Below are 49,165 nucleotides of genomic sequence, written 5' to 3'. Positions count from 1 at the left end.
GGCGCGGGCCCCGCCGGTCGGGGGGGCCGCCCGGGCGCACCCCCCCCCCGCGCCCCACACCTCCCCCCCCCTGACCCCCCCCCCGCCCCCGCCCCCCCCCCCCCCGCGCCCCCCCCCGGCCCCGGTGCGGTGCACACCGCGCCGCCACCCGGCGACCGCACCCCGGCCGGCATCGAGCCGGCCCGGCTGCGTCCGCGCCGACCGGCCGGAGGCGGCCTCGGCCGTACGCCCCGCCGCCGTACGCCCGACCGCGGCGCGCGGCCGCCCGGAGCGTCCAGCGCCCGCCGCGCAGCCAGGCCGCGCCGGGAGCGGCATCGAGCCGCTCCCGGCGCGCACACCCGCCTCGCCCCGTCCCGAGGGTGCGGGGCACCCGACCCCTGCGAACGAAGGCCCACGTGAAGAAGACCCCGCTCGGCATCCGCTTCACCAGCGGATGCGGACACTCCTGGAAGCTCCGGCATGCCCGCTGGAGCGCCGCCTACCTGCGCGGAGCCCTGGCCGACTGCCCGGTCTGTGGCGAGTACCTCCTGATCGTCATCCCGGACGACGTGCCCGCCGACCGCGTGCCCACCGACGTCCACTGCCCCCGCTTCCACGCCCACCTCGCCCAGGTGACCAACGGGGACTGGCCCGCGGACGGCGCCGGTACCTGGGCCACGACGTTCGGCCCGCACTGACCCCTCGACGGCACCCCACCCACCCATGGAGCAGCACGACATGAGCCACACCCCCAACCAGAAGTCCGCCGCGGCCTTCCTCGCCCAGCTCCTCGACAACCCTCCGCCCTGGCTTCCCGAGACCAGCAGCTGGGAAATCTTCCGGGAGGACGACGGCCGCCACTCCCTCAACGGAGTGATCATCCCGGGACCACCCCCCGCGTCCGACCTCCTGCGCACCGCCGCGCACGTCAACGCCGGCTCCTACGAGGAGGGCCTCGTGCCGCAGGCCCGGTTCATCCTCGACGGCCACCCCATCACGCTCTACCACCTGGCGCCCCCGGCCCACCGGCCCGCGTCCAGCTGCACGGCCTGCGGAACCTCCCTGGAGGCGCCGGGTGTACCGCTCGTATGGATCGGGCTGGTGCCGCGCGCGATCTGCGTTCCCTGCCGCGACCGCATGCACCACGCCTTCCTTGAGGCAAACAAGCCGCGACGGAACCCGACCCGTTCGCGGAGTTGACCACCATCACCACATGAAGTAGAATAGTTAATGTCGGAACAGGGAGGGCAAGCCCCGGGCCGGACACCACACGCCACTCGCACCAGGAAGCGGCCGCACCGACGGCCGGGAGGTGCCCGTCAGGAAGGACGCAGCCGTGACCGCCACCACCGTCAACGGGATCAAAGTCCTCGAATCCGAGCGCATCGAGGCCCCGATCAGCACCTCCACGAACCCCATCTACTTCAAGCAGGCCCGCCGCCTCCTCCTCGCCGACGAGACCGAGCTCTACGGCTGCATCCACTGCGACTTCGCCGACACCAGGATCGGCGTCGTACGGACCCACCTCAAGACCCACCGCCCGACCAAAGCGCCCGCACCCCAGGCGCCAAGCAAGAAGCCCACCCGCGCCAGCGCCAAGAAGACGACCGCACCGGCCACACCCGACCGCCCGGCCCCCGAGTCCCTGACGCCGGCCTCTCTCGCCTCGCTCAACCTCGGGCAGCTCGTCGAGCGAGCCCAGGCCGTCACCAAGACCACCAAGGAGCGCGACCTCGCCCGCAAGGAACGCGACGCCGCCCGCGAGGAACTGACCACGTGGATGGACCGGACCGCCAAGGCCGAGCGCAGCCTCGCGGCGATCCGCGCCGCCCTCGACGCGTAGCTGCCGGACACACCCACCACGCGCCGCCCGGCAGCCGGGCGGCGCACCCCATCACCCCTACGCCCCGGAGTCCCACCGTGCCCGAGCGCGCCATCATCGACTGGACCGGCCCCGACGGACGCCCCGAAGCCCGCCTGTACTCCCGCTGGTCACCCCCCGCCCAGCAGATCCCCGCCCTCGCCGACTACCTCGCCGCCGCGCCCCACCCCGGGGCCTGGACCCTCGCCTCCTACCGCGCCTGGGTCAGCGAACACGCCCCCCACCTCATCACCGCCGTCACCAGCCCCACCGCTCCCGAGCCCGCCAGTGCCATCGACTACCGCTACACCGTCCAGACCCATCCGCTCCGCGTCACCGCCCGCACCCACCGGCCGGACTGCCCCGACACCGTCCTCACCGCCGACTCCCCCGGCGAACTCTTCGCCACCGCCGCGCAGCTCCTCGCCGCCCAGGCCCTGCGCATACGCGCCCTCGCCGAGGCCTTCCCCCGCCCCCCGTACGCCGCCTACCTCGCCAACCCCGACGCCCTCGAAGCAGCCGCCGTACGCCACGAAGCAGGTGCCGCCGCAGCCGGCTGGTGGCCCGACGACCACCCCCTGCTTGACCCCGCCCACTCCGGCCAGTAATTTAGTACACGTCGGAGATGGGAGGGTGAACCCGGACCGGCCACCACAACCACCGAACAGGAACGGCACCCATGACCACCACGCTCCCCCTGGCCCCAGACCCGACCAGCCACGTCCTGCACCAGGCCACCACCGCCGCACCCGCCGTCGCCCTGGCCGTCGCCCACCTGAGCACCTGCTCCCACCTGCCCCAGTGGCACACCCGCCCCATCACGCTGCCCCCGGAGGTCCGCGAACACCAGCAGCAGGCCCGTGCCTTCCACGAAGCCCTCACCACCAGCCGGTGCACCTGCCTGCACGGCCTCCCCGAGCAACTCCTCGCCGACGTCACCAAGCGCTGGGCCGACGCCCTGGACGCCGGAGCCTGGTACGGGCAGTCCGCCCACCGCTCCTCCCGCGAAGTACGCGACCACAGCCGCCGCCAGTACGACAAGGCCATCACCGACCTGATGGCCCTCACCGACTGGATCACCAGCGGCACCGCCGCCCACACCGCCCGTGGCACCTGGTAACCCGCCACCCACCGCCCCACACCACCCCGGACACCCTGAGGAGCACCACCCACATCCACAACACACCACCAGACGCAGCCGACGACGGACGCGGTGTTCCCGTACACAGGTACGAGAACACCGCACACCCGCCGTCGGCCTCTCCGCGTATCCGCCCCAACCACCAGCCTCAGCACCACCACCGCAAGGAGCACCCGCACATGAAGTCCCTCGACGAAGTCAAAGCCGCCTTCGCCCTCCTGCCCGAGCGCGTCACCCTCAAGGACATCGCCACCGCCACCGGCCGCGAACTCGACTCCGTCCGCAACTGGGTCTACGACAAGACCGCCGGCTTCCCCCCGGACATCCCGCCCCCCGGCACCCGCGGCACCCAACTCCGCGACCGCGACCAAGTCCTCGCCTGGTACGAGAGCCAGCCCTTCGCCGCCGACAGCACCACCGGCGGCCCCCGCAACGTCGCCGAGAGCGCGCGCAGGGCCCGCCCCCGCAAAGCCAAGATGGACACCAAGGACCTCGCCCGGACCCTCGGCATCACCGTCCGCGGCGTCAACTACTACGCCTCCGCCTACAGCGCCGACAAGAGCGAGACCCCCTTCCCCGAACCCGACGAGAAGGGACAGCGCGACTGGCCCGCCGTACGGACATGGATCCTCGAGAACGCGGAACGAGACCGTAAGCCGTCCACCCCCTCGACCCGCGACGACCGCGGCCTCACCGCACGCGAGCGCGAGGTCCTCGAGATCGTGCAGGCGGCCGACGCCGAAGGCCAGGACGTCACCCCCCAGTGGCTCGCCGACAAGCTCGGCGTCAAGTCCGTCGACTCTGCCCGCAGGCTCCTGCGGGCCATCGAGAAGCACCGCGGGTCCGCCGCGGCCAAGATGATGCGCCCGGCCGCCCTCGCCGAAGCAGCCGGCACTACCACCGACATGCTCAAGTACTACGCGAAGACGTTCGGGCCCGACCGGGCCGACCCCTTCCCCCCGAAGAACGCGAACGGCGAACGCAACGTCGACGACGTGAAAGCGTGGATCAAGCGCCGGCGGAACGCCCAGGCCCAGCGCGGATCCTGAGACCCGCGCCCGGGCAGCAAGCAGCCCCCGACCCCAGCACCATCGGTGCCACGGGGCCGGGGGCCTCTTCGCGTCCGCGCTACGCCGCCGGAACGCCGACAGCCTGCTCCGCCGCGCCAGCGTCCGCGCCCGCACCGGTGGGCTGTACCGCACCGGCCGTCTCCGGCGGGCCCTCAGGGGCCGGGCCGCCACCGGTAACCGGGACCTCCCGCACCGGCTCCCGATGTCCTGCAGTCGCTTCGCTCGCCTGGACACCGGTCGCTGCCTCCTGGCCGTCCTTGTCCTGGTTCAAGTACCGGCGTATCTCGCCCAGCGACAACCCCAGCTGCTCGGCGGCGTTCGGCTGACTCCCGAAGGCATCGACGGCCTCGACGATCGTCTTGCCCATCTCCCGCTCGACCACCGCCGTCTCCTGCGCCGCGTCGCTCTCGATCGCGGCGATCTTCCTCTCCTTGTCCTCGTCGATCGAGGCCAGCTTCTTCTCGTGCCGCTCGACCTGGTCCAGCACCTTCATCTGCTGCTTCTGCTGCTCCCGGAGCCTCTGCTTCCGGGACAGTGCTGCTTCGTTGCTACGTGACGTCATGCCCGGATCCTAAACCGGGTGTAAAGGCCAGACATGGGTCGCTACCTGCGGCAATGCTCACACCAGACCCCACCGCCCGACAGCGACGACCTCCACCCCGGCCACCGGCAAACCCCGTGGGCACCCTCAACACCCCCTTGCCCAGCCGGTACCCGTCCTCTCCACGCCAAGGCCCTCACCGCGCGCGACGCGGTACCTGCGCCGTCACGTCCGCGCGCGGCGGCCGACCCGGCAGCACCGCCGTCCCCTCCACCGAGGAGGCGAGCATCGGCCCTTCGGGGTGATGACCCCTCGGCCCCCGACCCGCGCGCACCGGGATGGTTCAGCGCTGCCCCGCGAGGTTTCCCGCATTTCACCGAAGGCCCCATGGGGCAATGGGCGTGCAGGCCGCTCCGCATCCCAATGAGCAAACGAGCCTGCGTTGCCGGGACGTCCGGCCGACTCGGGAAAGGACCGCACGTGAACACCGACCCTCTCGACCCACACCGGGCAGACGGTCCCCGTCTGCCCGTCCTGCTCCTCGTGGCCGTCATCACCGTCCTCGCGGCGCAGAGCGAGGCATGGGCGAGCGCCGCGGGAACGGCCACCACCCTCTACACCGTCATCACCTCCGACATCCACAACCGCAGGAGCCAGCCATGACCCGCACGAAGCCCTCCGCCATCGACCTCGCGCTGATCGCCGAGGCCGAGCGGCACGGAACCACCGTCACCGCAACCCAGCTGGAGCGGTGGCGCCGGCAGCTGTGGCTGGCCCACGCGAAGCACAGCCTCACCCCCCGGCAGCACCACCCGACTACGGCCCGAAGTCGTACGCAGGGTCATCTACCTGGCCGCCGTCTCCGCGCCCGGGCGCAGTATCAGCTGGGTCGCCTGGACGTTCTGGGCGATCGATGACACCCCCGAGTCCGCCGCCCGGCTCCGCGAGGCGCTCACCTGCGCCCTCAAGCGCCCCCTGGCCCGCGCAGGAGTCGCCATCGGGCAAGTCCCCGACGGGGACAGCGACGAGGCGTTCCAGGCGCGCGAGGACATCGCGGCCCAGCTCCTAAAGAACCGCCGCTCCCCGCGCCGCGACCTCGACGGGATCCTCCGCTCGTACGCCGCCGATGCCGGCGTGCAACTTCCCCCGAGCCGCACCGTGGCGAACATCTTCCACCGCGCCCTGACCGAGCCGGGCGCCCGGCTGATGGTGGGCGGCGCCGCCGACGTCTCATTCGACGACGTCATGGACTCCTGGGCGAAGACCTGGCCAGACAACACCGAGACGATCGACCTGATCCGCGACGCCCACCGGGAGGCCGCCCTCAACGGGGTGGACCTCATGGCCCAGTCCCCCATGGCCGAGGGACTGACCGGCCTGGTGAAGGCGATCGAGCAGGCCGAGGACACCGCGCTGTGCGCGGCCGTCCGCGCGTGCACGAAGGCCTCCGCAACCCTGGGCACCCTGTGGGCCCGCGAAGAGGTCGCGGCGCGGTACATCCCCCAGCTGATGGGCGACATCATGTGGGACCAGTGGGTGCGGGTCGGAGGCCTCGCCCCGGCCGGAGCCGCAGGCGAGGCCGCGATCGCCATCAGCACCGTCCAGTACCTGCTCTCACCGCACTGGGCCCAGGACCTGCACCGCTACCAGCGACTGATGGAAGCCATGCTGGCCGCGCCGGCCGCAGAGCCATCCCTGTGACCTGAAGCGCCCCGTCCGTCAGTCCAGCAGGGTGAAGTCGAGATCGACGATGACCTGTTCGATCCCGGTCGCGTCGCCGTCGCAGAAGTTCTTCAGATCCCCCCAGAAGTCCCACCCGTCGAAGGAGTCATGGGGACGGAGCTTCAGCGCCGCGCGCGGCTCCCCCTCCTCTGGTTCGGTCTCCTGGTAGGCGTATCCGAGCCGGTCGAGTTCCTCCATGACCCTGCGGATGTCGGTCGACGACCTCTTGCTCCTCCGGGACACCTCGGCCGTGCCCAGAAGGTCGTCAGCCGCGACGAGGAAGGCCAGGAGGCTACGAGCCGACGGGGTCACTCCCGCGAGGCTGTCGGCAATCACCTTCACGTGTGCCACGTTCTGCGCCCTCTCCCCGGCCGTGTAGACGTAGCCGAGCTTCGCGTCGAACCCGCACATCGTGGCCGCGTAGTGCACGGTCGCCGCCCGCGTGTGGTCGGTGAACAGCGCCTCAATATGCTCGGCGGCCCGGCGGAACCGGTCCTCGTGCTTCTTCTTCATCCGCTGCAACTTGGAAGCCGGGTGCTCGTTGCGGCCCTGCGGGTGGTCGATGACGGTGTGATGGTTCGGGCACAGGAGCATCAAGTTGCTGGCCGCCCGCAGCGCGTCCTTGTCGAGGGCCAGAACCGGGTCGTGCCGCGCACTCGTCGGCTCGGCCCCGTGGATGTGTGCGACCTCACCGATGAAGAAGCCGTCCTCACGGATCAGCCGCTCTCCGCAGCCGGTGAAGGTGCACTCGTTACCGCTCAGAAGCCACAGCTCCCGGGCGACCTGCCCCAGGGCCACCTTCCGGTTCCCGGCGGCCTGCCTACGCGATATGGACACTGGCCAACCACGCCTTCTGATCAGCCTGCCGACGGCGCCCCTGCCGGGCGGGCCATCGGAGTCGTACCGGATAGGCGCCGGTCACCGGGTATCGGATGACGATGCGCAGGTTAGTTCCCGACCGCGCCCCCAGCTACCGGTTCCCGAACAGTCCACCCGATCAGGTACAGATCCAGACCCTCAAGAGCCTTACCCGAGCCCGATCCCACAACCTCTTCGTACCGAACCACCCCGCGTTCGCCACCGTCCACTCACAAACGATCTTCCACCCCTTCCACTGCTGCAACTTCTGTATCCCTCTCACAATCACCCCTTCACCCCTCTTCGCATCCACCCTCCCCACCTCTCTGACCCTCCTCTCCTACTCCATCCACTTCCTCCTGCTCCCCTTGTCTCACCTGCTCTTTCTCTACACATTGACATCTTTTCAAGATCATCTAGTCACACCATGTGCATTACCTTTGGCATATGCCCGGCGGGCTCGTAAGATCACCTTCATGTACCGCCCGATCACGCTCCCGCAGGCCACCGGCCAGGACGTGGTCAACGGGATCGCGGGGACCGTGTGCTGACCATTCACCCGGTCAGCGCGGGCATGGGTATCGACTACCTCTTGAGCACCGTCGCGAGCGATGACCGCACTCTGGGGGTCAGCGAGAACGCGGAGCACTGGGCAGCCGGAGCGGACACCCCCGGCTTCTGGATCGGCCAGGGCGCCGCCGCCCTCGGGCTCGCCGGTGACGTCACCCAGGCCCACGCGGACGCCTTGTTCAAGTACGGCGAGGACCCTCTCACCGGCGAAGCCCTTGGCCGCCGCTGGCGCCAGTACAAGACCGTCGAGGAGCGGTATACCGAGCGTCTGCGCCAGGAACCGAAGGCTTCCGAGGCCCGCAAGTCCGAGCTCCGCGCCCTCGTCGAGCGCGAGGGTGAGCGCTCCGCCAGGGCGGGCTGGGAGATGGTCGTCTCCCCCGTCAAGTCCTTCGCCGTTGCGGTCGCCCTGGCCGACGATGAAGGCCGCGAGCGGCTCCTGAAGGTCGAGGAGCGCGCCTTCCAGAAGATGTGGCAGCGCATCGAATCCAGCGCCGGCTACGCCCGCATGGGAGCCAACGGAGTCGCCCAGGTCCAGACCGACGGACTCGCCGCGGCCGTGTTCACGCACCGCTCAAGCCGTGCGGGAGATCCCGCCTTCCACCGGCACATCGCGATCAGCGCGAAGGTCTCCGTCAACGGGAAGTGGCTCGCGCTGGACGCGCGCCCCCTGCACCGCCAGCGCGTCACCTTCGGCGAGATGTACACCGCCGAGCTGGAGCGCGGCATGGCCGAGGAGCTCCGCATTACCGCCGTGGAGCGCGAAGACAGCCTCTCCTTCGACAAGCGGCCCGTCCGCGAGTTCCACGGTGTCAGCCAGGGTCTGATCACCGAGTTCTCCTCCCGCCGCAGGCAGACCGAAGGCCACCTTCGGACCCTGATGAAGCAGTTCCGTATCCGCGAGGAGCGGGAGCCGAACCGGGCCGAGTCCTACCGGCTGGCACAGGCCGCGGCCCTGACCGAGCGGCCCCGAAAGGAACTGCGCACCGAGGCGGACGAGCGGCAGATCTGGCGCGAGCGAGCCCGGAAGGCAGGCCTTTCCCACCCGGAGCGGATCGTCGAGCAGGCCCAGCGGGAGTCTTCGCGCGCGGTCCGCCGGACACCGGTGACGCCGGAGGAGTTCGCCCTCCAGACCCGCCGGGTAATCCGTCTGGAGGACATCCCCCACGCGGTCGTCAGCGTGCTGGAGCAGCAGCGGGAGACGTGGACGCGCCCCAACGCGGAGGCGGAGGTCATCCGTCATCTGGTCGCGGCCGGCTGGCATATATCCCTGGGTGAGCGCTACGACGCGGTCGTCCAGCAGCTGACCTCGGCCGCGCTGTCGCCCGCGTTGTGCGAACTCGTCGACATGCCGGACCTGCTGCCGGTGCCGGCCGACTACCGGCGCCCCGACGGGACCTCGCTGTTCCACGACGCCGGGTGCACGCGCTACACCTCGCACAACATCAAGCGGTCCGAACTCGAGGTCGTACGGGCGGCGAAGGAGACCGCGCCGGTCCTCGTCCTCAGCCGCGAGCAGATCGACGCCGCTCTCGAAGCGGGCGGTGAGGCGCGCGGCTTCACCCCCAGCCGCGAGCAGCTCGACATCGTCCACGGCATCTTCACCGGCGACCGCCGCGTCCAGGCCGTCATCGGCCGCGCCGGAGCGGGCAAGACCACGATCATGGCGCTGCTGCGCGAGGTCGGCGACGCCTACAACATCCCCGTCATCGGCATGGCCAACGGCCAGATCCAGGCCGACGTCCTCGGCGAGGAAGCGGGGATCCGCACGGAGAATGTGCGCCGCTGGCTGTTCATGAGCGAGCGGATCTCCCCCGGAGACAGGGAGTGGACGCTGCCGCAGGGCGCCATCGTCATCGTCGACGAGGCCGGGCAGGCCGCCTCCACCGACATGGCGGCCCTCCTGCGCCAGGCCACCCTCGCGGGCGGCCGCCTCCTTCCCGTCGGCGACCCCCTCCAGCTTGGTGCGCCCGGCCCGGGCGGTCTTCTCGCGCAGATCGAGGCGGACGCCGGCGCCCTCTCTCTGACCGAGATCCGGCGCTTCCGGGACCACGACGGCACCCTGCGCACCTGGGAGATCGAGGCCTCCAAGGCCCTCGCGGAGGGCGACTCCACCACGTCCTTCGAGGAGTACCACACTCGCGGCCGCATCCACTGGGGCAGCGCCGACGCGATGGCCGCCCAGGCGTACGAGGCGTGGCTGTCGGACACCGACGACGGCCTGGTCTCCATCCTCATCGCGCCGGACAACGCGACCGCCGCCGCGCTCTCCGCCCGGGCCCGCGAAGACCGTGTCACGGCCTGGATCGTCGACGACACCAAGACGGTCCAGCTCCGCGACGGCAACTCCGCGGGCAGCGGCGACCGCATCGTCACCCGCGCCATCGACCGCAAGATCCAGATCCGGGGCGGCCGCGGCTACGTCCGCAACGGCGACATGTGGACCGTCACGAAGATCCGGCGCGACGGCAGCGTCGTCGTGCGCTCCACCCACTCCAAGGCGCGCGCAGTCCTGCCCACCAGGTACGTCGAGGCGTCCGTCGAGCTCGGCTACGCCATCACCAAGGACCGCGCCCAGGGCCTGACCACCGACACCGCGCACGCGCTCTTCGACCAGAGCATGAACCGCAACGCCGCCTACCCCTCGGCGACGCGCGGCAAGTACGCCAACCACATGTACCTGGTTGTCACGCCCGAGATGGTGCCGATCGTCGGCGCCCCCGACCCGGTCCGTACCGCCCGCCAAGCGTGGGCGCACATCGTCGACCGGGACGGCACCACCCGCTCCGCGACCGTCGCCCAGCGCGAGTCCCTCGACTCCTCCGAGGCCCTGCACACCCTGGTGCCGCGCCTGCGGTTCACCATCGACGACATCACCGGCGAGCGCCTGGTCGCCCAGCTCCGCGACCAGATCCCGATGGTCGAGGCCATCGTGGAGTCCGAAGCGTGGCCTGCCCTGCGCGATGTCCTCTCCCGGATCGAGGCCGGCGGGGCCGATCCCATCGCCGCCCTCCAGCGGGCGATTCCCGCCCGCGACTTCGACGACGCCGATGACGTCGCCGCGGTGCTTCACTGGCGCCTGCACAACGACGACGAGGTCCTCGCCGCTCTCGACGCAGCGGAGAACCGTGTCCTCTCCGGCCCCCGGATCCTGGCCCAGCTGCACCTGGCCGTCCCCGAGGACGACGGCACCGAGAAGAGCGCCTACGCCCGTGACCTCGCCGAGGCCGTCACCGTACGGTCGGAGGAACTCGCCACCACCGCGGCGGAGGAGGCGACCCTCGGTGAGGGCTGGGCCGCCGCCTACGGGCCCTTCCCCCAGGACGCGGACGAGGCCGAGCAGTGGCGTGCCCGCCTCGCGTCCGCCGCCGCCTACCGCGACCTCGCCCAGCTCGCCGACACCACCGACCTCGGCCCCGCCCCCGCCGCTGGACCCGACCACCTGCGCCGCGTCTGGCGCGACGGACAGCCGCCCGTCGAGAACGCCGTCGCCACCGCCCGGGTGCTCGCTGCCGCCGACGCCGGGGCCCGCTGGCTCGACTCCCTCGGCCCCGTCCCCGACCCCGCAAGCCCGCTCCACCAGCTGTGGAACGACGCCGCCGTCGCGATCGACGTCTACCGCGAACGGTGGGACTACGGCCGCGAGGACCTGTCCCTGGGAGCCCGGCCCACCGAGCCCGTCCAGGCCATCGACTACGACCTCGCGCACCGTGCCGTCGAGGTGTTCCGTCAGGGCACCGCACCCCAGGGCGCTCCGCAGGAGAGCGCCCGGACCGAACTCCAGGCCAAGGTCCAGCGGGGCGAGATCGGCGCGATCCGCGCCGCCGACGCTGCCCGCGCCCAGGACGAGCTACACGCACGAAGCCGTGCCGCCGACGCCGCCGCACAGCAGGCCCACGACGCCCAGAACCGTGCCGAGTCGGCCCGCAAGGCATCGGCCGACCCCGAACGCCGCGGCGAGCACGACGTCCTCGCCGTACGGGCTGACCAGTTGGACGGGCTCGCAGCACAGGCCGCCGAGACCGCAGCCCAGGCACGCCTTCGCGCCCAGGAAGCCGAAGAAACTGCCCGCCGGCACGGCCCCCGCGCCCTGGAAGCACGCGCCGACCAGCGGGCCGGCCGCGATGCCGAACGTGCCCTGGACGCGCTGGGACCCCAGCCCGCCCCGGCTCGCCCCGCCTGGCAGCAGCGCCCCTTCGGTGCGCTCACCGAGCATGCCCTGGAGACCGCGGAGGCGTCCGCGCTCGCCCGCGCCCGCCTCGCCGACCAGGAGGCCACCGATGCGTACGCCCGCGCCGAACGCCTCGCAGCTGACCTCGCCCCGGGCGGCCGCATCGAGACCGAGGCCGCCCAGCGCAGCCGGCAGGTCGCAGCCATCGAGGACCTTCGCCGTACCCGTACCGACCTGACTTCCACCGAAGGCGACCGCGTACGCGCCGAAGGTGACATCGCCGCCGCAGGCGCCCGGCTCGAGGAGACGAGCCGGTTCAACCGCCCCCTTCTGCGAGGCGAGGACCGCCGCGTCGTCGAGGAGCAGCTCGCGCGCGCCACGCAGGACCGTGCGGCGGCCGAGCAGCGGGAGGCGGCCCTTCGCGGCGAGGTGGAACGCCTCGCTGCCCTCGCCGGAGACGAGAGCGGGCACGACCAGCTGCTGGAGGAATGGGCGCTGCTCGGCGGCAGCCTGGAAGCCGTCGTGGCCAAGGAGAAGGACGTCGTGGGGGGCGACGCGGACCGTGCCCGTACCCGCGGCGACGAGATGCGTCGCCGCGCCGAGACGCATCGCCAGCGCGCCGTCGGAATCCGCAGCGAGGTCGCCGTACGCCGTCTTCTGGACCCCGAGCAGATTCAGGCCGAGGACCTGGAGCGGTCGCAGGCGGCACGGGACGAGCAGCAGCAGCGGGCCGGTGATGCCGCCCAGACCGCCCTGCGTCAGCGGCAGGAAGACGAGCGGAACCGCCGCGACGGCCACCGGTACTGACCCTCACGGTGCCCCGGCCGGACACGGCCGAGCACTCCAGGGACAGCGATCGGTATGTGGCCCCGCGGCATGACGGGCGGGGCCGCCGCGGTCTCGGCCGGGGAGCGCGCACGAGCCCGGCTGCCGGACCTGGCTGTAGGGGATCCGACGCAGGGTGGCGTACCGCGTCGGCCGGGCGGGGGTGCCCCTGCGGGCCCTGGTGTCGGCGGACCGGGCCATACTGGCCACTGTCTCCCCGCCCCCTGATCTGCGAGCCGAGCATGCCACCGCGCAAACGAGAGAACCTGTCACCGCTGCCCGACTCCGTCTGGTACTCGGCAGGCAGAAGCGCGGTGAAGCGGTCGGCGCACGTGATCGAGGAGCGGCTGACCGAGCTGCGCGATGCGGGGACGGTCGAGGAGTTCGTACGCCACGACTACCCCGATCCCGTACGGCCGAAGCGGCTGTTCGATGCCCTGTGGCGTCCCGCCAAGGGCACGGTGGTCCGCGGCCGCCTAGTGCTCGCCGGCCGTGATCACGACCCGAGTTTCACCTGGGAGATCATCGCCGAGGCATCCGGGCCGTGGGACTGGACCTGGTCCTCGCCGGCCGCCATGTTCTGGCCGAAGTCCCGCGACTGTACCTGGGACGCGGTCGGCGCCTACGGTGCCCGCTTCTACCGCACCACCACGTTCGTCGACACTCCCGCGATCGCGGCGGACAGCGTCCGCACCGCGCTCGACGCGCAGGCCGACATCCACGTACTGACCACCAACGACGAGCCGGACCGTCCCGAGCACCAGCTCGTTCCGCTGGTGCGCTACCTCCCGGCCGGCTTCACCGGCCGGGTCATCGAACAGCGCGTCTCCCCCCAGGTGCTGGACGCGGTCAACCGCGAGCTGGCTCCCTCAGGTCTACGTCTTCCGCCGCAGGGCGCCGTCATCGTGCCCTCGCGACCGCTCCTGCCCCGGACCGACCCGGCGGACCTGGTGGTCCCCCTGGCCCGCTTCAGTCAGGGCCGGCCCCAGGCTCTTATCGACGCCGTCATCCGTCACGCCGCGATCCCGCGCCAGGCGGGCCCGGCTCAGCACCGGCACGTCGAACTGCTGCGCTCGCAGTTCAGCGTGATGCCCGACGAAAAGGTCATCGACGAGCTCGAAGAGGGTCTGAAGACTGCCAAGACCCAGCTCACCACCGCCCGCCAGGTCGTCGAGAGCCTACGTACGGAACTGGGCAAGACCACCGTGCTTCTGGGCGATGCCCAGCAGGAAGCTCAGACTCACCGCGGCGAGCTCCTCGAGGTCCGGAGGGCCCTGGAGGAGTCCCGCACCGCCCTCGCGGAGGCCGTCGCCGCCCACGATCAGCTGCGGGACTCCGTGCAGAGCAGCGACGCCGGGAGGGCCGTGCGGGATGCGGAGGACCGGCGGGACGCAGCGGAGAGCGAGACGGAAACAGCCGAGGAACTCCTCGATGAGCAGGCCCGGGAGATCGCCTGGCTGCGCTCCCGCCTCGCAGCCGCCGGGCAGCCGGCCCCGGAGGAACCGCCGCAGACCACCTGGCCCGCCTCCTGGGAAGAGCTCGTCGAGCGGACCGCGGCCGAGCTGGACCGGATCGTGCTCGGCGACGTTCTGGCGACCTCCCGGCCCTTGCGCGGACACACCTTCGAAACGACCTGGCTGCGCCGGACCTGGGAAGCCCTGCGCGCCCTGGACGCGTACGCCCGCGCAAAGAGCGAGCACGGACCGGAGATGCTGCCGCACCTAAGCGCGTACCTGTCGTGGAGGGATGCCTCGGTCTCCCTGCCGCGCGGCCGGTACTCGGCGAACGAGTCCCAGCTGGTGCTGACCACCCCGAAACTCCGGGACGAGCGCATGCTCCCCGTCCCCCGTGACGTCGACCCGAGCAGCCGCGTCCTGATGGCGGAGCACATCCGGATCGGCTCCGGGCGACCGCCCGCGCCCCGGCTCCACCTCTACGACAGCAGTGCGAATGACGGCCGGATCTACGTGGGACATATTGGCTCTCACCTCCGCAACGCTCACACCAACTAGGGTCGCCGCAAGACATCCTCGTCCTCGCGGTCGTCTGCCCGCAGGCGTGCTGGCCGGGAGTGGCCGCCGCGGGTTGTGGGGCGTGTGAAGCCGCGCGCATCGGCAGCTACCGCCCGTGCAGGGCCCGGTGTCTCGTGTGCACGATTCCAGGATCCGCCCCGGCGCGGTAGGCGAAGATCGGGGGCATGAGTTTGTGGGGTATGGGTGAGGAGACAACGACCGCGGTCATGGGCGCCGCTGGAGCGGTCGTGGGGGCGGCGCTCACCGGGATGTTCACTGTCCGTGGTGCGCGGCGGCAGGCGGCAGCCGCTGTCCAAGCCGGACTCGCCCAGGCTGCCAGCGCCTACCTCGGGCCCCTCGACACGGCTCGTCGCGCGGCGCAGAGGGAGGCCTACGTACGGCTCCTGACGGACGCCCAGCGCTATGCCAGCGAGGTGCACCCGGTCCTCCGGATGGCCAGGGCCCTGGACAGAGCCGTCGGAAACACGGCCAGACTCTCCCGCAGGGACGCCGAGGTGGAGGCCGCGGCGGAGGCAGAATTCCGGGCGCGCATAGCTGCGGTGAACAGAGAGAACCCCGTGGCCGCGGCCGTCCAGCACGTGGAGCTCGAAGGGCCCCCTGAGGTGGCTGAGGCCGCGCGTCAGATCCACACGGCCGCCACTGTCCTCTTCCGTACGCTTCGACGAGCAGGGCATTGCGATCATGGGGCCGAGGGCCCCGTCCGGCCCGACCGGGAGCGCGCCTTCTCACGACACGAGGAGCTACTCACCGCGATCGAGCGGTTCACGCAGGCCGCGCAGGAACACCTGAACCGTCGGGACCACCCGAGCAGCGAGGAGCGGCCCCGGCGGTGGGCGCGGGTACCGTCGTTCCTTCGTCGACGCAGCGCCGTTCAGACACCCACGTGAGCGCTCACCGTCCGGTCATCGCGGCTACTGGCCGGGCTGCACTTTCACGATGCTGATGTCCGTCGCGGCGCCCTCAGCTTCCAGAGTCCTCTTGCGGTCCTCAGCGCTGGGCAGGTCGTAGCTCACTGCCGACGTGCGCTTCTTGCCGCCCTGCACCCACTGGACTCGGTAGTTGACCATGATGTTGCTCCTCCGTCGGCCTGGTGTGCGGCGACCAGCCGCGATGCCACAGCCTCGCATCCAGGACTGACAGCGTGACCACGCCCGGGGCCAGGAGGAGGCGGGCGCCGTGGTCGTGACGCTGGGGCGGGGACGTCGCAGAGCTTGGAAATTCGAGGTGATCACCTCTGCGCCTCCCCTACCCTGCCGGACACCGACAGCCCCTCACGAGGAGGACTCCCTGATGCCGAGCAACCCCGCTGTGCGCCCGGAGATCATCGACTTCTACACCCGGTCCGACGAAGCCGCACGGCTGCGGGCCACCGCCACAGGCGCCCTGGAGTACACGCGCACCCGCGAGTTACTGCGCCGCCACCTCCCACCCACGCCGGCCCGCGTGCTCGATGTCGGTGGCGGTCCCGGAACCCATGCCCGGTGGCTTGCCGAGGACGGCTACACGGTCCACGTCGTGGACCCCGTCTCCAAGCACGTCGCCCAGGCCGCCTCGATCGACGGCGTCACGGCCGAGCTGGGCGACGCCCGCCGCCTTACCGCCGCGGCCCAGACCTACGACGCCGTGCTGCTCTTGGGACCCCTCTACCACCTCCACGACCGGCACGACCGGATCCTCGCGCTGACCGAAGCCGCCCGCGTGGCCCGCCCCGGCGGACTTGTCGCGGCAGCCGCAATCTCCCGCTACTCGCCCCTCCTGGACTACATCGCGACCACCGGTCTCACCGAGACTCCGATCCAGGACGGTGTCCGCGACACCCTGGCCCAGGGCCGCTACGCCGGACAGCGCGGCTTCACGGTCGCCTACTTCCAGACCTCCGCCGAGCTGCGCGCCGAGGTCACGGACGCCGGCCTTGCCGACCCCGCCCTCTACGGAATCGAAGGACCGGGCTGGGTGGCGGTCAAGGCCATCGAGAAGTACACCGGCGCCAACCTCATGGGCACGGACATGTACGACGCGGCCCTCGCCGCGGCCCGCCTCGCGGAACCGCACGCCACCCTCACGGATGCCTCTGCGCACATTCTCGCCATCACCCGGCCCCGACCGGTCTAGCCTCTCCTTATGACGCTGCTGATCGTGGGTGGGTCCGGACACCTGGGCACCGAGCTGGTCCGCCAGGCCGTATCGGCCGGGTACCTGACGGCCGCGACCTGCGCGACCAACCCCGGGACCGTCCCGAGAGCCACCTGGTACCGCCTCGACCTCCGGGACCCTGGAAGCGTTGAGGAGGTCGTGGCCGAGTCCAGCCCGCACGTCATCGTCAACGCGTCGAGTGGCGGGGCGAACTGGGCGGTCACGGCCGAGGGGCCCGTCCGCCTCGCGCTCGCTGCGGCGAAGGCCGGAAGCCGGATGATCCAGGTCTCCAGCGACGCCGTCTCTCCGGCAAGACCCGCACTCGCTACAACGAACAGTGCAGGCCGGACCCCATCACCCCGTACGGGGCGGCGAAGGCCGCGGCGGAGACTGGGGTGCTCCTCGTCCATCCGGACGCGGTCGTCGCCCGCACCTCCCTGATCATCGGTAACGGACAGTCCGAACACGAACGGACCGTTCACGGCCTCGCCGCCGGCACCCGCGAAGGTGTCCTCTTCGTGGACGACTTCCGGTGCCCAGTCCACGTGAACGACCTGGCAGTAGCCCTCCTGGAACTCGCGTCGGGCGCCACCACCGGCATCCACCACCTCGGTGGCAGCCAGGCCGTCAGCCGCCATGAGCTCGGCGTGCTCATCGCCCGGCGCGACGGACTCGACGCATCCCGGCTTCCCACCGGGCTACGGGCCGACAGCACCCTCCCGGGGCCCGTCGACGTCCGGCTGGACAGCCGCGAGACCCAGCACGGACTGCGTACGATGCTGCGCGGCGCCCACGAGTTCCTCGCCGAGGCCTGAACACCGAGGCACGGTCACCGCGCGCCACCCGATCCGGCTGCGCAGCGATCGTCGGGGGCTTCGAACCGGGGGCGCCGCGAAGGCCCGTGGATTTGCGGCGCGAGCGCGGTTACTTCTTCGCCTTCGCCTTCTCCACGGCGCCGGGAAGGTCCTTGTCGACGAGTCCCGGTGAGCCGGTCAGCATCACCATCACGTTCCCGGCCCGCACCGCGACCTGCTTGAGGATCGTGGTGGAGGTGCTGGTGGTGATGGTCATCGTCTGCGCGTACCGCTCATCGCCGATTCCCTCGGGTGCGGCCGTCTTGCCGATCGCGATCTGGACCGGGGTGGTGCCCGTGCTCATGGTGAATGACGGGCAGGAGGCGTACGCGGCGAAGAGGTCCTTCGTGCTCTTCGACAGCTTCGCCGGGGTGTCGCTGTACAGCTCCTCCCCCAGCGTCGAGGAACTCGTCGAGCCGGCCGTGTAGGTGAAGGACGTCTTCGCCTTGACCGCGAAGGCGGGGGCGCCGCCGCCCAGCTTCTCCAGGGCGGGGCAGCCCGTCAGACCGATGTCGTCGCGGCGGGTGGTGTCCGTCGCGGGGGTCTCGAGGTACCCCTGGCCGAGGTCAGCGGCAGTCAGCAGCCGCAGTCGCAGATCCGACTCGCTGACGGGCGGCGTGGTGGTGTCCTGCATCGAGCCGAGGATGGTGTCCTTCCCGCTGGCCGCGGGTGAGCCCTCACCGGAACTGCTGCAGCCGACCGTGCCCAGAGCGACGAACGCGGCCAGGGCGAGTCCGGTTATCCGGTTGTTCATGGAGACTCCCTGGGTGTGTAGGGGCCGACTATAGCCAGAGCCCGTTGCTGCCCCGGAGGCCAGGCACGCCCATCCCGCGCTGGGGCACTGGCTGATCCCGGCCGCGCTCGACGTCCCCACGGGCGGTCCCACAGGTTTGTCACCCCGCGGATCCTGATCTTGCGTTGCTCACCAGGTGGAATCCGGAATCCTGGAGCGGTATTCCCGCGAAGGCGGTGTTGCGTCTCGTCGACCAGATCCGGCATACTCCCAAGCCATATTGGAATATTCACTGGTGGGGGCAACTGTGGCACGTTATCCGAATCCTTTCGCGGCGATCCGCGCGTCCTGGATCCTCAGCCGGGCACGGCAGCGCAGCCAGGGCCTGAGCCAGACCGAACTCGCCAACTGGATGGGCGTCGGGCAGGCGGCCCTGAGCAAGTACGAGGGCGGATCCAGGGAACCCTCCTTCGCCGAGCTCCAGCGCCTCGTCGCCGGCACCGACTTCCGCCTGGAAGTACGGCTGCGCCCCGAGCCCCGGCGCGCTGCCCGCAACGAGAACGCCCACCGCGGCGACCCAATGCCGTTCGCCGCAGACCTCCACGTGTCCCGCAGGCTCCCGGCCCAGCTCTCACCGGCCAGCGGCCACCTGCCGCCTTCCGAGGCCGACGGCCCCCGGCTGGAAGAGGCACTGCTCCACCTCTACGAGGTGGAGGCGCTCACCGCGGACCTGCGCCGTCCCGAGGACCGGCTCCAGTACGCCTACGAGCGGTTCCACCACGAACGCGACCGCGACCTGATCCACCAGATGCTGCCGCTGGGCACCGGAGCCGGCCGGGCCGCTCGGATCCTGGCCCGCGAAATCGACCGCGCGATCGACCGGGAGACCGACCAAGAGACCGACCGGCCCAGTGGACGCCGATCCGAGCGGCGTCAGCAGAACGACCCGCGGGCCGCCCGCCTCACCTGGGCGTACATCGTGTGCTGTCTGCGCGCCGAGGAAGCGATCTGCCGGGAACGGGCCACCCGCCTCCACCGTGCCCTGGACGCGGCACAGCAGCGTCGCCGGGCCCAGATCCGTGTCGAGGACGCCGAGTTCATCGCACGCACCAGCGGCGGACCCAGCATCGTCGCCGAAATCGACCAGGCTAAGGCCGCGCTCACCAGCGCCGACCAAGCATGCGTCGACCACGGCCGCAACGGCGGAGGCCACGATGTCGGACTCTCCGGGGAGCGCTACATCGCCGCCGAGCTCACCGAACTCGCCGACCGGGCCCGCGCCCTGTACCAGGAGCTCGCCCGTGAGCCGGCGTTCGAGACCTGGCGCACCAGCCACGCCCCCACCGATCCGCTGTACGACGCCTGGCTCGACGGCGACCTGCGTGACAGCCCTGCCCCGCCCCGCCTCTACGCGGACTGGAACGCTCTGGCAGCGGACCACCGCGGTCTCCTCGCGTCCGGGCAGCAGCAGCCGGGAGGCACGGAACGCCTCGTCACCGACCCCTTCGGACAGCAGTGGCAGGTCGTCCTCGGCACCCGGCCCGACAGCAACCCGGACGCGACTGCGTATGTCACTGCCGCACATGTCGCTGAAGACGGTCAGCAGACGGGCCCCGTCTACCTACTCGCAGCCGAAACCGACCACGCGCGGGCCGCTGACGCGGTCACCACCGGAGCGGCATCGCTGTCCGCCGTCGCCGGGATGCTGCGCAACGCGTCCCGGGAGCGGTGAGTTCCAGGAGCTGAGGAACCTCCGGGGTGGCCGCAGCTATGCGGCCACCCCGGCACCAGGCGGACCGCACGTTGGACCCGCCGCAGGCGTTCCGCCGTACCGCGCCCGGCGCAGACCTCGGCCACGAGCCCCGGACAGAGGACTACCAGAGGGTGTCCTCCTCGAACTTCGGCGCCGGGTCGCTCCGGCCGGGCAGCCCCGGTGGTACCGCCGCATCCGCCAACTGCTCCCAGGTGTCGAAGCGGGCGGCGAGCCGCAGCAGGAGCAGCGCGGTCGTGTGCGCGTCGTACGCGGCCCGGTGGCGATTCCCGGGGACGCCGGTCAGGTCGATGTCGTGCCGCGCGAGGAGGGCGTCGAGGCCGTACCCGCGTTGCCCTGGGTCTGCGGCCCTGGCCAGCCGGAGCGTGTCCACCACGCCCGCCGGAGCCCAGCCGGGCAGATGCCGCCGGAGCACCCCGTAATCGACGTGCGCGCTGTGCGCCGCGATCCACGCGCCGTCCAGCAACGCGAGGACCTCACCTGCGACCTCGTCCCACCGGGGTGCTTGTGCGGTCATCGTGTTGGTGATCCCGTGGATACGGGAGACCCGCGCGGAGATCGGGACCGGGGGCCGGACCAGCCACTGCCGCACCCCAGAGGGCACCACCTCGCCGCCCTCTACAGGGATGACCGCGAGCTCCACCAGGTCGGCCGGGCTGCCTCCGTTGCCTTCGACATCGACCACGAACATCCGGCCGGGCCAGGGCCCGGCCGCACTCGTGGCCCGCGCGCCTTCGCCGACGCCCTGGGCTGGCTTCGCGGTGTCCTCGCTCATGCCGGGACCATATCCCCAACCTGTCCGGAGGACGGGGAGTATCCCCGCTGGAGCAGGGGCGACGCCGTGGCCATATTCCCGGCCGACGCCCCCAGGGGCCATCCCCGCCGAGCGGGGACAACAGCTTTGGTGGGCCGCTTACATGCGGGGCAGTTCCCCGCGCAGGGCGGCGAGACCCCATTCCAGGTCCGGGGCGCTCAGCTGCTGCTCCAGGGTCGCCCGTTCGAGCAGTGTCGCCGTGTCGAGGATCTGGGCGTCGAGGCGGCGGATCGTCTCGAGGTTGTCGTCCAGCTCCCTCAGGCTGCTTCGGCGAGATCCGCTGAGGCCGGGCAGAGCAGCCCACCGCGCCGACTGCGCCTCGAACAACTCCAGGTCTTCCTGCCGTGCGGTGCAGTTGCGCTTGACCCGGGCCACGTCAGCATCGGTGAGGACGCCGGGGCGGCCCAGCCCCTCCTTGAGGGTCTCCGCGAACTGCACCACCTCCTGCTTCCACGCCCCGGTGTGGCGTAGGAACTGCGAGAGCTTGGAGATCGGGTGGTCGATCGGCTTCTGCTGCGGCATGTTCCGAAGGTATCGGCCCGGCAGCCGCCACGAGAGCGGTTCGTGATTCCCAGCGCGGGTAGCCCGCCGGCGGTGAGTTGACCGCTCCCCCGTTCACGACCACCGAGGTGTACGGCCCTCCTGCCGCCGCCGCGCCCTCGCCGCAGTCATCGACCGGGCCGCCCTCTCAGCCTCATCGGCTTCGAGGCCCGGGGCCGCGCCGCGATGATGCCCGGCGGCCCGACCTCGGGCCTGGGACTGCCGAGGCGTTCCGGAGTCCTTGTCTATCGCGGCGCTCACATGCTGGCGGACTGCTGCTGGTGGGGCGCGGCCGCGGTGGCGCGGGCGACGACGGAGGCACGGGTCGGTTCGGCCTGGGCTGCGACCTGGCCGGTGATCTCCCGGCGGATCACGGTCTCCTCCGCGCGCTCCTGCGGGCTCAGCGCGGATCTGCGGTCCACTTCCGCCGAGGCGTCGTCAGCCTGCCCCCGTAGTTCGCTGGCCTGTCCGCGGAGTTCGCTCGCGCGTGCTTCCTTGCGTTCGACGTCCTCGCGTTCGCTGTTGGCGGCCCGCGCGACGACTTCGTCGTCGGCGCCCATCTCCCGGAGCGAGGCGGCCAGAGAGCCGCCGCCCGAGGCCTCGTAGTTCTCACGCATCCACTGCGCTTCGCGGTCGGACTCCGCGGCGACGGCATCGGCGGCGTCAGCGAGCTGGCGGGTCTTGCCCGCGGTGACCATCAGCTCGTGGTCGGTCATGAGCGACTGCGGTGACGCGTTCGCGATCCGGTCCGCGGCGTTCTCGGCCTGCTCGGGGAGCAAGGCCTGGAGGCCGGCGGCCGGACCGGTCGCCTCCACCGCGAGCGGGTTCGGGCGTGCGGGGGCGATCTCCCCGGCCCACGCGAGGATGTTCTGGCGGACCTCGGCGGCCCTGGCCGGGTCCAGGTCGTAGGCGGCGAACTTCTCGTCGGGGATCTCGGCGACCTTGCCGAGCTGGGAGCGGAAGACGACCTCGGGCGCCGGGTGGGGGTTCGCCGCGAGGTACTCGTCGACGGCCTCGGCGCCCAGGACGACGTTCATCTCGTTGAGGTCGACGTAGTCCTTGGCCTCGGTGCGCCACGCCAGGGCCTCGGACTTCATCTGCACGCAGTCCTGCACGGCCATGACCCGGATGCCGTCGCGGTCCTCGGGGAAGTAGTGCATCTCCATCGGGACCATCTGGATGGTCACCGGCTCGGCGTCGGCGCTCGCGGGGTCGCTCACGCTCAGGTTCGCTGCCTGGTCCAGGCTCCAGACCTTCTCCACCTCGACGTGGTAGCCCTCATCGGTCAGCGCCGTGATGACTTCCTCGCGGGCCTGGACCGCGCCCTCGCCGACGTCGGGCATGTTGAACAGGTCGATGTCGTCGACGGGCCGCTCGGCCAGGCCGTGCGCGCGCAGGGCCATGCTGCCGGCCAGCGCGTAGTCGTACTTCTCCCCCACCGCCTCCAGGGCGATGCGGGCTATCCGCCACTTCTCCTCTTCGTTCACCGCTCACTCACCGCCCGGCGAGCTGGGGGAAGCGCCGCTCCCACACCCGCATGACCGGCGCCTCTGCCAGACCCGGAGCCCACAGGGACTGCAGGAGGGAGACGTTCAGGAGCGCGGACTGCTGCTCGGCGGTGCCGTCGGCCAGGACGGTGCGGTACAGCTCGCTCACGGCACGCGGGTCGGCGAGGTCAACTTCGGCGGGCACCGCGTCGCGTACGAGGTCGGCGGGGACGCGGACGGTTCCGGTGGCCGGTCCCGCCAGCACGGCGAGGTCGTCGACGACGGCGAAGCCGTTGGAGGCCCGCCAGCGGCTGAGTTCGGGATCGGACAGGGCCTCGGCGATGTCGGCGGCGAGCCGGCCTTCGGCGACCGCGTGGGCGCGCAGCTCCTGCTGGACGGCGCGGCCGCGCTGCCCGCGCTCGCGGGGAATGGGGGTGCTCATCTTCAACTCCAGGTGATGGTGGGGGCGGACGGGCCGGGCCGGGCCTAGGAGGCCTGTCGCAGGTCCTGGGAGCCGGCGAGCCACTTGTACCCCTGGCGGTGGGCCATCGTGATGTCGCCCTCCTGGACGTCGTCGCCCTGCGCGAACCGCCACAGCAGGGAGCGGAGCTGACCGGCGCCCGCGGACGCCACCTTCCCCCGGTCGCGTGCGGTGCCGACGAGGACGTGCGCCAGGGCGGCGACGTCCGCCTGCACCTCGTGTAGCTCAACCGTGGCGGTCCTCTTGCTGCGCAGGACGCCGCCGGAGGGCTGGACGATGGAGACGGCGGCCAGGTCGCGGGAGACGGGGACGTCACGGGCCGGGTAGGGGACGGCCCAGTGCGCCGTCAGCCAGGGCGTGACGGTCTCCGGGACGCGGATGCTCCAGCGGCCTGACGCGTCCTGGCGGGCGACGGCCGTGGACAGCACGGCGCGCCTCGCCTGGTGCCAGGCGCTCTCGTTGCCGCCGAAGGCGACGGCCGCCGGCCGGTCGGGCAGGATTCCGAACAGCGGGAACGGGGCGGCGATGTCCATGACGCCCAGGACTCCGTCCCGGCGGGGCCAGCCGGGCTGTGCGGGCTCGGCGTCGGCGATGCGCCACCACTCGTCGGGGTAGTCCAGCTGGGGCCGGGCGAACGGCCAGGCCAGCACCTTGGTGAACTGGTTGCCGGTGGCGTCGCGGCCCAGCAGCATCGCGACGCACTGGGCGAACGGCGGGATCTCGAGCCGCATCGCCAGCTGGCCGCGGAGTATCTCACCGTTGCCCTCGGCGAAGTCGATGGCGGTGGCCCACCGCGGCCAGATACGCCCCTCGGGCTCGACGGCGGTGGCGGACGGAACTGGTGCGGTCACTGGCCTGCTCCCTGTCGGATCATCTCGTCGAGGCCCGGATGCCTGATGGCCGGGCCGGTCATGGCGTCGGAAACCTTGCTGTGGATCTCGAAGGCCCGGTCGGAGTCCTTGAAGTCCCTTACGCGCGGGTCGGTGTGCTTCTGCGCGTTGCACTCCTGCAAGGTCACGCGCGGCACCGTCCGGTAGAGGGCGTCGATCCACTCCACCTCGGCGGTGTCGCGCTTGTCGCCCGGGCTGTAGGTCCGCACCCAGGACACGAACAGGGCGGTCAGCAGCTCCCGGACGTCGCGGTGCTGGTACCAGCAGGGGGTGATGTGGGTCAGGGTCCACGGGTAGGTGCGCACCAGCCACTGCACCCAGGCCCGGAGCTCGGCCAGGCGCTCGCGGCGCACGGCCGGCTCCATCACCTCCCAGATCCACCCCGACAGGTCGACCTCGGGCTCGTCCCCCTCCTCGTCTAGGTCGGGGTCGAGGATCTCTCCGGTGGTCTCGTCGGCGAGGACGTCCCCGCCGTAGGCCTGTTCGTCAGGCACGTGCCAGCTCCTTGCGTGCGGGGGTCTCGTTGATGAGCTGCTGGAGGTCCTTGTCGGCGTACATCATCCGAAGGCGGACACGGACCGGCCTCTGGTTGCCGTACTGGACGACGGCGGTGCCGTCCTCCAGCTGCTGGAGCGCGTGGATCGGCGCGAGGTCGCGCTCGCTGACCGAGGCCGTAGTGGACTGGCCGCCGTCGCTGCTGCGCGTGACCGTGGCCCGCTTGACCTCGGCGCGCCCGAGCATGGTGTTGAAGTACTGGAGCGTCTCGGGGTCCGCGACGCCGGGCAGCAGCATGCGCAGCGGGGAGGCGGAGAAGACGGTGTTGGCCTTGTCGTCGCCGAGCGAGGTCCGCAGCTGGCTGAGGTCGTGCCAGATCGTGAGCATCACGATGCCCTGGCCGCGGCCCGTAGTCAGGACGGTCGCCAGGTCCGGGTAGCGCAGCACGTTGCCAGCCTCGTCGATCAGCAGACCGAGGGCGGGTGAGAGCGGCTTGCCGGTGCGCCCGTACTGGGTTTCGGCCGCGTGGATCACCGAGGCGATCAGCGCGGTGATCAGCGGCGCGTACCGCTTGCTGTCCGAGGCGGAGGCGACGATGGCGATGGTGCCGCCCTGCGCGATGACCTCTTCGACGGAGAAGTCGCTGCACGCGGCGGACTCGCGGACGGCCACGTCCTGGTAGACGCGGGCGATCACGTTCAACGTGAGCTGCACCGATCCCTGGCCGTCGGCGTGCAGGCGGCGCCAGGGGGAGGCGTAGTCCTGCGCGGCCTCGGTGAACCCGGCGTCCAGGAGGACTCCTTCGACGATGTCGACTGCGTCCTTGCCCAGCGAGGCCCAGCGGCGGAATCCGGTGATGCCCTCGCCGGAGGCGCGGGCGGCCAGGAGCAGGCCCTTGACGATGGGCTGCGCCTGCTCCAGCCACGTCTGGGCTTTCGGGTCCGAGCTGTTGGAGGATGCCTCGGTCAGCCACTTCGCCATGTCGTCGGCGTTCTGCTCGCTCTTGCAGTAGTCCACCGGGGACCAGCGCGAGGTCTTGCGCCCGGGTATCCCCTTGGGCGCCACCACGTGCACCGGGCCGAGGTGGGCGCGGCGGGCGTAGATCATGTCGAGGTCGGACGCCTTGACGGTGGTGATGACGAGCGGCCCGCTCCATTCGAGGGCGTTAGGCAGCAGCAGACCCATCGACTTGCCGGAGCCCGGGACGCCGAAGGCGAGCCCGGACAGGCAGGGTTCGCCCGCGACGAGCTTCTTCGACACGATGCCGCGCCCGGCGACCAGGCGGTCGGCGCGGGCCGCGGGGTCCTGTTCGGCGCGCAGGTGCTTCTCCACCCGGCGGCCGCCCCAGGTCGCGCCGTCGCCCTGGCGTTCCCACGGCTTGAGGACCAAGGCGGCGACCGGGGCAGCGACTCCGAGCAGGGCCCAGGGCCCGTACTGCATCAGGCCGCCGTTCCCGAGGAGCGAAGGTACGTCGGTCATGCGTTTCTCCTGGGGTTCGGTACGGAAGGCAGAGCGGTCCGGGCGTTTTTCGCCGCGGCAAGAGCGGCCCGGGTGCGGGCGACGCCCGCGGCGTGGGTGGCTGCGTCGAAGGCGGGTGCCGGCTCCAGCGAGCGGAACGCCGGCGGCGTCGGCGTCGCGAAGGCCTCGGCGTCCGGGGCCGGGCGGGGCGGTCCGTCCCCGGCGTCGGCCTTGGCCCGGTGGTGGTCCGCGCTGCGTTCGGCGCAGCGCGGGCAGGGCGCCCCGGTATCGAGGTTCACGGTGTCCTCGCAGCGGGGGTCCGGGCAGGCGCCGGGGCGCAGCAGGGCGATGGCGACGCCGATGGGGCGGGTCAGGGAGCCCAGGGCCGCCTTTGTGGCGTAGCCGTGTGCCCACCAGCGGCGCACGATCCGTGCGCACAGGTCCTGCGGCTGTCGTCCGGCCGCGAGCGCGGAGCGTACGGCGGCGTGCAGGGCCGCGGGCAGCGGCGAGGGCAGCAGTACCGTCAGCTGGACGGGCAGGCAGTCGAGGACCTCGCGTACGGCGGCGGTGGTCACCAGCTCGACGTCCTCCGGCAGCGGCCTGCTCTCTGCGCGCGGTGCGGCGGACGGGGTCGGGGGTGCGGCGGGCGTGGGTGTGCCGGGTGCGTGGTCGGGCTCCAGCGTCAGGGTGAGCGCGTCGGTGTGCCGGCCCCGTACAGTCTCGTGTTCGACAGCCGTGAGGGGGGTGGGGTAGGCGTAGAGGTCGGTGGCCCACCGGCCGCCTTGCGACTCGTACTTCACGCGGAGCAGGAATCCGGCGCCGGTCAGGGCCCGGGCTGCGGAGTGCAGCCGCCTGGCGGGCAGCGCGTACTGCTCGGCGAGGGCGGCCAGGGTGATGGCCTGCCCGTCCTCGTACTCCAGCAGGACGGTCAGGAGCAGGGCCGCCGCGCCGTCCAGCCCGTGTGCGCGCAGGAGCTCCTTCTGCACGGTGCCGCCGGACGGGCGGCCGTGGAAGATCCTCATCGCTCTCCTGGGGCGGGGTGGACGGCGAAGCCGTCGCGGACGGGGTGGCCGGTCAGCGGTTCGTACTGCTGCTCGCGGCAGCAGCGGCAGGTGAAGAACGCGCACCCGCCGGCCCCCGGGGCGGCCCCGGGGCGGAGGGCGGGTGGGCCTGCTCGAAGACGAGCTGCCCGCGCAGCGCGGGCGGGGTCAAGGAGCGGCCCTGGACGGTGTTCACGCGGCGGACAGTTCGGCCTGATCGAGATCGTCCGAGGACGCGGCGGTCTCGGACATGGCGTTCGAGGAGAAGCACAGCTGCTGCTCCGTGGTGGTCAGCAGGTGCTGGACGCCCGGGTAGACGGTCTCGCCGACCTTCCACAGCGCCACCCCGCGGCGCAGCCGCGGAATGTGGTCGGCCGTCCAGGCCGGCAGGTTCAGCCGGGTGACGACCTCGCGCGCCTCGTCGGCCTTCATGGAGTAGACGACCAGGGTGTCGGCCATCTTCAGCGCGGCCGCCGTCTCGGTGGAATCGTCCACGTCCGAGAGGTGGTGCACGATGAAGATGCAGGACAAGCCGTATCCGCGGGCGAACTTCAAGAACTTCTCGAGCAGCCGCGCCAACTGCGGTGTGCCGAGGATGTGCCACGCCTCCTCGAAGATCAAAATTCGTTTGATCTGGTTGTAGCCGAGGCAGCCGGTGTCCGGGTTCCCGCCGCGCTTCCACGCCCCGGAGGCCGGATCGGTGACGGTTCGCTCGTGCGCGTCCGGCGGGGTGCCGCACTCGCATTCGCCGCGCAGCCACACCTCCTCCAGGAACACGGAGATGACGGCCATGAGGATGGTCATCGCCGCGCCGCCGGAGGGGACCCGGGCCAGGTCGAACACGATCATCAGGGCGTCGAGGTCGACGGACAGCGAGGTGGGTCCGTCGAGCATGCCGACGAGGTCGCCGCCGCCGGCCGCGTCGTCCGCGGTACCGCCGCACAGCCGGTCCAGGACGTAGGAGGCTTCCAGGCCGTCGGCCAGGAGGTCGTCCAGGCTGCGCTTCTTCGCGGCCGCGTCCTGCTCGGTGGGGTGGCGCAGCGCGAACGCGACGTCGGGCAGGACCGCGACGCGGTCCTCCGCCGCCGCCCGCTCGTTCGCCCGGCGCACCGCGATCCGCAGGGCAGACCCGGCGAACTCGTCCAGGCTGCGGTCCAGGCCCAGCTCGACGACGGTACGCACCAGCTCGACCTGGCGGCGCCCGCTGATCGCCGGGTCCAGCGGGTTGATGCAGGCCGAGCCGGGGCCGCCGCCGGGCACGAACTTGATGGGATCGGACCCGGTGAGCGCCCGGCACACCGCCGCCCACTCGCCCTCCCCGGACTCCTTCTGCTCCTTGGTGTCCAGAATCGCCAGGCGCCGGCCCATTCGGGCCTGCCGCAGCGCGTACGTCTTGGTCAGCGCGGACTTGCCCCGGCCGGTGTCGCCCATGACCAGGCAGTTCCCGCCGGGCAAACCATCACCAAAGATGGAGAAAGGACAATAAATGAAAGCTTTACCACTAAACAACTCCCGGCCCACGACCGTCCCGGCGGTGCCCAGGGTGGGCGGGGCGATCGGCAGGTACAGCGCCTGGGATGCGCGGGTGGTGGTGTAGAGAGGGCGCAGCGCCGTCTCCCGGGCGGGTGCGAACACGTTCACTTGCGGATCCCCCCTGCGAACGGCAGCGTGTTGGCGAAGGCACGGTGGTGCTCCAGGTCGAGCCACTCGATCCCCAGGTGGGAGGAGCGGGACTTGGCGCCGGTGTCGCGCTTGGCCTTGGCCAGTTCCTTCTCGGTACGCGCCGAGACGGTGATGTAGCCGACAATCGCCGCGCCGGCCGCCCCGGACGCGGCGAGCTCCATGCCGCGCTTGGCGGTGGCCTGCGTGGCGATCAGGTCGCGGGGGTCGATGTTGCGGCCCAGACGCATGTCACGCTGGATCTCGGCCTGGTTGTTGGTGTCCTCGCTGAGCATCCGCTTGACCGCCTGGTCGTTGGGCTCCAGGTGGGAGGTGATGGCGACGGTGCGGATGATGTCCGGCAGGCCGATCAGCAACGGCGCCATGAAGTCCGGTCCGACCGGCGTGTTGGGCCAGCTCACGACGGCGGCGGTGGCGTGGTACCAGCCCTCCGTCGAGTCCGCGGCCCGCGCCCGGAAGCTGCGCTGGTCCACGACCTCCACCTGGCGGGGGAAGGCATGCTGCATCGGCAGCGTCTCGTCCCAGATCAGGTGGTCCGGGTCGTACGAGTTCCTGATCAGCGCGGTGAGGGCACCGAGGTCCATCGGCGCGACCACGCGCAGCTCGGCGTCCTCGCAGCGCGCCCACAGCTCCTCGGCGGCCGCGGCCATCACCGCAGCGATGCCCTCGTCGCCCGACCCGCGGTCGTGCGACTCGGCGGCGAAGTCCTTGTTCCAGGACGCGTAGGCGATGACGTAGTAGCGGTGCTCCTCCGCGCTGGTGCTGACCGCGTCGGACAGCGCGTCGTAGGAGTGAGCCAGCCAGTCCGGAACCTTCGCCGTCGCGGGAGACTGCGCGCGCATCGCGATGTGCTGCTGGTGCGCCTTGGGGTCGGACTTGAGCTGGCGGGCCAGCACGGAGATCCGGTCGACCGGGTTGTCGGTGGAGTTCCCGAAGGAGTCCAGCAGGGATCCCCACCGCTCCAGGGCGAGTTCCTGCTCGGAGCGGTCCTTGCCCGCATGCCCGCGCGAGGCGATCTCCAGGGCGATCGTCACGCAGCCCAGCTCGGGCTGCAGGACGACCGCGATGTCTTGGCCTCGGACCGAGGCGGTGATCGGCCGGATCCCGGTGATGCCCGGCGCCGGCTCCAGCGCCTCCTCGGGGACGGAGCCGTCGCGCTTGACGCCCGCCTCCACGGCGGGGGACGTCCACATGCCGCCGGTGGCCGCCAGCGTCCGCTTGCGGTCGCGCTCGATCCGCCACCACTTGTACAGGGTGCGGCGCGAGGAGGCGCCCTTGGGCTTGTAGGGGACGAACACGGCGGCGGCCGCGATGCCCACGGGGATGACGACGGACGGGACCGCGAGCAGCGGGATGGCGGAGAAGAGCCAGGCGCCGAACACGGCGACCACTCCCGCGCAGACCAGGAGGACCTGCTCGCCGAGGTCCCGCTTGCCGACCAGACCGGTCGGCCGCGGCTTGCCGAAGACGTAGGTGCGCTCAGCCATTGAGGCTTCCACTTCCTCCGGGTATGGGCCGAACTGGTGCGGCCGGGGTGGACGGGGCTGACGGTGCGGACGGGCTGGACGGTGCGGACGGGGCGGGGACGGTCGGGGGCACCGCCCGCGCGGACGTGCCGCTCTGCCCGCTCGAAGCGGGCGCGGACGGCGGCGCCGAGGAGGAGCCCGTGCTCGGGCCCGGGACAGCCGGGGATCCGGCGCCTGAGGGGGCCGGCGGCGTGGGGACGGTGGAGGGTCCGCTGGGCGCGTGCGGCGCCCCGGTCGCGGCGGGAGAAGAAGATGATTCCCCCGCACCGCTGTTCGCCGGGACGACCGAGGAGCCGGCGGGGTCCGCCGTACCGCTTCCCGCGGGCGACGGGGAGGACGAAGAACTCTCGCCCTCGCCGCCCGGGCCGCTGACCGGAACCACCGCTCCCCCGCCCGCGCTGGAGGACGGAGCGCTGCTCGGCGTTCCCGTACCGCCGTTGCCGTTGCCGCTGCCGGACGGAGAGCCGGATCCGGGCCCGGGTCCGGTCTCGCCTCCGGCGCCCTGGTCGGCGATGGTGTCCGCGCCGTCGGCCTTGTTCTTGGCCATGTCCACGCCTGCCTTGGCGACCATGACGGCCGCGCCGACGGGCCCCGCGGCACCGGCGGCCTTGCCGGCACCGGCGCTCTGGCCGACGACGGAGTTCGTCATCCGCGCGTTCATCGCCGAGTTCGCGGCCTGCGCGGGACCGGGGACGGCCGCGGCCGGACCGGACTGTGCAGCACCCTTGCGGGTGTTCATCAGGTCGCCCATCTGGTCCCCGAAGGTGGGCAGCCACTTGTAGAGGCTGGCGCTGGAGAACACGGCGAGGTACAGCAGCAGAGCGCCCACCAGGAGCGTGTTGACGGCCTCCGTGCCGGAGCTGGTGTCGGTGTTCATGATCGCGGCAGCGAGTCCGAACAGCGCGAACAGCACCGGCTTGGACAGCAGCAGGGCCAGGAGCATGCCCATCCACTTCTTGGTCCGGCCCCACAGGTCACGGTCGACGAGCCCGGCGTTGACCAGCGGCCCGAGCGCGGCACCGATGTACAGCGCGCCGGCACGCACCAGCAGCTCGATCCACACCAGCAGCGCGGCCACGATGATCAGCAGGAACACGATGATCAGGACCATCGGCGTGTTCGTACCCTGCGTCTGGGCAATGACCTTGGTGAGCTTCTCGATGAAGGCCTTGCCCTCCTCGATGGCACTGCCCGCGAACACCTTGGTGATCTCATCCACGAGCCGGGTGAGGAAGACCAGGACCGCCGGGGTGAACGCGCTAACCACGACCTGGAGCAGGAGCAGCCCGACGGCCTCGGCCATCGCGGTGCCCATCGAGACACCGGCGACCACGCGCTTGCCGACCGCGACCAGCCACAGGATGAGCGTGAGCAGCGTGGAGACGCCGAAGATCAGGGCGTACTGCTTGAGGAACCCAGGGTTGGTGAAGTCCACCTTCGTGGTGGAGTCCATCAGCCCGATGATCTTCCCCAGGAACCATGCGGCCGCCTCGCCCATCTTCTTCGCGATGAAACCCAACGGGTCCGACACGAAGTCGGTGACCGCACCGACACCGCCGATGATGCCGCAGGCCTGCGAGACCCCGGGGATGTCGCAGGGCTCCGGGAGGGCTTGGGCGGCCGGCGCCGTGAAGAGCAGCCACAGCGGCGTCAGCAGCACGGCGGAGATCGCGGCGGGGACCCGGCGGATCGAGCAGCGCCGGTGGGCCCGGGACTGGTCGGCGCGGCGCCCGGGGGCGTCAGCCGGCGTACGGCGCCACATTCGCGTTACCTCCCAGCTCGCGGAAGGACTGCGGGGCGGAGGGCTGGCCCGCAGTCGCCTGCGGGACCAGGCCGGCGGACCGGGTGATGGTCACTGCCTTCCAGTCGCCGTCCACCCAGCGCAGCGTGTAGTTCCACTGGTTGAACTCGCTGGTCGGAGGGAGCTTGGAGTCGGCGGCGGCCACCCCGGTGACAGCGGCGGTCCACAGCTCGACGGTGGCGAGGTCCCCGCTGAAACTCGTGATCTTCGCCGACAGCGTCGCCTGCCGGTTGATGAGAGGATCACCGGCCGCGGTCTGCCCGTTCTTGCCCACGCCGAGCTGGGTCATCGCGGTCTCGGACTGCGCGTCGAGCGTCTTGAGACGCTGCTCCACGGACTCGGGGGCCATGACCACACCTGTGATCTTGTGGCGGACGTCCTTGTCGGCGAGGAACGGGGCCGTGGACTGCGCGGCCTGGAAGTTCGCGGCGGCCGCCTTGGCTCCGGCCTTGGTCCGCTCGTAGCCGACCGGCACCCCGTTCTTGGTGCGCATGCGCGCGGAGGCGCCGTCGCCGGGGACGCTGTCGTCCTCGCCCTTGTCCTTGCCCGCGGTGGCGGGCGAGGGGTTGTTGGACGCGGAGTTGCCCCCGTCGGAGGTGACGAGGTTGAGGACCAGCGCGGTCAGCGCGAGGACCACGACGACGATGACGGCAAGGGTCAGGGCCTTGGGGCGGCCCCGGCGGGGCGCGGGGCCGGCCGACCACGGCCGGCCTTCGGTGTTGGTGTCGTTGGTCATGGGATCGGCCTCAGATACCCATGCCGTAGACGAGCGTGAAGATGGCGCCCGCGCTCGCGACGAGGAACATCCCGACCAGGCCGCCGATGATCTGGCCCTTGCCGGTGTCGGTGTGCATCGTGCTGTTGCCGCTGCCGACCCAGCCCTTCGACTTGGCGATGCCGAGAAGGAAGGTGATCGCGGAGACGACCAGCACGAAGGCCGCCGCCACTCCGATGATCACCTTGGAGGTCGCTCCGAGCGCCCCGAAGGGGCCCCAGCTCGGCTCCACACCGCCGATCACGTCACCGACGCTGTCGGCCAGGGTTGTCCACTTGCTGTCAGAAGCCATGAGTTTGTCCTTCTATGAGATGAGGAACCGGTGCCCGGGACGGGTTGCCGGAGGCTGAGGGTGGGAAGACCGGGAGGAGGCGCTGGGGGCGGGTCAGCCGATGTGCCGCATGGCGACGATCTGGCCCTGCCACCAGGACAAGGACTTGACCCGCACGTTCAGGCCGGTCCTGGGCGCCTCGATGACCTGGCCGTTGCCCATGTACATGCCGACGTGCTCGGGGACGGCGGCGGAGCCCACGGAGAACAGCAGGTCTCCGGGGCGCAGCTGGCTGATCGCTGCGACCGGGGTACCGGAGTGGACCTGGTCGTAGGTGGTGCGCGGCAGGTTCACGCCGGCCTTGCCCCAGGCCATCTGCGTCAGCGAGGAGCAGTCGCAGCCGTTCATGCCCTGGTAGGGGAACTCGCAGGTCCCGCCCCACTGGTAGGGCGTGTTCAGCGCGGTCATCGCAGCCTGGATGGCCCGCGCCGCGCCGCCGGAGCCCGGGGGAAGCGGCACCTGGCCGTCGGGCAGGGCTGCCCACTTCGCGGCGAGGCTGGTGATCTCCTCGACGTAGCCGCGGGTCTCGTCGTATGGGGGGACGCCGTTGTAGTGCAGGACGGCGCCGTCGCCCGCGTTGTACGCGGCCAGCATGTTCTTCACGGAGTCGCCAGGGACGTTCTTGACGAGGTCGGCGAGCTTGCAGTCGTAGGCGACTGCGGCCGGGATCGCGTCCTGCGGGTTCAGGGGGTCCTTGACGCCGTCGCCGTCCCCGTCGACCCCGTACGACGCCCAGGTGCTGGGGATGAACTGAGCGATCCCCAAAGCGCCCGCGCCGCCGTCCGGCGGGTTGGGGCGGAACCCGGACTCCGTGAAGAGCTGCGCGGCCAGCAACGAGGGCGTGACCTGCGGGCAGGACTTCGCCATCGCCTTGTCGATGATCTTGCGCACCCAGTCCGGAACCGGGGCGTCGGCCGTGATCGACCCGCCCGGCCCGTTGTTGGACGCGCTCGCGCCACCGGCACCACCCAGCATCATCAGCAGGGCGAAGATCAGGATCAGGGAGATCGCGAACACGGCCGCGCCTGCCTGTATCAGCTTGCTCACGCCGCCCGCCTACGCGTACGGCAGCGCGATGACGCGCCACGTGCCGTCGGTACCGCGCTCGAGCTGGAGCGCGACCTGCTTGGTGTCGCTGGCCGCCTGGCCCTTCTCGGGCGCGGTGGTGAGCCGGTAGACGACGCGGGCCAGCGCGGTGGTGGCTGTGGGGGCCGGGGCCCCGTCGGGAACCGAAACCTTCAGGACCGTCGCGGTCACCGTGGTCTTCTCACGGGTCCACTGCTGCCACAGCGAGTTCGTGCTCGGCCGGGCCGTGCTGATCGACGCGCCCAGGTCCGGCGAGGCGTAGGCGGAGGCCCGCTTGCCCGCGTCGGTGTACGCGGCGTCCTTGCCTGGGCGCGCGTCGTGGCTCGCCCAGGCGGCCGTGAAATCGGCGGCGGCCTTCGCGATGTCCGCCGGCAGCTCGGCACCCTCGGAGGCGGCCGGGCCCTCGGGCACGGGGATCGTCCCGGCGCCGGGCACGGGGCCTGCGGCCGTCGCCGAGGACGGGGAGGGCAGCTCCGGCGGCGAGGCGACGGTGGAGGGTCCCGAGCCGCAGGCGGTGAGAGCCGCGCTCAGCGCGGCGATCGCGAACCCGGAGGACGCAAGACGTGAACAAATACGGATGGATCGGACTTCTGAGGGCATGGTGAATCCGTCTGCGGGCTCGGTGAAGCAGTGAAGGGGGTGCCGCCCGGAGGCCCGCGGGGGGTCGCAAGCGCCTCCGGGCGGCCGCTCCTGGTCCCGGCTGGTCAGCGCTGGGTCGCCCAGGAGGTCATGGGGCGCGGGGGAAGAAGACGCGGCAGGTGGGCCGCATGCCCGCCGCGCGCTACAGCAGGACCGAGCCCGCCGCCGAGGCCCGCCGCGCCGCGAAGGCGTCCGTGAGCGGGCGACCGGCGGATGAGGCCGGGAGCCGTGCGCTCAGGCCGCGGGCACAGAGCGCGGGAACGCCGACAGTCGCGTGCGGCCTGGCCGCGGACGCGGCGGAACCTGCCCGTCCGGCGATTGCCGGCGTCGCTGCGGTGGCGCCGGGCGCGGCCGGGCCTTTGCGCATGAGTGATCGCATGAAAAACTGCCCTTGTCATCCAGGGGACCGGGCCGCAGCTTCCTACGGCGAGACGGCTCAGTCCCCGGTGAACCGCATCCCCTCAGGGGATGCGTCCCGGTGTTCGGGGGGGGATCCGACTCCTCCCGAACACCGGCCTTGCTCGGGCTCCTTGATGCCGCGACAGCGCACGGCCCCTCCCCCGAACCCATCCGGCCCACGTCGACTGCTCACGTGCTTAGCGGGCTAGACGACGCGCAGGGTCAATGTGATGCGAGTCATCTAGCGGGCTAGATGGATATGGCCTGAACATACGTTGTCGCAGGTGGCGGCTGTCAAGCCGCTAAGTCGTAGATCACACCCTGCGCCCGGAACGGGCTATGTGTCACAAGATCGACTAGTGCGCTAGACAGGGACGGCTATGAGATGTGGCAGTTTATGTCTAGGGAGATAGATAATCGAACATGGGTAGTTCTGGCCTGAACTACCGGCAGCGGACTGGAGCGGCGAACACCTATGGCTGAAACCCCCACCGGCCAGCAGACCATGGCCCAGCGCCTGGACTTCCTCATCAAGACGGTCCACCCCCAGGGGCGCGGCCCGTACACCTACCAGGAGATCGCCGAGGGCACCAAGGAGCTGCCCGGCCCCTCCGTGTCACACGGCACCGCCCAGACCATCCACAAGGGCCACAACACCAACCCTGGCATCGACTCGATCCGCGCCCTCGCGGGCTTCTTCGGCGTCAGCACCGGCTACCTGGCCGACGGAGAGAACTCCGAGGCCGTCGAGAAACGGCTCGAAGAGCGCATCGCCCGGATCCAGGAGGAGACCCGCAGGGCGGCCGCGGTCGACGAGTTCGCCCAGGTCCTCGAAGACGAGAAGGCCCGAGCCGTCGCCTTCCGCCTCGGCGGACTGTCCGCCGGCGCCCTCAAGTCGGTCACCGGGATGATCAAGCACCTCCGCCAGGCCGAAGGACTCCCCGACGTCAAACCCGGCCGCATCCGCAAGGGCAAGGACTGAGCCACACGCCGGGCGCCAAACCGCCCTAAACCGGGATGCTCCTGACGTTGGAACATCTCTTTTCGGCCTTTCTGATACTTTCTTTAAAGTCGACATCGACAGGGCAGTACGCGAAACGGCGCGAAACGGTAGTTGATCTTCACGCCGGAGACAGACGCGAGAGTGAGTTCATGCGGTGGTGGAAGCGACCCGACAGCCAGTGCGCTGCTGTCGTGGACCAGCTCCACATCCCGCAGCCGTTCCACCTCGAAGCCTTCTGTGAGGCGATAGCCGCCCAGCGCGGACGGCCCCTGGTCCTGCTGCCCCTTGACGGACCGCCCGACCCGGCACTGCCCTGCGGAATCTGGCTCGGCCTCGACGTCGCGGACATCATCTTCTACGACGCCAGCGCGGCCGAGATCCTCAAGCGGCAGATCGTGCTGCACGAGATCTCCCACATGCTCCTGGGCCACGTCGCACCCGAGCTCGAACCGGTGCAGCAGCCCTCGGACGACGACCTCGCCGTTGTCTCCGAGCACTTCCACCGACTCCTGGCCCGCGCCCACACCGCGGTCTCCGCACTCGACCGCCCCGACCTGCCCCTCGCGGCCATCATCCGCGCCGAAGCCGCCCGGATCCGCTCCCTGGCGGCCCTGACCGAACCCCTCGACGAGGAACTCGGCCTCGACCTCGGCCGCATCGCGCACCTGATGGGCCGCAGCAAGTTCGCCAGCCCCCAGGAACACGCGGCGGAGACCCTGGCCACCCTCATCCACGAGCGGGCCAGCCGGCACATGAGCCACTCGACCTCCACCGAGGCCGAAGAACAGCTCGGCCGCCTCCACGACGCCCTCGGGCACCCCGTGCGGAACACCTGGTCGTAGCCCGTGGACATCCTCGAATACGCCGTCCTGACCATGCTCTGGACGGTGACGATCTGGCGCGCGCCCTCCGCTTTCCGCACCCCCAAACAACGCGCGCTCTGGCTCGCTTTCGCCGCGGTCACCCTCTCCATGACTCTGCGCCTGCCCGGCATCATGCACAGCATCGATACCTGGACCCGGACCAACAACCTCTCCACCCTCATCAAGCACTGGGTCGGCATCATCGCGGCCGGCGCGTTCATCGACTTCGTCGTCGCCATCGCCAGACCCGAACGCGAACGACGAATGCGCCCCCGCCACTACGTCGCCCTCACCACCATGGCCCTCATGGCCGCCCTCTTCCAGGTCCTCCCCCGGGAGCATGAAGTCACCGACTTCTTCGAGGAGACCACCGGCAACGGCTGGGCCACCGCCTACTACACCGTCTTCGCTACCTACCTCGGTGTCGCCATGGCCACCGCCACCCGCCTCTTCTGGGGCAGCGTCCGCCACGCCAGGGGCCTGTGCCTGCGCTTCGGCATCCGCCTCATGGGCATCGGCACCACCGCGGGAGCCCTGTACGCCCTCGGCCGCGTCCTCTACCTCCTCGGCCGCCTCACCGGCATCACCTCCCACACCGGCGACGAGATCGCCGACACCATCACCGACCTCCTCAAGTACTGCTCGATCAGCCTCATCCTCACCGGCAGCAGCATCCCCGCCCTCGGCGTCGCCTGGAGGACCATCCAGGACTGGCGCCACCTCCGCCAACTCCAACCCCTGTGGCGCGACCTCACCACCTCCGCCCCCGACATCGTCCTCAAGACCAAACTGCTCCGCGGCCCCCGACTCCAGCTCCACCGCTGCGTGATCGAAATCCGGGACGCAGGCCTCGCCCTCATCCCCCACACCTCCCGCGAAATCCGGGAAGCCGCGAACGACACCGCACGCACCGCCGGCTACGACCCCGAGACCAGCCCCGCCGCCGAAGCGCTCCGCCTGCGCGCCGCGCACCACGCCAAGATCTCCGGCGCGCCCATTGTCGAAGACGTCCCGGAACTCCGCACCGACGGCATCGACGACCTCGACTTCAACGCCGAAGTCGACCGGCTCCTCCAACTCGCCCAGGTCTACCACTCCCCCATGGCGGACGCCTTCCTCACCAGGATTCGCCCCCTCCACGGGTCCCGACGACCTGACCACACGCTGCTCTGACGAGCTCGCTACCTCGCCGTCTACCTCGCGGTTCGCCTGCAGTTCACTCTGCCCATGACGGCCTCGACCCGAGCCGGGGTCCGCGTGAGGCTGTGAAGCCGCTGTACGGCCGCCTGCTGACCGATCCTCACCCCCGGCGCCCTGCCCGACCCCAAACGCCTCATAGGCCCTCCCTGCCCCCACCGTGAGCCGTCTCGGCACCAGCTGCCCGAGGACCATCGCTGCGCCTTCCCGAACACATCCGCGCGCGCACTCGCGCGCGCGTCCTGTGGTTACGGTCCTACAGGTCCGTTGGCATTAGCCACGTCTTGCATCAGCCGGATATCGGGTAGGCATGGTTCAACGTAGGGCCCCCTAGGGCCCGGAGTGGTGCGCGAAGCGCAGAACCGTGACTGGGGGGATGATCCAACGCATCCAAGGCGTTGGCGGTGGGGTCTGGGGGGTGGCGGCAGCCCCCAGAGGGGGATAGCGGGCGCGTAGCGCTCGAAGCTTCGTCTAGTTGAGCTTCGTATGGTTCGCATTCGTATGGTTCAGGTTCGTCTAGTTACAAGGTCATTTTCTGACACCTCCGAGTACCAGAAAATGACATCTCCGAGTACCAGAATCTGGCACCTCCGAGTGTCAGAAAATGACCCTCAGGACCAGGAGGGATCCTGAGGGTCAAAAAATGGCACAGAGACTGACCTGCTGTTTTAGGCTTTCGGCCTGGTCTCTGTCCCGTGCAGGGGGGTGCGGGGTGCAGCATCCTGCGGTGGGCCCGGGCCTAGCAAGACGACGGAGGCCCCCCGCAGAACTACGGGGGAGCCCCCTCCTTGGCGAAACACCCTGCACCCCCCTGCAGGAGAAGGGGGGTACAGCATCCTGCGCTTGGGGCGCGCAGCGGTCCCGCCGGCTCCAGCACCCCCCGCAGAAGGCTGCACCCCCCTCCACCGGGGAGGGGGGTGCAGCCTTCTGCGTTCAGGTCAGTTCTCGTCAGCGGCCTCGTCGGCCTCGGACTCCGCTTCGTCGGTAGCCGTCCCGGCAGCGGCCTCGGAGGCCGCCTCCTTCTCGGCGGCCTTGAACGCGTCGTAGACCTCGGTGATGTTCGCCGGACCCCGGTAGCCGACCTCCGGCTCCTCGTGGACTGTGTATACCGTCTGGAGGCGCTGGGGGTTGTGCGGGTTGCGGCGCGTGCGCCACTCAACCGCCCCGATCTCCGACAGTTGTCCGAGGTACTTCCTCAGCGTGGTCTTCGACTTGATGCCGGACATGAACAGCAGCTTGTTCTGCCCCGGCCACACCCGCATGTCCCCGAAGCCGTCGGCGCGCTCCTGGTTCACGTGGATGAACAACGCCCAGTACAGGGTCTTCGCGCCGGGACTGACCTTCTCGGTGTCCGCGAACAGCACCCAGTCCGGGAGCTGGGTGAACGCGTACCGGCGCCGCCGACCACGGGCGTACGCCGCTTCACCCTCGAAGTCGTGGTCCTCGGGGCGGTTCTTCTCTTTGCTCATGCCGCCGTGCTCCCCGCGTCCTTGAGGACCTCCGGCGCCTCGACGCACAGGTGGTAGAGGTTCGGGAGGCGCGAGCCGGTGTCGTCGTGCTGGGGCTCGGCGATGATCGCTCCGGCCTTCTTGAGGCCGGCCAGGGCGTTCTGGACGGTGCGCGGCGACACGTTGCACAGCTGTGCCAGCTGGGTGATGGTCACGCTCACGGCCCCGGCCTTGGTCACGCTGGCCATGGCCGCGTAAAGCCACGCGTCAGCGCGGGCCTCGCGGATCACCCACTGCGGGAGGAACCCCATGGGGACATCGCTGGCCGGGGCGGGAGTCGCCTCCGGGCTGGCGTTCCCATCAGTCTTGCGCCCGAACTCGACCACCATCTCGTCGCCTCGGTCATCTTGTCTTGCCACTGCTCGTCCTTCCGAATCTGCTTCGGGAGTGACCTGGCTCACCCGGCGCAGGGCAGGGAAGAGGGGTACTCTCGAAGCACAGTCCAATCCGATAGGCCCCTTGCCGCCAAGCACCGGGGGCCTTTCGTGCTTTCCGGACCGACCCTACACCCCGCACGCTTCTGCATAGGGTGAAGAAGTCGGTAGGGGGTGCAGCGTGTTGACGTGGTATTCAGCACACAGCCCGACCAGCCATCACGTCACCCGACGTCCAGTTCCACCCAAATGTGGTCGGATGCCTGCTTCGCTCGGCCGCTCACCGCAGCGCCGAACGCCAGCTGCGCAGGGTCGGACCGTCCCGAGGCGCTGAGACCTTCCGCGTCTTCTTCCCTGCCTTGGTCATCCCGGTGTTTGTGATCGTCGCCTTCGACAGCGGCACGAACACGCCGATGCCTGGATGGGTAGACCTCCGGCGCCGGGACCCTGCACCACGGGTCGCTGAAGCGCGGCCGGCTCTGCGCGACATGATCTGTCACCTTCGAGGGCGGCACCGCGCGACGTATACCGGACGGCGGTGTCTCGTGGCGCGCGCCTGTGGCCAGCCGCGGGGGGAAGTAGGGATCGGGAAGAAATCGGCCAGCTCTTCAATCGCTGCCGACGGGCCGTTGGCCCAGCACCATGTGCCGAGCCACCTCAGCTACCGCTTCAGGGGGTGGGCTCAGTAGTGTTGGAGGCCTCGTCCGTCGCGGAGACGATGCCTGGGCTGGCCTTCGGACTCCGGGGTAGGTCGCCGTTTTGGCCGCCTTCCTCGCCTGCTCCGCCAACTGATCGGTCGGCGTCGGCGATACCCCCGCCAGGTTGGGGGAGCCGGCAACCCGCAGTGGCCCCGGACAAGCAAGTCGGTGCATTTCGCACGACACCCCGCTCCCTGACGGGTCACCCGTTTGCGGCTAAGCTCCCCTGCCATGCTCATTGCCGTGATCTCGAACCGCAACAAGACCGGTAAGACCACCGTCGTGTCCTGTCTTGGGCACGCGCTGGCCAACCGCAAGCTGCCGAACAAGACCTACGAACCCCTCGCATACGACGGTGACTTCTCCTCGCAGCTCCGCAAGTGGTTTAAGGCTGCCAAGACCGACGAGGACTTCTCTGAGTTCCCCTTCGACGTACGGCTTGCCGCCACCACGCAGTTCGAGGACATCCTGGAAGAGCACCCCCACGAGGGGAAGGTCGGCCTGGTCGACACCGCGCACCTTGAGGACTCCCGTGGCTACGCCGAGGCCGTCATGGAGCACGCGGACGCCGTGATCCTGATGACCGAGCCGAACCTCAACGAACTGGAGCGTCTGGAGGCCCTGCCGCTGGCGGACGCGATGGCCAAGGTCGACGCAAACCGTGCCGCTGCCGGGCGCCCGCCGATCCGCCGCCTGGTGATGTTCTTCCGGGTGCCGACTTCTGCGAACGCCCAGGATGTGAAAACGACCCGGGAGTACATCACCGATGCCGCCAATGCCGAGGAGTGGGGCGGCTGGCACGTCCTGACGACCAAGATGACCGAGAACCGCAAGCTGGCCCGCCTGTCGGAGACCAACCCCCCGAGCCTGGACGCGATGAAGTCGTCCGGCATGGACCAGCTCGTCACCGAGCTCGAGAACCTGGGGGTGCTTGTCTAATGGCGCAGGCCGCGCGGAGCGCCACGATCAAGCGACTGGAGGCGAAGCGGGCGAAGGCAGAGGCAGAGGCCCGGGCCGCTGCCGAGGCAGCCTCGTCCGGCGCCGACCCGGCCCCGGACGCCGGAGCCAGCCCGGGGGAGAAGGCCACCGCAGTGGTCGCCACCTTCTCCAATGCCGAGCTCGCCCGGCCCGTCCAGTCCGAGATGCCTAACCTGTACGCCCACGGGCGCGGCTCCGGCGGCCCGATGCTCGCCCTTTCTGACATCCCCGACCCGGTCGACCTCCCTGAGCGCACCGAGTTCTCCGAGGGCGACGAGTACCTCGCCGAACAGACCGAGCGTGCCGTCGAACAGATGGAGGACGCGTGGGAGGTCGCGGCCAAGGCGGTGGCCGGTGCGTACGCACGAAAGCTCTGGCTAGTGCGGGGCTTCACGTCGATGGAGGAGTGGGGCCGCAACATGCGCCGCCCCATGGCGTCGACCGTGTTCTACACGCTGTTGGACGCGTGGAACGTCAAGGCCGGCTTGTCGCAGATGGTCGCAGCCGCCACTACCCGCGCTGAGCTTGTCTCCCCACGTGGGGAGACGGCGTTCGAATTTAATTCGAACGATTCCTCCCCACGTGGGGAGACGGCGGGCCGCGTGGAAGTCCCGCAGTTGACGAAGAAGCAGGCCGCCGCCCTGGCCTCCGCGCAGAAGAAGCACGGTAACGAAGGTCTGGCCGCGACGCTGTCCGGCGCGCAGGAGGCCACCGGGAAGAGGGCCCCTTCAGTCCGGGCGCTGGAAGGCGCGTCCAGAGCTGTTCGGCAGCTCCCGAAGGGCACTAGCCCTGAGGAGGTCCAGAAGGTTGCCGCCGAGGCCGTCAAGGCGGCCGCGGCTGCGCCGAAGAAGTTCTCCGCGGTGGAGGTCACCACCACGGCCGAGGTCACCGAACCCGGCGTCAGCGCAGCGACCGCCCTCATCCAAGGCCACGTACGCAGGGTGAAGTCGGTCAACGCTGTCCTCGACGCACTGCCGCCGATCCCCGTATTCGAGCATCTGACCGGAGAGATCGCAGCCGCCCGTGAGGCCGGTGACGGCGGTGCTGCCCTCACGGCCCTGCATACGGAGATGGATGGACTCGTGAGGACCCTCGCGGTGCTCCTGGCTGCAGCGAAGATGTCCCGAGCCGAGGCCGCCTCCGGCGCCAAGGACAACGCGGAAGTACCCGCGCAGGCCACTGCCGAGTAGCCAGCCGGGGGGCTACGCCGAAGGGCGCTTCCCAACGATGGCGGCGCGGTCCACGTTCGATCCGCGCCGCCTCTGTCGCCAGCCGGGTGGAGACACTCCAAACCCGGGCGACCAGGAGGAGCCCCCGGAGGTGACCCTGGGTTGGGACGTCCCAACTCCGGTCTCATCCCCTCGCGGGGTGGAGCGTGACGGCGTCCCGACCGGTGCTGGGCCGCGGCGATTACCACTTCCGAAATCGCCAGCTGGACGATCGAGGCACCGAGCCCGGAACCAGCGGCCCACGCCCAGACGGAGGAGGCGCCAACACGACGTCAGGGAGTGCAGGTCCTTCATATCGAACGCCGGGCCTCCAGCGGGGAGTGGGCGGAGGTTCCCGTATAGCCGCTGGCCACGATCGCTCAGCTTGGGTGATTGGATGTCAGGCCCGGGTAGAGCCGAGCGGGGCGCCCGTGCCGTAATCGCTGTCCTCCACCACGTGGCGGTCGGTGTGCGCGGGGTATGCGTCCCACGGCTTCTCGCTGCCGCCCGGCCCGTTGAACGAGGCCTGCCGTCCGGCTTGGAGCAGCACGGGCCGGTAGGCGGTCCGGGCCTTGCGGACGTGCTTGAGGAACTCGATCAGGCGCGGGGTGGCGCCTTCCAGCGCGGCAAGGGTGGGGAACGGCGGGGTCTCGTGCTGGTCGTAGCGGTCGGGGAGGCGGACCGAGTTCAGGCGGCGGCCGGTGAGGTGTCCGCCGTCGAAAACCATCAGTTGGTAGGGGGAGGCCTGGGCGGTCGCGGGGTGAAAGTCGATGGCCAGGAGCGGGGACGGGCTCTGCAACGCGAGGCCGGTGGACTCCTGGAGCATGCGCCCGGCGGTCTGGAGGGGGCTGCCCTCCCCGGGCCGCATGTACTCGGCAGGCAGCATCCACCGGCCGGTGCGGGCCGAGCGGACCAGGAACGGCCCGGGGTCGTCTCCGTGGGTGATGTAGACGGCGGTCGCGAGCCCGATGGCCAGTCCCTGGCCATCGCCCAGCCGGGGGCTGCTCATGCGGTGGCCTTTCCGCGGGCTGCGGCGTGCGACACCGTGCCGGCCTGGGTGTCGTGGGATACGGAGGGGACGCTGTGCCAGCCGCCGTAGCCGACGAGGCGGGGATCCCAGGAGGGGATTGCGAACTGCCGGTAGGGGGCGCGCTGGAGGGGGAAGGCGGCGAGGTCGAGGCTGGTTTCGAGGGCCGAGAGGGCGACCTCGGGGTCGGGGGCGCCAACAGCTTCGGCTTCCACGTAGGTGCCGATTCCCTTGACGACGGCCAGGGAGACGGCGAAGGCCGAGAAGTTCGGGTTGCGGTAGGGGGTGCGGTGGATGCGGAGTCGGGTGAGGCGGTCCAGGCCGAGGGCCTCAAGGCGGCGGCGCACCGATGCGTCGTCGCCCTGGGACAGGAGCAGGGCCAGGGCGGCGGGGTCGATGTCGTTGGTGCGGTCCGGGCCGCCGTCGGCCGGGGTGTAGGAGACCGCGATGCCGCTGGCAAGGGTGGCTCTCACGAGTACCTGCTCGTCGCCCTGCCAGCACGGGGCTACGGAGACGGTGAAGTACGACTCGTGGGCCTCTTCTTCGGTGCCTGGCCGGTAGCCCTTGGCGGTGAGGCGGTCGAGGAGGAGAGGTGTGCACGAGCTGATTGCCCGCTTGCGGATCATCTTCGGTTCCCTTCTGGTCCTGCCTGGTGTGTCCGGCGACTCCGCCGCCGGCGGCGTGTCCCGCGACACCACGGCCGGCGCGGTGTCGCGGGACACAGGCCGCGGGGGAGGCGGCTAGGCGAAGCTCACGCCGCGCTCGGCGTAGAACTCGCTGAAAACGTCGACCGGGAGTGCGGCCGTGCGGGCACGGTCGGTGTGTCCGGACGGGTTGCGGAAGTGCAGCTGCCCGTGCCGGTGCGCGGTGACGTACACGAGGTGTCCGCCCTTGCCCGGCGCCGGGAGTTCGGGGCGCCGGATTTCCTTGTTGACGGAGGTGATGACGGTGAACCCGTTCCGTACCAGGGTCAGGAGGTCCTCGACGGGCAGGCGGCCCTGTACGTCCGCCTCGAAGCCGTGCTCGGCGCGGACGTAGTCCACGAACGGGGCGTAGATCAGGCCCCGGATCGCCCCGTCGTCCAGCTCCGCGTACGCCCCGTACTTGCGGGCGCCGTCGAGGAGGTCGAAGAGGCGAGGGGCGGTGCCGTCGCGGCGCAGGAGCGCCATGCGCAGACAGGCCAGCCCGCAGATGTTGCCCGCCCAGCGGGTGTACTCGGCGAGGGTGGGGGCGCCGGACTCGGGCCAGCGGGGGTCCTCGGCGACCGGGTGCCCCTGGTAGGCCATGGCCTCGATCAGTTCCTCGCTGGCGTACTGGGTGACGGTCGGGAAGTCATACATGCGCGGGGGTTCCGTTCCTCGTGCGGACGCTGCTGGTCAGATCATGGAATACGCGCAGGTCCACCCCGCCGCCGGAGACCACGACACCGACCGTCTGCCCGGCTACGTCCAGCCGGTTGGCGAGGACGGCCGCCAGGGCGACCGCCCCGGACGGCTCGACCACGCACTTCAGGTACGCGAAGGCGTAGCCCATGGCGTAGCTGATCTCGTCGTCGGCGACGGTCACCACATCGTCCAGGAGTAGCGAGTTGACCTGCCAGGGCAGCTCGGAGGGGATGGTGTGCCCGAGGCCGTCGGCGACGGTGCGGGGCACCTCTTCGAGGCTGACGCGTTGTCCGGCGCGCAGGGAGGCGAGCGTGTCGGCGGCGGTGTGCGGCTCCACGCCGACGACGCGGATGTCGGGGCGCAGGTCCTTGGCGATGACGGCGGTTCCGGCGGCTAGGCCTCCGCCGCCGACGGGCACGAGGAGGGTGGTGATCTCGGGGTGCTCGGTGAGGAGTTCCAGGGCGGCCGTCCCGGCTCCGGCCATCACATGGGCGGAGTTGGCGGAGGGGACGACTGACAGGCCGCGTTCCTCGGCGAGGCGGGCCACCAGGGCGTCGCGGTCGCCGTAGGTGCGGTCGTAGGTGATGATCTGCGCGCCCAGCGACACGACACCCTCCACCTTGGCCGTGGGGGCGTCGGAGGGGATGACGACGGTGGTCGGCGCGGCGAGGAGCCGTCCGGCCAGGGCGAGGGCCTGGGCGTGGTTGCCGGAGGAGGCGCCAATGATGCCGCGCTCGCGGGCATCGGCCGGCAGGCTCGCGGCGTGGTGGTAGGCGCCCCGGAGCTTGAAGCTGCCGGTGCGCTGGAAGTTCTCCGCCTTGACGATCACGGTGGCGGCCGTGGCGTCGTTGAGGGCGGCGATGCAGAGGTGGGGAGTGCGGACGGCGATGCCGTCCAGGGCGCGGGCGGCGGTACGGACGTCGGCGGGGGTGATGGGTAAGGTCACGGCCGGTACCCGCCGCTCAGGTCGGCGGAGGCGAGGAGCATGCGGACGAGCTGGTCGTAGTCGATCCCCGCCGCACCGGCCATGGTGGCGAGGTTCCCGCCGTGGCTGAGCCCGGGCAGGGTGTTGACCTCCAGCCAGACGACCTGCCCGGTGGGGGTGACGATGAAGTCGCTGCGGGAGTATCCGGAGCAGCCCAGCTCCCGGTGGACGGCGACGGCGCTGGCCTGGATGAACGCGATCACGTCGGCGGGGAGTTCGGCGGGGCACCGGTACTCGTGCAAGCTGTCGTCCCGCTTGGCGGCGTAGTCGTAGAACTCGGAGGCCGTGGGGACGGTCTCCAGCGGAGGCAGCGGCATGAGCGAGCCGTCAACGTCCAGGACGCCGCAGGTGACGGGGGTGCCCTCCACGAACGGCTCGGCGAACCAGCCCTGCGTGGTGTCGATGCGGGCGACGGCGGCGGTCAGGGTCTCCAGATCGCGGGCTAGGACCATGCCGATGGAGCCGCCTTCGGCGATCGGCTTGATGATCAGCGGCAGGCCGACCTCGCCCAGCAGATGGGAGACGATCGAGGAGGTCTCGGCGCCGGACTCGATCCGCCCGGTGGCGGCTACCTCGATCCCGGCGGCCGCGGCGACCTGCTTGGAGACCACCTTGTCCATGCCGAGAGCGGAGGCCAGAACCCCGGACCCGGTGTACGGGACGTCGATGGTCTCCATGAACCCTTGCAGCTTGCCGTCTTCGGCGTACTGTCCGGCGATGGCGAGGAACGCCACGTCGACCTGTCGGATCTCCGCCTCGAAGTCAGCCGCAGTCGTGTCGAGCATCACAGCGCGGTAGCCCTGACGGGTCAACGACTCGTAGACGGCCTTGCCCGACAGCAGCGACCGTTCCCGCTCGGTCGACTTCCCGCCGGTCACGACGGCGACGAACGGGGTCTCATGGGGCTCGGAGGCCATGGGAACAGCTCCTCTGGATGGGTGTGGTGGACGACACGGACACCGGCGCTGTGTCGGAGGACACCGCCGGGAGGGCTACGGTCGGGGCGGGCCGGTGGCGCGCGAGTGCGCTTCCGGGGAGCAGCTGTACCGAGGGAGTCCTGCACGATGTTGTCCTTCTCGCTGGAACAGATCGCCGCCGTCACCGGAGGCCGCCTGGCCGACGTGCCCGACCCGTCCGCGCTGATGACGAAGGGCATCGTCACCGACTCCCGCGAGGTGATCCCGGGCTCCGTGTTCGTCGCCTTGGTCGGAGAGCGCGTGGACGGCCACGACTTCGCCGCCCGCACCGTCGAGGCCGGGGCGGTAGCCGTGCTGGCCTCCCGGCCGGTCGGCGTTCCGGCGATCGTCGTGGACGACACCCTGGCGGCGCTGGCCGCGATCGGCCGCCACGCCCTCGCCCAGCTCACCGACCCCGTCGTGGTGGGGCTGACCGGGTCGGCCGGCAAGACCTCCACGAAGGACCTCCTCGCGCAGGTCCTCCCCAGACTGGGCCCGACGTCGGTCACCGACCGCTCCTTCAACGGGGAGATCGGGATGCCGATCTCCCTCCTGCGTGCCAACCAGGACACCCGGTACCTGGTGCTGGAGATGGGTGCCCGGGGAGCCGGGCACATTGCGCACCTGACCACGATCGCCCGCCCCTCCGTGGGCCTGGTCCTCAACATCGGTACCGCGCACGTCGGGGAGTTCGGCGGCAGGCAGGCCACCGCGGACGCCAAGTCCGAGCTGGTGGCCGCGCTGCCCGCCGACGGACTTGCGGTCCTCAACGCGGACGACGAACTGGTCGCGGCGATGGCCGCCCGCACAAAGGCCCGGGTTCGGACCTTCGGCTTCGGCGACCACGCGGACGTGTGGGCCGACGAGATCACCCTGGACGCGGCCGGGCGCCCCTCGTTCACCCTCCACCTGCGGGGCGTCGCCAACACGCGCGTCACGATGGGCCTGCACGGTGAGCACCACGTCGCCAACGCTCTGGCCGCCGCCGCTGTGGCCACCGGCCTCGGGATGGACCTGCCCGCTGTGGCCGCCGCCCTGTCCAGCGCGCAGAACCTGAGCACCGGTCGCATGGAGGTCCTGGACCGCCCCGACGGGATGACCGTGGTGAACGACGCCTTCAACGCGAACCCCGACTCGATGCGGGTAGCGCTCAAGGCCCTGGCCGCGATGGCCGACGGCCGGCGCACCGTGGCGATCCTCGGCGAGATGATGGAACTCGGCGCCGAGGCCGAGGCCGGACACCGGGAGGTCGGCGAGCTGGCCGCCGACTCCGGCGTCGGAC

Annotated in this window: 47 protein-coding genes and 1 pseudogene; 21 read left to right on the top strand and 27 right to left on the bottom strand. The window is 70.9% G+C overall.

Annotated features, from left to right (window positions below; all coding sequences use genetic code 11):
- Positions 1 to 395: 395 nt before the first annotated feature.
- The 6 genes from AB0M99_RS32315 to AB0M99_RS32290 all read left to right on the top strand — a co-directional run bounded on the left by AB0M99_RS32315 (position 396) and on the right by AB0M99_RS32290 (position 4,030).
- Positions 396 to 677 (top strand): hypothetical protein, encoded by a 282-nt coding sequence (locus AB0M99_RS32315; protein ID WP_365926804.1) that lies wholly within the window; start codon positions 396 to 398, stop codon positions 675 to 677.
- 40 nt (positions 678 to 717) lie between these two features.
- The gene (locus AB0M99_RS32310; RefSeq protein WP_365926802.1) at positions 718 to 1,179 is read left to right on the top strand and encodes a hypothetical protein; all 462 of its coding nucleotides are present in this window, start codon (positions 718 to 720) and stop codon (positions 1,177 to 1,179) included.
- A 136-nt stretch (positions 1,180 to 1,315) separates the two neighbouring features.
- Positions 1,316 to 1,822, top strand: coding sequence for a hypothetical protein (locus tag AB0M99_RS32305; RefSeq protein WP_365926800.1), 507 nt, complete (start codon positions 1,316 to 1,318; stop codon positions 1,820 to 1,822).
- Positions 1,823 to 1,899: 77 nt separating this feature from the next.
- Positions 1,900 to 2,448 carry a hypothetical protein gene (locus tag AB0M99_RS32300; RefSeq protein WP_365926798.1) on the top strand — a complete coding sequence of 183 codons (549 nt, stop codon included), beginning with the start codon at positions 1,900 to 1,902 and terminating at the stop codon, positions 2,446 to 2,448.
- Between the two features lie 71 nt (positions 2,449 to 2,519).
- A complete protein-coding gene (locus AB0M99_RS32295) occupies positions 2,520 to 2,960 on the top strand; it encodes a hypothetical protein (protein ID WP_365926796.1) in 441 nt (146 codons plus the stop codon).
- 200 nt (positions 2,961 to 3,160) lie between these two features.
- A complete protein-coding gene (locus AB0M99_RS32290) occupies positions 3,161 to 4,030 on the top strand; it encodes a hypothetical protein (protein ID WP_365926794.1) in 870 nt (289 codons plus the stop codon).
- A 79-nt stretch (positions 4,031 to 4,109) separates the two neighbouring features.
- Here AB0M99_RS32290 and AB0M99_RS32285 read toward each other — a convergent pair whose 3' ends face one another.
- A complete protein-coding gene (locus AB0M99_RS32285) occupies positions 4,110 to 4,613 on the bottom strand; it encodes a hypothetical protein (RefSeq protein WP_365926792.1) in 504 nt (167 codons plus the stop codon).
- Positions 4,614 to 5,072: 459 nt separating this feature from the next.
- Here AB0M99_RS32285 and AB0M99_RS32280 point away from each other — a divergent pair, with 459 nt between their 5' ends.
- The 3 genes from AB0M99_RS32280 to AB0M99_RS32270 all read left to right on the top strand — a co-directional run bounded on the left by AB0M99_RS32280 (position 5,073) and on the right by AB0M99_RS32270 (position 6,293).
- Complete coding sequence (locus AB0M99_RS32280) at positions 5,073 to 5,255, top strand: hypothetical protein (RefSeq protein WP_365926790.1); 183 nt, start codon at positions 5,073 to 5,075, stop codon at positions 5,253 to 5,255.
- On the top strand, positions 5,252 to 5,509 hold the full coding sequence (locus AB0M99_RS32275; protein WP_365926788.1) for a hypothetical protein: 258 nt from the start codon (positions 5,252 to 5,254) through the stop codon (positions 5,507 to 5,509). The genes AB0M99_RS32280 and AB0M99_RS32275 overlap by 4 nt, the downstream gene beginning before the upstream one ends.
- Before the next feature lie 217 nt (positions 5,510 to 5,726).
- Positions 5,727 to 6,293: a hypothetical protein gene (locus tag AB0M99_RS32270; protein WP_365926786.1), complete on the top strand. Its 567-nt coding sequence runs from the start codon at positions 5,727 to 5,729 to the stop codon at positions 6,291 to 6,293.
- A gap of 18 nt (positions 6,294 to 6,311) precedes the next feature.
- Here AB0M99_RS32270 and AB0M99_RS32265 read toward each other — a convergent pair whose 3' ends face one another.
- On the bottom strand, positions 6,312 to 7,112 hold the full coding sequence (locus AB0M99_RS32265; protein ID WP_365926784.1) for an HNH endonuclease: 801 nt from the start codon (positions 7,110 to 7,112) through the stop codon (positions 6,312 to 6,314).
- Between the two features lie 604 nt (positions 7,113 to 7,716).
- Between AB0M99_RS32265 and mobF the strand changes: the two genes are divergently transcribed.
- The 3 genes from mobF (at position 7,717) to AB0M99_RS32250 (ending at position 15,655) form a co-directional block, all read left to right on the top strand.
- Entirely contained in the window at positions 7,717 to 12,717 is a 5,001-nt protein-coding gene (mobF, locus tag AB0M99_RS32260) for a MobF family relaxase (RefSeq protein ID WP_365926782.1), read from the top strand.
- Between the two features lie 332 nt (positions 12,718 to 13,049).
- Positions 13,050 to 14,747: a hypothetical protein gene (locus AB0M99_RS32255; RefSeq protein WP_365926780.1), complete on the top strand. Its 1,698-nt coding sequence runs from the start codon at positions 13,050 to 13,052 to the stop codon at positions 14,745 to 14,747.
- 200 nt (positions 14,748 to 14,947) lie between these two features.
- A complete protein-coding gene (locus AB0M99_RS32250; RefSeq protein WP_365926778.1) occupies positions 14,948 to 15,655 on the top strand; it encodes a hypothetical protein in 708 nt (235 codons plus the stop codon).
- Positions 15,656 to 15,679: 24 nt separating this feature from the next.
- Here AB0M99_RS32250 and AB0M99_RS32245 read toward each other — a convergent pair whose 3' ends face one another.
- Complete coding sequence (locus AB0M99_RS32245) at positions 15,680 to 15,835, bottom strand: hypothetical protein (RefSeq protein ID WP_365926776.1); 156 nt, start codon at positions 15,833 to 15,835, stop codon at positions 15,680 to 15,682.
- Between the two features lie 223 nt (positions 15,836 to 16,058).
- Between AB0M99_RS32245 and AB0M99_RS32240 the strand changes: the two genes are divergently transcribed.
- Both AB0M99_RS32240 and AB0M99_RS32235 read left to right on the top strand, forming a co-directional pair.
- Positions 16,059 to 16,880, top strand: coding sequence for a class I SAM-dependent methyltransferase (locus AB0M99_RS32240; protein WP_365926774.1), 822 nt, complete (start codon positions 16,059 to 16,061; stop codon positions 16,878 to 16,880).
- A 9-nt stretch (positions 16,881 to 16,889) separates the two neighbouring features.
- Positions 16,890 to 17,716: pseudogene (locus tag AB0M99_RS32235) on the top strand (sugar nucleotide-binding protein).
- 109 nt (positions 17,717 to 17,825) lie between these two features.
- On the opposite strand, the gene AB0M99_RS32230 reads toward AB0M99_RS32235, so the two are convergent.
- Positions 17,826 to 18,509, bottom strand: coding sequence for a hypothetical protein (locus tag AB0M99_RS32230; protein WP_365926772.1), 684 nt, complete (start codon positions 18,507 to 18,509; stop codon positions 17,826 to 17,828).
- Between the two features lie 286 nt (positions 18,510 to 18,795).
- Here AB0M99_RS32230 and AB0M99_RS32225 point away from each other — a divergent pair, with 286 nt between their 5' ends.
- On the top strand, positions 18,796 to 20,220 hold the full coding sequence (locus AB0M99_RS32225) for a helix-turn-helix transcriptional regulator (RefSeq protein ID WP_365926770.1): 1,425 nt from the start codon (positions 18,796 to 18,798) through the stop codon (positions 20,218 to 20,220).
- A 142-nt stretch (positions 20,221 to 20,362) separates the two neighbouring features.
- Here the strand turns inward: AB0M99_RS32225 and AB0M99_RS32220 are convergent, their stop codons facing one another.
- From AB0M99_RS32220 to AB0M99_RS32145, 16 genes are all read right to left on the bottom strand, one after another.
- On the bottom strand, positions 20,363 to 21,034 hold the full coding sequence (locus tag AB0M99_RS32220) for a 3'-5' exonuclease (RefSeq protein WP_365926768.1): 672 nt from the start codon (positions 21,032 to 21,034) through the stop codon (positions 20,363 to 20,365).
- A 138-nt stretch (positions 21,035 to 21,172) separates the two neighbouring features.
- Positions 21,173 to 21,595 (bottom strand): hypothetical protein, encoded by a 423-nt coding sequence (locus AB0M99_RS32215; protein WP_365926766.1) that lies wholly within the window; start codon positions 21,593 to 21,595, stop codon positions 21,173 to 21,175.
- A gap of 275 nt (positions 21,596 to 21,870) precedes the next feature.
- Positions 21,871 to 23,100, bottom strand: a complete 1,230-nt coding sequence (locus tag AB0M99_RS32210; protein ID WP_365926764.1) for a nucleotidyl transferase AbiEii/AbiGii toxin family protein — start codon at positions 23,098 to 23,100, stop codon at positions 21,871 to 21,873.
- A gap of 7 nt (positions 23,101 to 23,107) precedes the next feature.
- Positions 23,108 to 23,542, bottom strand: coding sequence for a hypothetical protein (locus AB0M99_RS32205; RefSeq protein WP_365926762.1), 435 nt, complete (start codon positions 23,540 to 23,542; stop codon positions 23,108 to 23,110).
- Positions 23,543 to 23,586: 44 nt separating this feature from the next.
- Positions 23,587 to 24,432, bottom strand: a complete 846-nt coding sequence (locus AB0M99_RS32200) for a hypothetical protein (RefSeq protein WP_365926760.1) — start codon at positions 24,430 to 24,432, stop codon at positions 23,587 to 23,589.
- On the bottom strand, positions 24,429 to 24,965 hold the full coding sequence (locus AB0M99_RS32195) for a hypothetical protein (RefSeq protein ID WP_365926758.1): 537 nt from the start codon (positions 24,963 to 24,965) through the stop codon (positions 24,429 to 24,431). Before AB0M99_RS32195 ends, AB0M99_RS32200 begins: the two co-directional genes overlap by 4 nt.
- Positions 24,958 to 26,445: a type IV secretory system conjugative DNA transfer family protein gene (locus AB0M99_RS32190; protein ID WP_365926756.1), complete on the bottom strand. Its 1,488-nt coding sequence runs from the start codon at positions 26,443 to 26,445 to the stop codon at positions 24,958 to 24,960. Before AB0M99_RS32190 ends, AB0M99_RS32195 begins: the two co-directional genes overlap by 8 nt.
- The gene (locus tag AB0M99_RS32185; RefSeq protein ID WP_365926754.1) at positions 26,442 to 27,446 is read right to left on the bottom strand and encodes a hypothetical protein; all 1,005 of its coding nucleotides are present in this window, start codon (positions 27,444 to 27,446) and stop codon (positions 26,442 to 26,444) included. The genes AB0M99_RS32190 and AB0M99_RS32185 overlap by 4 nt, the downstream gene beginning before the upstream one ends.
- 52 nt (positions 27,447 to 27,498) lie before the next feature.
- The gene (locus AB0M99_RS32180; protein WP_365926752.1) at positions 27,499 to 27,660 is read right to left on the bottom strand and encodes a hypothetical protein; all 162 of its coding nucleotides are present in this window, start codon (positions 27,658 to 27,660) and stop codon (positions 27,499 to 27,501) included.
- On the bottom strand, positions 27,657 to 29,105 hold the full coding sequence (locus AB0M99_RS32175; protein WP_365926750.1) for an ATP/GTP-binding protein: 1,449 nt from the start codon (positions 29,103 to 29,105) through the stop codon (positions 27,657 to 27,659). The genes AB0M99_RS32180 and AB0M99_RS32175 overlap by 4 nt, the downstream gene beginning before the upstream one ends.
- Positions 29,102 to 30,631, bottom strand: a complete 1,530-nt coding sequence (locus AB0M99_RS32170; protein ID WP_365926748.1) for a PrgI family protein — start codon at positions 30,629 to 30,631, stop codon at positions 29,102 to 29,104. The genes AB0M99_RS32175 and AB0M99_RS32170 overlap by 4 nt, the downstream gene beginning before the upstream one ends.
- Entirely contained in the window at positions 30,624 to 32,432 is a 1,809-nt protein-coding gene (locus tag AB0M99_RS32165) for a hypothetical protein (protein WP_365926746.1), read from the bottom strand. Before AB0M99_RS32165 ends, AB0M99_RS32170 begins: the two co-directional genes overlap by 8 nt.
- The gene (locus AB0M99_RS32160; protein ID WP_365926744.1) at positions 32,410 to 33,207 is read right to left on the bottom strand and encodes a hypothetical protein; all 798 of its coding nucleotides are present in this window, start codon (positions 33,205 to 33,207) and stop codon (positions 32,410 to 32,412) included. Before AB0M99_RS32160 ends, AB0M99_RS32165 begins: the two co-directional genes overlap by 23 nt.
- Before the next feature lie 10 nt (positions 33,208 to 33,217).
- Positions 33,218 to 33,538 (bottom strand): hypothetical protein, encoded by a 321-nt coding sequence (locus AB0M99_RS32155; protein ID WP_365926742.1) that lies wholly within the window; start codon positions 33,536 to 33,538, stop codon positions 33,218 to 33,220.
- A gap of 93 nt (positions 33,539 to 33,631) precedes the next feature.
- A complete protein-coding gene (locus AB0M99_RS32150) occupies positions 33,632 to 34,624 on the bottom strand; it encodes an NlpC/P60 family protein (protein WP_365926740.1) in 993 nt (330 codons plus the stop codon).
- Between the two features lie 9 nt (positions 34,625 to 34,633).
- Positions 34,634 to 35,263: a hypothetical protein gene (locus AB0M99_RS32145; protein ID WP_365926738.1), complete on the bottom strand. Its 630-nt coding sequence runs from the start codon at positions 35,261 to 35,263 to the stop codon at positions 34,634 to 34,636.
- Between the two features lie 913 nt (positions 35,264 to 36,176).
- On the opposite strand from AB0M99_RS32145, the gene AB0M99_RS32140 reads away from it, so the two are divergent.
- The 3 genes from AB0M99_RS32140 to AB0M99_RS32130 all read left to right on the top strand — a co-directional run bounded on the left by AB0M99_RS32140 (position 36,177) and on the right by AB0M99_RS32130 (position 38,740).
- Positions 36,177 to 36,683 carry an XRE family transcriptional regulator gene (locus AB0M99_RS32140; protein WP_365926737.1) on the top strand — a complete coding sequence of 169 codons (507 nt, stop codon included), beginning with the start codon at positions 36,177 to 36,179 and terminating at the stop codon, positions 36,681 to 36,683.
- A 212-nt stretch (positions 36,684 to 36,895) separates the two neighbouring features.
- The gene (locus AB0M99_RS32135; protein WP_365926735.1) at positions 36,896 to 37,546 is read left to right on the top strand and encodes a hypothetical protein; all 651 of its coding nucleotides are present in this window, start codon (positions 36,896 to 36,898) and stop codon (positions 37,544 to 37,546) included.
- 3 nt (positions 37,547 to 37,549) lie between these two features.
- Complete coding sequence (locus AB0M99_RS32130) at positions 37,550 to 38,740, top strand: MAB_1171c family putative transporter (protein WP_365926733.1); 1,191 nt, start codon at positions 37,550 to 37,552, stop codon at positions 38,738 to 38,740.
- A 962-nt stretch (positions 38,741 to 39,702) separates the two neighbouring features.
- Here AB0M99_RS32130 and AB0M99_RS32125 read toward each other — a convergent pair.
- Positions 39,703 to 40,233: a hypothetical protein gene (locus AB0M99_RS32125; protein ID WP_365926731.1), complete on the bottom strand. Its 531-nt coding sequence runs from the start codon at positions 40,231 to 40,233 to the stop codon at positions 39,703 to 39,705.
- Complete coding sequence (locus tag AB0M99_RS32120) at positions 40,230 to 40,631, bottom strand: HTH domain-containing protein (RefSeq protein WP_365926729.1); 402 nt, start codon at positions 40,629 to 40,631, stop codon at positions 40,230 to 40,232. Before AB0M99_RS32120 ends, AB0M99_RS32125 begins: the two co-directional genes overlap by 4 nt.
- A gap of 944 nt (positions 40,632 to 41,575) precedes the next feature.
- Between AB0M99_RS32120 and AB0M99_RS32115 the strand changes: the two genes are divergently transcribed.
- Positions 41,576 to 42,283, top strand: a complete 708-nt coding sequence (locus AB0M99_RS32115; RefSeq protein WP_365926727.1) for a hypothetical protein — start codon at positions 41,576 to 41,578, stop codon at positions 42,281 to 42,283.
- Between the two features lie 152 nt (positions 42,284 to 42,435).
- Entirely contained in the window at positions 42,436 to 43,512 is a 1,077-nt protein-coding gene (locus tag AB0M99_RS32110; RefSeq protein WP_365926725.1) for a hypothetical protein, read from the top strand.
- 418 nt (positions 43,513 to 43,930) lie between these two features.
- On the opposite strand, the gene AB0M99_RS32105 is transcribed toward AB0M99_RS32110, so the two are convergent.
- The 5 genes from AB0M99_RS32105 to AB0M99_RS32085 all read right to left on the bottom strand — a co-directional run bounded on the left by AB0M99_RS32105 (position 43,931) and on the right by AB0M99_RS32085 (position 47,844).
- The gene (locus AB0M99_RS32105; RefSeq protein ID WP_365926723.1) at positions 43,931 to 44,539 is read right to left on the bottom strand and encodes an NUDIX domain-containing protein; all 609 of its coding nucleotides are present in this window, start codon (positions 44,537 to 44,539) and stop codon (positions 43,931 to 43,933) included.
- Positions 44,536 to 45,183: a hypothetical protein gene (locus AB0M99_RS32100; RefSeq protein ID WP_365926721.1), complete on the bottom strand. Its 648-nt coding sequence runs from the start codon at positions 45,181 to 45,183 to the stop codon at positions 44,536 to 44,538. The genes AB0M99_RS32105 and AB0M99_RS32100 overlap by 4 nt, the downstream gene beginning before the upstream one ends.
- Before the next feature lie 114 nt (positions 45,184 to 45,297).
- Positions 45,298 to 45,897, bottom strand: a complete 600-nt coding sequence (locus AB0M99_RS32095) for a peptidase (protein WP_365926719.1) — start codon at positions 45,895 to 45,897, stop codon at positions 45,298 to 45,300.
- Positions 45,890 to 46,888 carry a pyridoxal-phosphate dependent enzyme gene (locus tag AB0M99_RS32090; RefSeq protein WP_365926717.1) on the bottom strand — a complete coding sequence of 333 codons (999 nt, stop codon included), beginning with the start codon at positions 46,886 to 46,888 and terminating at the stop codon, positions 45,890 to 45,892. Before AB0M99_RS32090 ends, AB0M99_RS32095 begins: the two co-directional genes overlap by 8 nt.
- Positions 46,885 to 47,844 (bottom strand): D-alanine--D-alanine ligase, encoded by a 960-nt coding sequence (locus tag AB0M99_RS32085; RefSeq protein WP_365926715.1) that lies wholly within the window; start codon positions 47,842 to 47,844, stop codon positions 46,885 to 46,887. The genes AB0M99_RS32090 and AB0M99_RS32085 overlap by 4 nt, the downstream gene beginning before the upstream one ends.
- A gap of 147 nt (positions 47,845 to 47,991) precedes the next feature.
- Here AB0M99_RS32085 and murF point away from each other — a divergent pair.
- Positions 47,992 to 49,165, top strand: a 1,174-nt coding sequence (gene murF, locus AB0M99_RS32080; RefSeq protein WP_365926713.1) for a UDP-N-acetylmuramoyl-tripeptide--D-alanyl-D-alanine ligase, incomplete at its 3' end; no start/stop codon positions are given.

Source organism: Streptomyces sp. NPDC051183 (genome assembly GCF_040682455.1).
Classification (GTDB): Bacteria; Actinomycetota; Actinomycetes; order Streptomycetales; family Streptomycetaceae; genus Streptomyces.
Note: the sequence above shows the minus strand (reverse complement) of the source record. Positions and strands in the feature narration are given on the sequence as shown.

Coding starts and splice junctions, on each gene's coding strand:
- AB0M99_RS32240 (WP_365926774.1), top strand. CDS start 16,059: ATGCCGAGCAACCCCGCTGTGCGCCCGGAGATCATCGACTTCTACACC.
- AB0M99_RS32100 (WP_365926721.1), bottom strand. CDS start 45,183: ATGATCCGCAAGCGGGCAATCAGCTCGTGCACACCTCTCCTCCTCGAC.
- AB0M99_RS32155 (WP_365926742.1), bottom strand. CDS start 33,538: ATGGCTTCTGACAGCAAGTGGACAACCCTGGCCGACAGCGTCGGTGAC.
- AB0M99_RS32285 (WP_365926792.1), bottom strand. CDS start 4,613: ATGACGTCACGTAGCAACGAAGCAGCACTGTCCCGGAAGCAGAGGCTC.
- AB0M99_RS32185 (WP_365926754.1), bottom strand. CDS start 27,446: ATGAGGATCTTCCACGGCCGCCCGTCCGGCGGCACCGTGCAGAAGGAG.
- AB0M99_RS32140 (WP_365926737.1), top strand. CDS start 36,177: ATGGCTGAAACCCCCACCGGCCAGCAGACCATGGCCCAGCGCCTGGAC.
- AB0M99_RS32295 (WP_365926796.1), top strand. CDS start 2,520: ATGACCACCACGCTCCCCCTGGCCCCAGACCCGACCAGCCACGTCCTG.
- AB0M99_RS32165 (WP_365926746.1), bottom strand. CDS start 32,432: ATGTGGCGCCGTACGCCGGCTGACGCCCCCGGGCGCCGCGCCGACCAG.
- AB0M99_RS32220 (WP_365926768.1), bottom strand. CDS start 21,034: ATGAGCGAGGACACCGCGAAGCCAGCCCAGGGCGTCGGCGAAGGCGCG.
- AB0M99_RS32275 (WP_365926788.1), top strand. CDS start 5,252: ATGACCCGCACGAAGCCCTCCGCCATCGACCTCGCGCTGATCGCCGAG.
- AB0M99_RS32205 (WP_365926762.1), bottom strand. CDS start 23,542: ATGAGCACCCCCATTCCCCGCGAGCGCGGGCAGCGCGGCCGCGCCGTC.
- AB0M99_RS32115 (WP_365926727.1), top strand. CDS start 41,576: ATGCTCATTGCCGTGATCTCGAACCGCAACAAGACCGGTAAGACCACC.
- AB0M99_RS32085 (WP_365926715.1), bottom strand. CDS start 47,844: ATGGCCTCCGAGCCCCATGAGACCCCGTTCGTCGCCGTCGTGACCGGC.
- AB0M99_RS32160 (WP_365926744.1), bottom strand. CDS start 33,207: ATGACCAACGACACCAACACCGAAGGCCGGCCGTGGTCGGCCGGCCCC.
- AB0M99_RS32250 (WP_365926778.1), top strand. CDS start 14,948: ATGGGTGAGGAGACAACGACCGCGGTCATGGGCGCCGCTGGAGCGGTC.
- AB0M99_RS32230 (WP_365926772.1), bottom strand. CDS start 18,509: ATGAACAACCGGATAACCGGACTCGCCCTGGCCGCGTTCGTCGCTCTG.
- AB0M99_RS32095 (WP_365926719.1), bottom strand. CDS start 45,897: ATGTATGACTTCCCGACCGTCACCCAGTACGCCAGCGAGGAACTGATC.
- AB0M99_RS32105 (WP_365926723.1), bottom strand. CDS start 44,539: ATGAGCAGCCCCCGGCTGGGCGATGGCCAGGGACTGGCCATCGGGCTC.
- AB0M99_RS32245 (WP_365926776.1), bottom strand. CDS start 15,835: ATGGTCAACTACCGAGTCCAGTGGGTGCAGGGCGGCAAGAAGCGCACG.
- AB0M99_RS32290 (WP_365926794.1), top strand. CDS start 3,161: ATGAAGTCCCTCGACGAAGTCAAAGCCGCCTTCGCCCTCCTGCCCGAG.
- AB0M99_RS32310 (WP_365926802.1), top strand. CDS start 718: ATGAGCCACACCCCCAACCAGAAGTCCGCCGCGGCCTTCCTCGCCCAG.
- AB0M99_RS32145 (WP_365926738.1), bottom strand. CDS start 35,263: ATGCCCTCAGAAGTCCGATCCATCCGTATTTGTTCACGTCTTGCGTCC.
- AB0M99_RS32215 (WP_365926766.1), bottom strand. CDS start 21,595: ATGCCGCAGCAGAAGCCGATCGACCACCCGATCTCCAAGCTCTCGCAG.
- AB0M99_RS32190 (WP_365926756.1), bottom strand. CDS start 26,445: ATGACCGACGTACCTTCGCTCCTCGGGAACGGCGGCCTGATGCAGTAC.
- AB0M99_RS32125 (WP_365926731.1), bottom strand. CDS start 40,233: ATGAGCAAAGAGAAGAACCGCCCCGAGGACCACGACTTCGAGGGTGAA.
- AB0M99_RS32170 (WP_365926748.1), bottom strand. CDS start 30,631: ATGGCTGAGCGCACCTACGTCTTCGGCAAGCCGCGGCCGACCGGTCTG.